The organism is Pseudomonas parafulva NBRC 16636 = DSM 17004 (assembly GCF_000730645.1).
Taxonomy (GTDB): domain Bacteria; phylum Pseudomonadota; class Gammaproteobacteria; order Pseudomonadales; family Pseudomonadaceae; genus Aquipseudomonas; species Aquipseudomonas parafulva.
Window position 1 is genome coordinate 57226 of sequence record NZ_BBIU01000039.1, and the last position, 43345, is coordinate 100570.

Below are 43345 nucleotides of genomic sequence, written 5' to 3' on the forward strand. Positions count from 1 at the left end.
GCCATCTTCAACAACTGGCGATTCAGCCGCTCGATTTCCAGTTCCTCATTGAGCACCTCGTCACGCGCTTGCCCCAGCAGCAGGTTGCCCGCGTCGTGCTTGCGAAATACTTCGTAAAACAGCCCACTGGAGGCCTGTATCTGGCGCATGCTCTTCTGCGCTGCAGGGTACCCGCCGAAGACCAGCCCAGAGATCTGGGCAATTTCGCGGAAGCGGCGCAGCGCCATTTCGCCGGCATTGAGGCTGGCCAGTACGTCATCCAGCAGATGCTCCGGGCTGAGCGCGCGGGGCAGGTAGGTTGCCCAGTCCACCTGGCCGGGGCTGAGCAGCTCGAAGCCATAGTCATTGACGGCGATGGACACCGACAAGGGCTGCTCACGGCTCACGCGCCAGGCGATCAGGTTGGCCAGCCCCATGTTGGCCATGCGACCAGCGAACGGGTACATGAACAGGTGCCAGCCCTGGCGGGATTTGAACGTCTCAGCCAGCAGCGTTGTACACGTCGGCAATGACGACCAATGGGCTTGCAGCGCCAGCAATGGCCGTACTGCGCGCATCTCTGGGCCGTCGTAGCGGCCATGGGCGGCGGCATCCAGCTGTTGCACCAGTGCGTCGGCCAGCTCGCTCGAAAGCGGCATGCGCCCGCCATTCCAGCGTGCCACTGCAGCCTTGCGCGCCGTGCTGCGCCGTACATACGCTGTCATGTTCTCGACGCGCACCAGTTCCAGCACGCGCCCGGCGAACACGAAGGTGTCACCTGGCCGCAAGCGTGCAATGAAGGCTTCCTCGACGCTGCCCAGCCCCTTGCCACCGCCGCCTTTGCTCCAGTATTTGAGGTGCAGGCTGGCATCGCTGACGATGGTGCCGATACTCATGCGATGGCGACGCGCCAGCCGTTCGCTGGCAACCTTGTACACACCGTCTGGCTGTGCTTCGACCCGCTGATAATCGGGGTAGGCCGTGAGCGAGCTGCCGCCATGGCAGACGAAGTCCAGTGCCCACTGCCACTGGCTGTCACGCAGTTCGGCAAACGCCCAGGTACTGCGTACTTCCGCCAACAGTGCCTGGGCATCGAAGCCACTGCCCAGGGCCATGCTGACCAAATGCTGCACCAAAACGTCCATGCACAACCGCGGCGAACGGCGGGCTTCGATATGGCCTTCGGCCAATGCCTGGCGAGCGGCGGCGGCTTCGACCAGCTCCAGGCTATGGGTGGGCACCAGGGTAATCCGTGAACGGCGCCCTGGCGCATGCCCCGAGCGCCCGGCCCGTTGCATGAGGCGGGCAATGCCTTTGGCCGAGCCGATTTGCAGCACCCGCTCGACCGGCAGAAAATCCACCCCCAGGTCCAGGCTGGACGTGCAGATCACCGCTTTCAGGCCACCCTGCTTGAGGCTGCGTTCTACCCAGTCGCGGGTTTCACGGGCCATGCTGGCGTGGTGCAGGGCGATCAGGCCGGCCCAGTCGGGGCGCAATTCGAGCAGGGCCTGGTACCAGATTTCGGCCTGCGCACGGGTATTGGTGAACACCAGGCAACTGCTGCTGGTGTCGATCTCCTCGGCCACTTGGCCGAGCATCTTCAGGCCCATGTGCCCGGCCCACGGAAAGCGCTCGATCGAGGCGGGCAGCAGGGTATCGACCAGCAAGGCCTTGTCCTGGCGCCCGCGTACCAGCTGGCCGCCCTGGGGCAGTAGTACATCCAGCGCGTGCTGCAGGTTGCCCAGGGTGGCCGACAGCCCCCAGGTGGGCAGCCCAGGGTGCCAGTGACGCAGGCGCGCCAAGGCCAGTTGCAACTGCACACCGCGCTTGTTGCCCAGCAGCTCATGCCATTCGTCCACCACCACCATGCGCAGGGTGGCGAAGTCGGCACTGGCCTGCGCGCGGGTCAGCAGCAATGTCAGGCTCTCGGGGGTGGTCACCAGCACACTGGGCATCCGCCGGGCTTGTCGGGCGCGCTCGGCACTGCCGGTGTCGCCGCTGCGCACGCCTACGCTCCAAGGCAGGCCCATCTCATCCAGGGGCGCCTGCAGGGCGCGGGCGGTGTCTGCCGCCAGGGCCCGCATGGGGGTGACCCAGATCACCTGCAACGGTGCAGCATGGCGCCCCTGGCCCTGGGCTTTGAACGCCCGCAGTGCGGCCAGCCACACGGCGTACGTCTTGCCCGCGCCCGTGTTGGCATGGAGCAGCCCCGATTCGCCCCGCTCGACGGCGGCCCAAACCCGCCGCTGGAACGCGAACGGCTTCCAGCCGCGTTGGGCAAACCAGGCGTTGGCAAGATCGGTGGTGGCGGGCATCGTACAGGTGGCCCCTCGAAGGCTGTGCTTCTACAGACCACCCGCAAGGTGCATTGGTTTTACCCGGTCAGTTGCCCAGCAGGTAGCCGCTGCGGCACACCTGCTCACCGGCCACATGGGCGATGACCATACCGGCGGTAGCCATGCGCCGAGTGCTGCGCGCATACATCAGCCCCGGCTGGGTGTTATGCAGCGCGGTTACCCGATCGCTGAGCGGGTCGATCACCTCGGCAATCAACTGGTCAGCTGCCAGGTAATCGCCTGGTTTGGCGTGGTACACCAGCAACCCGCCCAGTGCAGCGGTAACCGGCTCTACCGCTGCCAGCGGCGTGGCTGGCCTGGGCAAGGCAGGCAGGGCGGGGGCGGTTCCTTCGATCACGGCTGCATGGGTGAGGTAGTCGAGGATCGCCTGGGCGTCCTGACGCGCCAGGTCGTGGCTGACGTCGGCCTGGCCGCGCAGCTCCACGGTCACTGCGCAACACCCCAGCGTGATTGGGAAGCGCTTGCCAAAGCGTTGCTGCAGTTGCCACCACACCAGGCTGAAGCACTCGTCGAACGACTGCCCGCCCGAGTCGGTGGCCAGCAAGCTGGCCTGGGTGCCCAGGTAGCGGGCAAGCGGCTCAATCTGCGGCCAGGCATCCGGCGTGGTGTACAGGTGTTCGACGGCTTCGAAATCGCAGTGCAGGTCGATGACCAGCTCGGCATCGCAGGCCAGGCGCTGCAGGATAAGCCGCTGGGCCTGCAGAGGTGTATGCGCGGGGTGAGCGTCCAGGCCACGGCGCAGGTACTCGCGTATCAGTGCAGTGTTGTGCGCCGGGTCTTGGTTAAGGTGCGCTTCGATCTGGTCACCGATGCTATCGGACAGGTCGACGAAATTACGGTTGAAGTTCTGCCCGCTCTGCAGCTCGAAGCGTCCCAAGGGTGCGTCCAGCAGCACCTGTTCGAGGCCTACCGGGTTGGCCACCGGAACAAGGATGATTTCGCACTGCAGGCGGCCTTGCTGTTCCAGTTGCACCAGGCGCTGCTTGAGGTGCCACGCCACCAGCATGCCGGGTAATTCATCGGCGTGCAGCGAGGCCTGGATATACACTTTGCGCCCACCGCGTGGGCCGAAATGGAAGCTGTGGATCTGGCGAGTGATACCCGGAACGGGTGAGAGCAAGTCGTGGGTAGAGTGGTGCATGTTGGTCCTGAGTGCATGGCGAGAACGTGCTGCGACACGGGTCGGCTTACAGATAGAAGCACAGTTTCACGGCATGTGCTTATCGGTTTTACGCGACGCGTAGCGCAGACGCGGCGGTTCAGACCAACAAGGCCTGCAGGGTGGCCAGGTCATCCGCTTCGTCCACGGGCTTATCCTGGCGCCAGCGCAGCATGCGCGGGAAGCGCACGGCAATACCGCTTTTATGGCGCTTGGACAAGGCGATCCCCTCAAAACCCAATTCGAATACCAGGGTTGGGGTGACGCTGCGCACCGGGCCGAAGGTTTCCTGGGTAGTCTTGCGCACGATCGCGTCGACCTTGCGCATTTCTTCGTCGGTAAGGCCCGAGTAGGCCTTGGCGAAGGGGATCAGGCTGCGGCCGGGTGTGCCGGCCGGGGCATCCCAGACGGCGAAGGTGTAGTCGCTGTAAAGGCTTGCCCGGCGGCCATGGCCGCGCTGGGCATAGATCAGCACGGCATCCACGCTGAAAGGGTCGATCTTCCATTTCCACCAGGTGCCCATGTCCTTGGTGCGGCCCACGCCATACAGGGCTTCACGCTGCTTGAGCATCAGCCCCTCGACCCCCAGGCTGCGCGACTGCTCGCGCTGGCGGGCGAGGTCGGCCCAGTCAGGGCCCTCAAGCAGTGGCGACAGCAGCACCGGGGCCAGTGGGCAGGCCTCCAGCACGTTTTCCAGCTGCTTGCGCCGTTCATGCTGCGGGCGGCTGCGCCAGTCTTCGCCTTGCCATTCCAGCAGGTCGTAGGCCTGTAGCACTACCGGGGCCTCGCTCAGCAGCTTCTTGCCCAGCGTCTTGCGGCCCAGCCGCTGTTGCAACAGGGCGAAGGGTTGCACCGCCAGGTCGGCATCCGTAGTGCCGGGCTTCCACACCAGAATCTCGCCATCGAGCACCACACCGTCGGGCAGGGTCTGTGCCAGGCTTTGCAGTTCGGGGAAGCGCTCGGTGACCAGTTCCTCGCCCCGCGACCACACCCACAGCTGGCCGTCACGCTTGACCACCTGGGCGCGGATACCGTCCCACTTCCACTCGATCTGCCAGTCGCCTGGCGGCCCGAGCAGCGCCTCGAACTGCTCGGTAGGGGCTTGCAGCGGGTGCGCCAGGAAGAACGGATACGGCTGGCCACCGCGCTGGCTGTGCTCGTCGGCAGATTCGGGGGCAATCAACTGCTGGTAGCTGGCAGCGGTCGGGCGGTGGCTGATGTCGGTGTAGCCTACCAGCCGCTGGGCCACCCGTTTGGCATCCAGCTCCGCCAGTTGCGCCAGGGCACGGGTGACCAGCAGCTTCGAGACGCCCACACGAAAACTGCCCGTGATGAGTTTCAGGCACAGCATCAGGCTGGGGCGGTCCAGGCGTGCCCAGAGCGGTGGCAGGCGCTGCTGGATGTCTTCAGGTGGCAGGCCGCGCAATGGCAGCAGGTGGTTTTCAACCCAGTGAGCCAGGCCTTCCTGGTCTTGCTGGTGGCTTTCTGGCAATAGCAGGGAGATGGTTTCGGCAAGGTCGCCCACTGCCTGGTAGCTTTCTTCGAACAGCCAGTCAGGCAACCCGGCCAAGGCCCCGGCCAGCTCGCGCAGCACCCGGGTGGGCACCAGCTGACGCGGCCGGCCGCCTGCCAGAAAATACACAGCCCAGGCGGCATCCTCGGCGGGTGCGCTGGCGAAATAGCCCCGCAAGGCCTCGAGCTTGGCATTGCTGGAGGTGGTGCTGTCCAGGCGCAGATACAGTTCGGCGAACGCTTTCATGTGCCGGTCTCCGTGGTGGCTGCATCGTCTTCTTCGCCGTACTCGGTGACGAAGGCGCGGGCGTCCAGGCCCTGTTCCATCAGGTAGCGCACCAGCACGCTGACCGAGCCGTGGGTCACCATCACCCGCTCGGCCCCTGTCTGCCCGATGGCCCACAGCAGCCCTGGCCAGTCGGCGTGGTCAGACAACACGAAGCCGCGGTCGACGCCGCGCCGGCGCCGTGTGCCCCGCAGCAGCATCCAGCCACTGGCAAAGGCATCGCTGTAGTCGCCGAAGCGGCGCATCCAGCTGCTGCCCCCGGCTGATGGGGGGGCCAGCACCAGCGCCTTGCGCAGCAACGGGTCGTTGCGCGCAATGTCACCGGCGTAGCGGGTTTCGGGCAGGTACACCCCGGCTTCGCGGTACACGCGGTTGAGCGGCTCGACGGCGCCGTGCACCAGGATAGGGCCGATGCTGGGGTCTAGCCCATGGAGAATCCGTTGAGCTTTGCCGAAGGCATAGCAGAACAACACACTGGCCTTGCCCTGTTCGCTGTTGGCCCGCCACCAGGTATTGATGCCGGCAAAGATATCGGCCTGGGTGGGCCAGCGGTAGATGGGCAGGCCAAAGGTGGACTCGGTGATGAAGGTATGGCAACGCACTGGCTCGAACGGCGTGCAGGTGCCGTCGGGCTCGACCTTGTAGTCCCCGGACGCTACCCACACCTCGCCCTGGTACTCCAGGCGTACCTGTGCCGACCCCAGCACATGCCCTGCCGGGTGCAGGCTCAGGGTTACACCGTGGTGTTGCAGGCGTTCGCCGTAGGGCAGGGTCTGCAGGTTGATGTCCTTGCCCAGGCGGCTTCGCAGAATACCGGCGCCAGGTTCGGCGGTAAGGTAGTGGAGGTTGCCGGAGCGGGAATGGTCGCCATGGCCATGGGTGATGACGGCCCTGTCCACCGGCCGCCACGGGTCGATATAGAAATCACCGGGCGGGCAATACAGGCCTTCTGGGCGGGCAATGACAAGGTCCATGGCACGTACGCTGGTTGGGAGTTACCAGTTAGGAGCCACGGCAGCGAAGGGAAGTTCGACCGGTGGTATCACCGCCCCCGCTGCACAGCCCGCACGCGCGCCGTACCGCTTATTTGCCCGGCACCAGGGTGAGGCGCTGGTTGCCGTAGGCCCGGGCGAAGTTCTGCGGCTGCAGCGGCAACACCATGAAGCGCCCCTTGAACCAGGCGTCCAGGCCGTCACTGTAATGGGCGCTGGCCGGGTTGCCAGACTGCCCGCTGCTGGTCAGTACCTGGAGGGGTTCGGCCTGGCCGAAGTCGACCACCATGCGCGCTGAAGCGGGCAGGTGGGTGTCGAAACCGCTGCCCCAAGCGTACGGGGTCAGCGCCAGGGTGCTGAAGTCGCCACCGGCGGCTTGTGGTGGGCGGCTGATGGCATCCCCCAGGCCATGGTAGGCAGGCGCAGGCCAGCGGTACTGGTGCAGCTTGCCCCACTGCCAGGCGCGGCGGTCTGCGCCCAGTTGCGCGGTGCCTGCATCCACCGCCGCCGCGAGGCTGCGGGCAAGGATGGCGGGTTTGTCTTCTTTCTGTGGCGTGGTGCGGTCGTCCCAGAATGGGCTGTCATCGCGGCCAAGCAAGTGGTCGGCCTGGGCCGAGTACGACAGGCGGGCATTGCTGACAAAGGCTTGCCAGGCAGCGCCGGACTCTGGCCCCAGTTCGTCCAGGAAGGTTTCCCGGGCAAATGCCTGCAGAAACAGCGCATACAGCGCCGCATCGGCGGACACCGGGCTCATGCGCCCGTCGAAGGCCTTGAGCCGGGCCAGCGCATCGCGTGCCTTGTCACGCTGTGCGGCGGGCAGGGCGTCGATGGCCTGTTTCAGGGGCTGGGCCATGCCGGGGGCTTCGAACATCTGCTTGAGTTTGCCGGCCAACAAGGTCACCTGGTCGTTCTGCAGGGCCATCAGGCTGCGGCTGTCGTGGCGGCCGTTGCCCGCCAGTTGGCCCAGGCGCTCGGCCCGTTCCGGGTAGTACCAGGTGCTGGACAGCTGCATGCCGTAGCCTTTGGGCAGGCTGCGCTGGTTGGCATGGCCGATCCAGCCGGCGGTCGGGTCCTGGTCGTAGGGGTGCAGCATGGTATCGGCATAGCCGTCCCAGTCGTAGCGCCCGTCCCAGCCCGGCGAGGGCAGCAGGCCCTGGCCTTCGCGGCGGTTGGGGTAACGCCCGCTGACTTGCCAGGCGATATGGCCGGGCTCGGCGAACACGAAGTTCAGCGCAGCCGCCGTGACCTCGCGTGTACTGTCGAAGGCACGCTCCACATTCTTGGCACGGGTCAGGTCGAACAGCGCATCCAGGCTGCGATCACCCTTGGATTGCGGCAGGTTCAGGGCAAGACCAAGGCCGGCGCCGGGCGGTTGGGCCAGCAGGGTGCCGTGGCGGGTTTCGTACATCACTTCACGTTGAGGGCGCTGGCCGCGCACCAGGAATGTTTCGGTGCGGGCGCGGGCGGGCAGCCACTTGCCATCGGCCAGGTAGCTGAGCTGGTTGCCCTGGCGGCGCAATTGCTCGAGGAACAGGTCCTGGTTGTCAGCCATCACCGCGCTGCTGCTCCAGGCCAGTTGGCCGTTGTAACCCGACAGCACGATGGGCAGGCCGGGCAGCGACAAGCCTGCCACCTGGTACTTGCCGGTGTGGATCTGCACCGGGCTCAGGGCCCAGATGGCACGGCTGTCACTGGCCAGCAGGCTCTTGCCGCTGCGGCTGTGTTGCGGGCCGATGGCCAGGTTGGCCGAACCTGGGCTGCCGAGCAGGTCAAGGTCCGCCAGCTTCTGGCTGGCCGCCGCCAGGGCTTGCAGGCCGGGCAACTGGCTGGCCAGGTTAAGGCCCTTGAGCTTGTCGGTTTCCCCGGTGGCCAGGGGCTCGTCGGGTGCGCCGGGCAGCAGCCAGGCCACGTTGTCGCTGCCCACTTTTTGCGCCAACGTCAGGGCGCTGAGCTCTTCTTGCAGGTTCACCGACTGGCTGAATGCGTACAGGCTGAAAATCAGCGCCGAATCCTCAGGCTTCCAGTACTCCGGGCGGTAGCCACTGTCGGCCAGGCCAGCGGGCAGCTTGTCGCGATAGCGGAACAGGTAAGCGTTTACCCCCCGCGCATACACCTCGAAAAACCGCTTCAGGCGCGGCGAAGCGTCGGCGTATTGCTGGGCCGCGCTCTGCTTGAGGTTGGCCGCCCGCATCAGGCGGTCGATGTCCAGCGCGTCCGCACCGGCAAGTTCAGCCAGCCGCCCCTGGGCCAACAGGCGCATGGCAACCATCTGCTCGATCCGGTCACCGGCATGCACGTAACCCAGGCTGAACAAGGCGTCGTGGAAGCTGCTGCTTTCAATCAGCGCCGCGCCCATGGGGTTGCGCCGTACCGAGACGTTCTGCGCCAGGCCCTTGAGCGGTTGCACGCCCGTGGCCGATGGCACGCTGCCTTGCTGGGCGCCGGTCTGGCAACCGGCCAGGCCCAGGGTGCCGAGCAGCGTCAAAGCCGTTGCGAAGCGCAGGCGGAAAGGGGGGAAGGCGGGGGCGGCCATGGCAAGGGCTCCTGCAAGGCATTGCGGGTTTGGAAAGGCGCTAAAGGTAGTGAGCGCGCAGGCGTCGTGCAAGGTCAGCGGGCGGTTTATTTGCCGGCGTCCACTTACACCCTGAAAAGCTCGGCTACGCCGTCTGAAAAGTGCGTGCAGTTGATGCGCGTATAACGCTGGTAGTCACGTGTCACCGCAAATGCCGTGCCTGGCATCAGCAGTACCCGTTGCTGTTCCAGCCGGCGCATGAAGGGTTGCAGGTCGGCAAGGTCAGGGTGCGATACCCAGAGGAACATGCCACCTTGGGCGCTTATGTCGAAATGCCAGCCGTGTTTGAGCAGCACGCGTTGGGTGTGCGCCTGCTGGTGGATCAGGCGCTGCTGCACATCATTCATGTGTCGGGCGTAGGTACCGTCGCTGAGAATGGTGTTGACGAAGCGTTCGCAAAACGCCGGCACTGCGACGCACGTCAACAGCTTCAGGCGCATCAGCGGCGCTACCAGGGGCGGCGGGCAGGCGATGTAACCCACCCGCAGCGAAGCCGAAAGGCATTTGGAAAAACTGCCGATGTAGATGACCCGCTGCAGGTTGTCCAGCTCGGCGAAGGTTTGCCGCACCCCCGGGCTGAAGTCGCCGTACACATCGTCTTCGACCACGAAGAAATCGTGTTCCACGGCCAGGCGCAGCACGCCGAACGCATTGTGGGGGCTGATGGTGCCGCCGGTCGGGTTGTGGAAGGTGCTGTTGCAGAAGAACGCCTTCACCTTGTGCCTGGCCAGGTGCTGTTTCATGTCTTCCAGGTCTGGCCCGTCGGCTGTGCGGCGGATGCCTACCACGTGGCCGCCGGCCAGCTGGATCAGCTTGATCAGGTTGCCATTGCCCGGCTCGTCCACGAACACGTGGTCCCCGGGGCTGATCAGCAGGCGTGCCACCAGGTCCAGCGCCTGGGTGGCACCCAGGGTGGTCAGCAACTGGTGAGGGTGTGCCTCGATGCGGGTCAGCCGACCGAGGTGCATGCACAGCTGCTTGCGCATCGGCAGGTAACCCTGGATATCCCCGTATTCAGCCAGCGAGCTTTGTTCCAGCCGGGCGGTACGGCGGATGGCCTTGGCCAGCAGTTCGGTATCACGCCAGGCAGGGGGCAGCCAGCCGCTGCCCAGCTTGGTGAAGTGCTGCCCACCTTGCAACAGCTTGAAAAGCGGGTCTTGCGCCATGTCGCCAGTGGGCTCGTCCGTTTCGGCGGGGCGGGTGCCAGTGGCCACAAAGTAGCCACGCCCGGGCACCGCCGTGAGCAGCCCTTCGCTGACCAGGCGGGCATAGCTGGAGACCACCTCGTGGTAGGTGGCACCCGTTGCCACGGTGAGTTTGCGAATGGACGGCATGCGTTGCCCGGGTAGCCATTCACCGGCTGTCAGGCGCTGCTTCAACTGTGCGAGTAGGTCGGGTTGCGGCACGAGGCTTTCCTGCGGGCGTTAGAAAAAACACCCTAACAGTTAGCCGTAAAGCACGTCGACTGTTTGCCGAAAATGTCGTCAACGGTGCGACGCTGTTGCTGTCACCCCTTTTACCCTCAGCGAGCCATCATGAGCACAACCCTTCCCGCACGCACGTACCTGTATTTTCTGGCCCAGTCGGTCAACCTCACCACTGCCGTGATGTCGGTGACCATGGCTGCCATTGTGGGGGCTGCGCTGGCCCCGGCAGCGGCCTGGTCGACTGTGCCGTACGGGTTCCAGTTTCTGTTCGTGATGCTGGCGACCTACCCGGTGTCCCGGCTCATGGCGCGTATTGGCCGCAAACGCGCGTTCATGCTGGGGGCATTGCCGCTGGCCGTGTCCGGCGTCTGCGGCTTCCTGGCGGTGGAGCATCAGCAGTTTGGCGCGTTGGTGGTCAGCCACTCGGCGTTGGGCGTGTACATCGCCTTTGCCAACTTCAACCGCTTTGCTGCCACTGACAACCTGGCGCAGCACCTCAAACCCAAGGCGCTTTCACTGGTGGTGGCGGGTGGGGTGATTGCCGCCGTTGTCGGCCCTGCCCTTACCGAATGGCTGCGCGATGCCGGTGGGTTCCCACTGTTTTCATTGTGCTACGCCGCCTTCACCGCCCTGGCCCTGGTGTCGCTGGTGATCGCCATTTGCTTGCCCGGTGATGGCCAGGTTGCGCCCGCTACCGCGCCCCGGGCACCGCTGAGCCCTTCCGGGCACGGCATCACGCCGGGCATTGCCGTGGCGATGGGGGTTGCGGCCTTGGGGTACGGCATCATGAACCTGCTGATGATCCAGGCATCCCTGCACATGAAGCATATGCATGAGGATTTTTCCGACGTTCGCCTGGCCATCCAGTGGCATGTGATCGCCATGTTCGCGCCGTCGTTTTTCACCGGGGCGATCATCCAGCGTTTGGGTATCAGGGCCACGATCTGTGGGGGGCTGATGCTGCTGATCGCGTGCACTGCTCTGAACATGGGTTCAAGCAGCTATGCGGTGATGACGGTTTCACTGATTGCCCTGGGCCTTGGCTGGAACCTGACCTATGTGGGGGGCGGGGCGCTGCTGGCGCAGACGCTGCAGAACAGCCCGGGTGCCATGCAGATGCAGGGCAAGAACGATTTGGCGATAGCGGTGTGCGCGACTGTAGGTGCCTTCAGCCCATCGTTGCTGCTGGACTCGGTGGGTTGGGGGGGCACGAACGTGCTGTGCATGGCACTGTGCCTGGGTTTGCTGCTGGCCACTGCACTGCTGTTGCCGCGCAAGGTGGCCGGGCTCCACTACCGCTAGCGAAGCCCTGCGCGGCGCCTTGTATCAGGCGCCGTGGCACTTCTTGAATTTCTTCTCGCTGCCGCAGGGGCATGGGTCGTTGCGGCCGACGTCCTTCAGCGCGTTGCGCACCGGCTCTTGGTGGCCGTGGTTGCAGTGTGGGCCGTGCACATGGCCGTGATCGTGATGATGGTCATGATCGTGGTTGCAGTCGGGGCCATGAACGTGGGGTTGTTGGGACATTGCTGGGTTACTCCGGGTAGTGATCGCCGGGCATTATCTCACCACTGCGCGACAAGTGCAGGTCCCGATGGATGAGCAGGCCGGTGGCCAGTTCAGCCTGCAGGCTGTAGTGCAGGGGCCGCCCGCTTTTCAGCATTTTCGCCAGGGGCTTGAGGTGCTGCCACAGGTTGGTCCGGGCAGTGATCTTGAATGTACGCCGTTCATGGGGCCCCACGCTGCGCCATAGGCTGGCTTCATCCTGGGCGAGCACAACATCATTCAGGCGCAGTGCGTATTCGACGGAGCGGATGAACAGGCGGCTGTCGTTGGGGTTTTCCACCCGCACATGCAACACGAATTCCTGTTGCAGCAGGCGGGCTTTGACCGTTTCCACCCTGACCAGGTGCACCTGTGGTTCGCGCCAGTCTGCACCGCCCCAGCTGGCGCAGCCCCCCACTAGCAAGAGCAGGCCGCAGAGCAGCATGAAGCGGATGCGCGTCATCATGCTCAGCTACCCACGTAACTGGCGCAGCACTTCTTGAACTTCTGCCCGCTGGCGCAGGGGCAGGGGTCGTTGCGCCCGGCCTTCAGGCCCACCGTGGGATCGATGAAGTACCAGCGGCCGTCGTGCTGAACGAAGGCGGAGCATTCACGGTGCTGGTGGTCGCCGGCCTGGTCGTGCCAGCGCGCGGTGAAGGTGACGAATGCGTGTTCGGGTTGGCCACCCAGCACCTCGGCACTTTCCACTTCCAGCCCCAGCCAGGTGCTTTGTGCGCTCCAGGCTGCCATGGCCGCACGGTCCAGCCCGGCCTGCTGGGCGGGCAGTGTGGTGGCCACCAGGTACTCGACCAGGCCCAGCACATAAGCGCTATAGCGCGAGCGCATCAGCGCCTGGGCATCCGGTGCCGGCGTGCCAGCATGGTAATGACCGCAGCAGGCATCAAGCAGGTTGCCACTGCCGCATGGGCAGACCGAAACACTCATTATCACCACCAGTACTTGCCGAAATTTTCAGGGTTGGCCCAGAACCGTGCATTGAGCCAGTCCGGTACCTGCTTGTAATCGTGTAGATCATAGGTGAACAGGCTCAGCACCTGTTGCTCGCAGCAGAATTTCTCGCTGGCCGACAGGGCCAGGGCGAAGAAGTCGGTATCTTGCCAGCCGCAGGCGGCAAGGTCTGCCAGCACCGCCACACGGCTGGCGTTGAGATTGCGGATGCCGCCCAGCAGTTCCAGCCCGGTTCGCTTGGGCAGGTGCTCCAGGCAATCCACCAGCAGCGCCAGGTCGAAACGCTGGGCGGCCAGTGCGGCAGGCAGTTGGCCGGGCGTGGCCGTGGCCAGGGTGACCTGCGGGTGCGCCTGAAGAAAGGCGTCCAGGGCAGGGAACCGGGTGCCCACCAGCAGCAGGCGTTGCGGGGTAAAGCGCTCGAGCAGTGCGGCCAGGGCCTGTTGCGGCGTACGTTGCGAGAAACCGTCGGTCATTGCCAATCCTCTTTCATGTTGGCCAAGACTAGCGGGCCAGGGCGCGTCGGCAAAGGGCTGCATGCAAGCGCGATGGCCGATTGCTGGCAGGGTTGGCATGCACCGTCTTTACTCCCACAGGTCGGCGTTATGCCGGTTCCCACTAAGGAGAGGCGATGAGATGAGCATAGTACGCACAGCGGTACCCTTGATCCTGCTCACCAGCGTGCTGACGGGTTGCGCAGGGTTGCAGAAGACCGACTGGCCCAAGTGTGCGGCCGTCGGAGGCGTGGGCGGCGCAGCGCTGGGCGCCATCGAAAGCTCCAGCTGGGCTGGCTGGGGGGCACTGCTGGGCGGTGGCCTGGCAGCCGGTTATTGCTGGGCTCATGGTGACGGTGACGAAGACGGTGATGGTGTGCCTGACAGCCGCGACAAGTGCCCAGGCACACCGCGTGGCGTGCAGGTGGACGCCAACGGCTGCCCCCCACCGCCACCGCAGCCTGAGGCGGTGGTGGTGGAAGAGGTGGTGGTGGCTAAGGAAGAGGTCATCGTCATCCGCGATGTGCACTTCGAATTTGATTCTGCGCGCCTGACGCCGGCCGACAAGCAACGCCTCAACACCATCGCCACCCGCCTGAAGCAGGAAGCGCCTTCCGCTCGCCTGAGCGTCAGCGGCCACACCGACAGCGTGGGCAGGGACAGCTACAACCAGAAACTGTCGGAGCGCCGGGCCCATTCGGTGACCGACTACCTGGTTGAAAGCGGCATACCGCGCAGCAGCTTCGTGTCGATCGTGGGGGCCGGTGAGTCGCAGCCGGTTGCGGACAACGCCACTGCCGAAGGGCGTGCCATGAACCGCCGTACCGAAATCAAGATCGAGCGCTAGCCCGTAGGCACCCGTGCCGCGTTCCGTGGCATGGGTGCCCGGTGTCGCGCCTGCTGGCGCGGCATTGGGGGTTGCAGTTAAGGTAGAGCCCTGGCGCGGTCGAGTCAGCCGTCCGGGGCTGACGCTCATCGATGGGGGCAAGGCATGAAGTTCTTCCTGGGCCTGGGCAAGGTCCTCACAATCGCCTTCTGGGGTGTGGTGCTGTTCAATCAGATGGCACCGCAGCCCTTGCCGCTGAACCTCTTGATCAACGCGGCGGGCGGCCTGCTGCTGTGCCTGCACGTGCTTGAGGTCCTCTTTTTCAACGGTAGCCTGCGCGGGCGCAGCCACCGCTGGTTCGACCGCCTGCAAATCCTGTTGACCGGTATATTCCACGTCATGTCCATTCCCCGTGCGCAGGAGACGCCACGAAATGCGTAATCTGATGTTGCTTGCCCTGCTGGCTACCCCCCTGGCGCAGGCCCAGAGCCTGGAGGTGGGCGCCAATTCCATGCTGCGCCTGCCGACCAAATCGGCCAGCGTTCACCTGGACCAGCTACGGGTGGGCGACGGCGCTACCCTGATGTTGCCCGCCACCCTGGCCGAGTTGAAAGTGGACAGGCTGGAGCTCGGGCGTGACGCACGCATCGCCATTGCGCCGTCCGACAGCCCGTTGCTGATCGAGGCTGCCAATGCAAGCCTTGGGGCCGGCAGCGAGTTCAGTGCGCCGGGGGCTGCGGGCAGCTACCAGCGTGCGGCACGTTCTGGCCGTGGCCTGGACCTGAAACTGGCCGAAGTGGAAGCGGAGCAGTTGGCCATCGACGCCCGCGGTGGCGCAGGTGCGCCTGGTTATGCGGGGCTCGATGGTGCCAATGGGCAAGCGGGTGGTTGCACGTGGGGGCAGGCCAGCCGCGGTTTCAACGGCGACGATGGCGGTAACGGGCATGACGGGGCGCCTGGCGGGCGTGTGCGCCTGAGCGTGCCGCAAAGCTTCCCCCAGGAGCGCATTGTGGTGCGGCTCGATGGCGGTGCACCGGGCAAGGCCGGCGACGCGGGCAAGGCGGGCAAAGGCGGTGCCAGCAAAGGTTGCCTGGTCTACCGCACCGCAGCGGGCGCCAGCGGGCGTGCTGGGCAAGCGGGCCAGCCGGGCCTGGCTGGCGCCGCCGGGGAGCTGATCCTGCAGCGGCTGTAACCGGCGCCGGGCTCAGGGCATCAGGCGGGCGCTGGCCACTGCCACCACGGCGAGGCCCAGCAACAGGTTCACGCCCACCATCCGCCTGATCCGCCCCAGCACCGCTGCACCGGCGGCCCAGTCCTGGGCCTGCACAGCGGTTTTGAGCTCCGGCAGCAGCAGGACCTGTATACGCAGAAACAGGGCGAACATGACGATGCCGCCGCCCATCATCGCTTGAATGTAGCGAGGGGCAGTTTCGAAGCCGTTGAAGCGCATGTGCAACATGCCGACACCTGTTATCGCCAAAACCACCACAGCCACCCAGACCCAGCCGAAGAACCGTCGGAAAACTTCCACCCACAGGCGCAGCCGCGCAGGCCCTTCCAGGGCTGCAACCGTTGCAGGGCGCAGCACCAGCCAGGCGAAGAACATGCCGCCGACCCATATCAGGGCAGCCAGAACATGCAATGTGTAGGGCAGGGCAAAGGCGGCCATCCGGATCTCCATGCGGCATAAAGGGCAAGAGCGGGGTATGATAGCCGCCCAATGCGCAACACTGAAAATATATCCAGCCCTCCGGGCGCCTGCAGACCATGATCAGCAACGAACTCAAAGCCACCATCCAGGGCGCCTATACGCGTTTTCTCGAAGCCAAGAGCCTCAAGCCACGCTACGGTCAGCGCCTGATGATCGCCGAAGTGGCCAAGGTCCTCGGCGACATCGCCTGCGACGATGAAGGCCGCCGTGCCGGCGAGCCTGCCGTCGTGGCCGTGGAAGCGGGTACAGGTACCGGCAAAACAGTTGCCTATAGCCTCGCGGCCATTCCGGCAGCCAAGGCGGCCGGCAAGCGCCTGGTCATCGCTACCGCCACCGTGGCGCTGCAGGAGCAGATCGTCTTCAAGGACCTGCCCGACCTCATGCGCAACAGCGGGCTGAACTTCAGCTTCGCCCTGGCCAAGGGGCGTGGTCGCTACCTGTGCCTGTCCAAGCTGGACATCCTGGTGCAAGAGGGCCACGCACAGACATCCCAGGCCCAGTTGCTCGAAGAAGAAGGCTTTCGTATCGACGTTGATGAGCGCAGTCTGAAGCTGTTCAACAGCATGATCGAGAAGCTGGCCGGCAACCGCTGGGATGGCGACCGCGACAGCTGGCCCGAAACCTTGGAAGACGAAGACTGGGCGCGGCTGACCACCGACCACAGCCAGTGCACCGGCCGCCACTGCCCCAATTTCCAGCAGTGCGTCTTCTACAAGGCGCGCGAGGGCATGGGCAAGGTGGATGTCATCGTCACCAACCATGACATGGTCCTGGCCGACCTGGCGCTGGGCGGCGGCGCGGTGCTACCTGCCCCGCGCGACACCCTTTACGTGTTCGACGAAGGCCACCACCTGCCCGATAAGGCCATCGGCCACTTTGCCCATTATTCGCGCCTGCGCTCCACCGCCGACTGGCTGGAACAGACGGCCAAGAACCTGACCAAGCTGCTGGCCCAGCACCCGCTGCCGGGCGATCTGGGCAAGTTGATCGAGCAGGTGCCCGAGCTTGCCCGGGAAATCCGCACCCAGCAGCAGTTCATGTTCACCCTGTGCGAACAGGTTGCCGACTTCCGCCCAGGCGAAGATAACGAAGGGCGCGAGCGCCCGCGTTATCGGTTCCCGGGTGGGGTGGTGCCGGAGCAGATCCGTGAGGTGGGGGTGGAGCTGAAAAAGGGCTTCAGCCGCCTCAACGACCTGTTCACTCGCCTGACTGACCTGCTCAAGGAAGGCATGGGGGGGGAGGTGAGCATCGGCATTGCCAGTCACCAGGCCGAAGAGTGGTACCCGCTGTTCGGCAGCCTGCAAACCCGGGCCCAGGGCAACTGGGAACTGTGGACGGCGTTCACCGCCGAAGATCCGGAGGACAGCCCGCCGATGGCGCGCTGGCTGACCCTGGCCGAAACCGGTGCGCTGTTCGATATCGAGGTCAACGCCAGCCCCATCCTGGCGGCCGAGATGCTGCGCCGCAACCTGTGGAACGTCGCCCATGGCGCACTGGTCACTTCGGCGACGCTGACTGCGCTGGGCAAGTTCGACCGCTTCCGCATGCGTTCCGGGTTGCCACGCGACGCCGTCAGTTGCGTGGTGCCCAGCCCGTTCGTGCATGGCGATGCCGGCCTGCTGCGGGTGCCGGACCTCAAGGCCGACCCCCGGGATGCCGCGGCCCACACCGCCGCCATCATCCGTGAACTGCCCAACATCGTCGAAGACGCGCGCGGCGCGCTGGTGCTGTTCTCTTCCCGCAAACAGATGCAGGACGTGTTCGATGGCCTGGACCGGGACTGGCGCAAGCTGGTGCTCATCCAGGGCAACCTGTCCAAGCAGGAAACCCTCAACAAGCACAAGGCGCGGGTCGACGACGGCCAGCACAGCGTGCTATTCGGCCTGGCCAGCTTCGCCGAAGGGGTGGACTTGCCGGGCGCCTATTGCGAGCACGTGGTTATTGCCAAGATCCCGTTCGCTGTACCGGATGACCCGGTCGAGGCTGCCCTGGCGGAGTGGATCGAGGCCCGTGGCGGCAACCCGTTCATGGAAATCGCCGTACCCGATGCGTCTTTGCGCCTGATCCAGGCCTGCGGCCGGTTGCTGCGCACTGAACAGGACCGCGGCATCATCACCTTGCTTGACCGGCGCCTGGTTACCCAGCGCTATGGCAAGGCTATTCTCAATGCGCTGCCGCCGTTCAGGCGGGAGATTTGCTGACAGCTGGAGCACTTGCGCCGGCACGTTGTCCATTTACTCAGTCGTGGGCCATGAGGGCCCTGAAGGAGAGCCCCATCCCTATGGTCCGCCGCACCCTGCCTGCTGTTTTCGCCCTGTTGTTCAGTTCGCCTTTACTGGCGGGGCAGCAGACGCTGTTCAGTTTCGTGCGCCCGGCCTCGGTGGTGAATGTTGCGACGGTGGACGCCGGCCTGCCGCAGTACAACGCCGAGCAGACGGCGGGCGGTGAGGTGTTGCGGCGGGTGGTATTCAACCCGGCCGAGCGGCCGACCCTGCGCTTGAGCCCGCAGAGCGGCGTGTGGGACTGGTCCGCCGGGCGCTGGCTGACGTTGCGCCTGCAAAGTGGCATGGATTGGGCGCTGACTGTGGATGTGACCGTGCAGGGCAGCGATGGCCGTACGCTCACGAGCAGGGTTGACCTGCCCGCAGGGCCTGCGCAAACCGTGATGGTGCCGCTGGCCGCCAGCTCGCCATCGAGCCAGGGTATGCGCGCCGGCCCGCCCATGCCGTGGAGCTTTGGCGGCCAGCGCCTGCTGCTGGCCAGCAGTGCTGGCGCACTCGACCTCAAGCAGGTGGCGTCGGTCAGCCTGAGCATTCCCGGCCCCAAGGTGGCCCAGAGCCTGTTGATCGAGCGCGTCGGCATTCAGGATGACGACCAGGCGTATCAGGCAGCCTACCGTGACCTGATCGACAGCTATGGGCAGTCCACCCGCGCCAACTGGCCAGAAAAGGTCGCCAACGACGACCAGCTCAAGGCAGCCGATGGCCGTGAACAGCAGCAGTTGAAGGCCTGGCTGGCAGAGCGTGGCAAGCAGCCACTGGATGATTTCGGCGGGCTGATGGCGGGGCAGGCGTTTGAGGCCAAAGGTTTTTTCCGCACTGAAAAACGCGATGGGCGCTGGTACCTGGTAACGCCGCAAGGCCACCCGTTCTATTCGCTGGGCGTCAACGCCGTGGCTGCGGACGGCGGGCGAACCTATGTGCAGGGCCGTGAGGGCATGTTCAAGGGCTTGCCTGAGGCCGGCAGCATGCTTGCCGCCTTCTATGGCGAAGGCAACAACGACGATGGCAATGCATCTTCAGCGGGGCGCAATTTCAAGAAAGGGCGCTGGTTCGACTTTTACGCGGCCAACCTGCAACGCACTTATGGCAAGCCGTGCCCGCCCACCGGGCCTGAGCAACCGGCCAACTGCCCACCCGCCGCACGGGATGCTGCCCGCTGGCAGGGCCATGCACTGGACCGGCTCCAGGCATGGGGCTTCAACACCCTGGGCAACTGGAGCGACCCGGCGTTGATCGAGGCCGAGCGCATGCCTTATACCCTGCCGCTGTCGATCGTTGGGGATTACGCCAGCATCAGCACCGGCATGGACTGGTGGGGCAGCATGCCGGACCCGTTCGACCCCCGTTTCGCCATGGCCACCGAGCGTGCGGTCGCCATCGCTGCCCGGGATCACCGCGACGACCCTTGGCTGGTCGGCTACTTCGCCGACAACGAGCTGGCCTGGGCAGCCCCCGGCGCCGACCCCAAAGCACGCTATGGGCTGGCCTACGGCACCTTGCGCCTGACCACCGACGTGCCGGCCAAGCGTGCGTTTCTCAAGCAGTTGCGCGACAAGTACCGCAACCAGGAGGGCCTGTCCAAGGCATGGGGCATTGAGTTGAGCGCCTGGGAACTGATGGAAGACCCGGGTTTCGAGGGGCCGTTGCCCAGCCCGGAGCACCCGGAAATCGAGCGTGACTACCAGTACTTCCAGCAGGTATTTGCCGAAACCTACTTCAAGACCATTTCCGACTCGTTGAAATGGCACGCGCCCAACCACCTGTTGCTGGGCGGCCGTTTTGCGGTGAGTACACCCGAGGCGGTGAAAGCCTGTGCCGAGTTCTGCGACGTGCTCAGCTTCAATTTCTATACGCTCCAGCCGCAGGATGGTTACGACTTCGCCCGCCTGGCCGAGCTGGACAAGCCGGTACTGGTGTCGGAATTCCAGTTCGGCTCGCGTGATCGCGGCCCATTCTGGCCAGGCCCGCTGGAGGTGGTACGCGAAGAGGACCGCGGGCCCGCCTACGGTCGTTTCCTCAAGGCCGCCCTCAGCCAGCCGATGATCGTGGGCGCACACTGGTTCCAGTACCTGGACCAGCCCGCCAGCGGGCGGCTGCTTGATGGTGAAAACGGTCATCTGGGGTTGGTCGCCATTACCGACGTGGCCTACGCGGGCTTCGTCGAGGCGGCGCGCAGGAGCAACCTGGAGGCCTTGGCTCAGTTGCGTGGGCACCTGGAGAAACCCAAGGCGCAGTGACCGGTTTGCAAAACGCCCAACTACTGAAACAATGCACGCCATTTTCGCGATGTGCCGTACGGAGAACAGCGGGTGCAGATCCAGGGTCACTATGAACTGAAGTTCGAAGCGGTGCGCGAGGCGTTCGCCGCCCTGTTCGACGACCCCCAGGAGCGGGGCGCCGCGCTGTGCATCCAGGTGGGTGGCGAGACGGTCGTGGACCTGTGGGCGGGCACTGCCGACCGGGACGGGCAGCAGGCCTGGCACAGCGACACCATCGCCAACCTGTTTTCATGCACCAAGGCCTTCACCGCTGTCACGGCCTTGCAGTTGGTGGGCGAGGGCAAGCTCGACCTGGATGCACCGGTCGCCCATTACTGGCCTGAATTTGCCCAGGCTGGCAAGCAGGCGATTACCCTGCGCCAATTGCTCAGCCACCGGGCCGGGCTGCCTGCTATCCGTGAGGTGCTGCCTGCCGAGGCGCTGTACGACTGGCAGGCCATGGTCGATGTGCTGGCCAGAGAGGAGCCCTGGTGGGTGCCGGGTACCGAGCATGGCTATGCGGCCATTACCTACGGGTGGCTGATCGGTGAACTGATCCGCCGCGCAGACGGGCGCGCACCGGGTGATTCGATCGTGGCGCGCACGGCTCGCCCCCTGGGCCTGGATTTCCATGTTGGCCTGGATGACCAGGAATTCGAGCGGGTGGCCCACATCGCCCGAGGCAAGGGCAACCCGGGCGACGAAGCGGCGCAGCGGCTGCTGCAGGTAACCCTGCGCGAACCCCACGCGTTGTCGACCCGCGCCTTTACCAACCCCCCGGCCATCCTTACCAGTACCAACAAGCCGGAATGGCGGCGCATGCAGCAGCCGGCCGCCAACGGCCACGGTAACGCACGAAGCCTTGCCGGGTTCTATGCAGGCTTGCTGGACGGCAGCCTGCTGGAGTCCGAGTTGCTTGACGAGCTTACCCGCCAGCACAGCCTGGGCCAGGACCGCACCCTGCTGACCCAGACGCGCTTTGGCCTGGGCTGCATGCTCGATCAGCCCCAGGTGGCCAACGCCACCTTCGGCCTGGGTGCCCGCGCCTTTGGCCACCCGGGTGCCGGCGGCTCGGTGGGGTTTGCCGACCCTGAACATGATGTAGCCTTCGGGTTCGTCGTCAACACCCTGGGGCCCTATGTGTTGATGGACCCGCGGGCGCAGAAACTGGTGCGGGTACTTGCGCAATGCCTTTGATCGGGTAATGCGAGTATTGCCCAGGCTCTTTGACTATCCTCAATGCCAATGCCTGAAGAGTGTGGGCAAAATTTCTTTCTAATTCATGGTGTATCGCTGATGTCTTCACATAAAACCTTAGCACTCGCCCTGTGCCTGGCCGCTGTTACCGGCTGCGCCAGCCAATCCCAGGGCACCGCCAAAAGTGCCAGTTCGAGCTGGTGGCCGTTCGGTTCGGACAAGGTCGCCGACCAGGAAGTGAAGCAGGCGGTCACCGAGAATGTGGCCAAGGCTGACGCCAAGTCCAGCAGCGGCAGCCGTTGGTGGTGGCCGTTTGGCAACGAAGAAAAACAGGCAGAGGGCCCGGTGGTGCCGAAGATCGACCAGAAGGCCACCCAGGCTTGGCTGGACGAGTACGAGCCCAAACTGCGCGAGGCGATCAAGGACAGCAAGCTGGAACTGGAGCGGCGCGACAACGTGCTGGCTGTGACGCTCCCGGTGGACGGCTCCTACAACCCGGACCGCCCGAACATGCTGCTGCCCATGACCCTGGGGCCGATCACCCGCGTGGCCAAGACGGTGGAAGGTGACCCCAAGACGGCCGTACTGGTCCTGGGCCATGCCGATACCAGCGGTGTGCCAGTAGCCAACCAGAAGCTCAGCCTGGAACGCGCTGCTTCCGTGTCTGCCATCTTCCGCCTCAGCGGGTTGCAGCGTGATCGGTTGATCCTCAAGGGCATGGGTTCGGTGATGCCGCGTGCCGCCAACGACAGTGCAGAAGGCCGCGCCCTCAACCGCCGTGTGGAAATGCTGCTTACCCCGCAAAACACCATGGTCGCACTGCTGACCAAATATCAGCAGGCAACCCCGGCACCGGCGCCGGCGTCCATGGTCGCGGCGCAGGATGCCAAGGCCCCGGTTAGCAAGGCGGCCGATAGCAAGCCTGCGGCCAAGAGCGCAACCAAGGCCGCGGCCAAGAAGCCAGCAGCCAAGGCCAAGGCGTCTGCCAAAGCACCCGCCAAGAAAAAAGCCGCCCCGGCCAAGCCGGTGGCCAAAAAAGCTACCACCGACAAGAAAGTAGCTGCCAACAGCCCTGCGAAGACCAACTGATCGTCAAGGAACGCAGCAATGACCCAAACCCTGGCCGATATGCGCCGCGACTACACCCGTGATGGCCTGGCCGAGGCCCAGGCCCCGGCGGAGCCTTTTGCCTTGTTTCACCACTGGTTCGGCGATGCGGTAAAGACCGAACAGGCGCCTGTCGAGGCCAATGCCATGACCCTGGCCACGGTGGACGGTGAGGGGCGCCCGCATTGCCGCGTGTTGCTGTTGAAAGGGCTGGACGAGCGCGGTTTTACCTTCTTCACCAACTACGACAGTGCGAAGGGGCAGCAACTGCGGCAAAACCCCTTTGCCGCGATGACCTTCTTCTGGCCGGCGCTGGAGCGCCAGGTGCGTATCGAAGGCCGGGTCGAGAAGGTAACGGCCAAGGAGTCCGACGACTATTACCAGGTGCGCCCCCTGGGCAGTCGCCTGGGCGCCTGGGCCTCGCCTCAGAGCCAGGTCATTGCTGGCCGTGAGGCTCTGGAGGCCCTGGTCAAGGCCACCGAAGCGCGCTTTTCCGACACCCAGCCCCATTGCCCGGAACACTGGGGCGGGTACCGTCTTCTGCCGGAGCGAATCGAGTTCTGGCAAGGGCGTGCAAGCCGATTGCACGACCGCTTGAACTACCGCAGTGTCGACGGGCAATGGCTGCGGGAGCGCCTGGCCCCCTGATGCCCAGGGCTGCATGGCGGCCCCTCGTCAGCTCAGCCGGGGTAGGCGGCCGCCTCACGTTGCAGCCACCCGGCCAGCTGCTTGCGCTTCACCTTCTCCACGCGTGCCTGCTGCAACCTTTGCAGCATGTACGCCTGCTTTTGCGGGTCCGTGCCGGCCAGCGACAACGCCAGGTCGCGGTCCATCCAGCGGCGCATGCGCACGTACAACCACCCATGGAAATACAGCCCCGCAACGGTGGCGACCACGACGATGAAGTAATCCATGGCTATCCTTGGTCTGAATTGAATGGCTGCATGCAGCAGCGCGTCTGTACGCCAGCTGAATGAAAACAATTTTATGACGTTTGCGTCGTGACAGCCGTCAACGTGCAGCGTCTAATGAACACCTGACCTCTGGAGATTGTACCCATGCGTAAATCCGCTTTGCTGTTGGCGACCTTTACCACCATGTCGTTGCTGCTGGGTGGCTGTGCCTCAAGCCTGAGCGGTGACAGCTATTCGCGCGACGAAGCCCGCCGTGTTCAAACCGTGCGTATGGGCACCATCGAATCGCTGCGCCCCGTCAAGATAGAAGGCACCAAGACCCCAATCGGCGGCGGCGCCGGCGCGGTTGTCGGTGGCCTGGCCGGCAGCGCCGTGGGCGGTGGGCGCGGCAGTATCGTAGCGGCCGTTATCGGTGCTGTGGCGGGTGGCCTTGCTGGCTCTGCCGCTGAAGAAGGCATCACGCGCACCCAGGGTGTCGAAATCACCGTGCGCGAAGACGACGGCAGCATGCGTGCCTATGTACAGGCCGTGCAGGAAAACGAAATCTTCCGTGTGGGTGACCGGGTACGCATCATGACCGTTGATGGCACCAGCCGCGTATCCCACTGACGAGCGGCACGTAATAAAAACCCCGAACTGGCATGAGCCAGTTGGGGTTTTTTTGTGCCTGCTAGAGGGCAGCCGCGCGCGAAACCTTGTTAGAGGCCAAGCATATCCCGGGCAACTGCCTCGGCAATACGAATCCCGTCGACGCCTGCCGACAGAATACCGCCTGCGTAACCTGCGCCTTCACCTGCTGGGAACAGCCCCTTCATGTTCAGGCTCTGGAAGCGTTCGTCACGGGTGATGCGCAGCGGTGACGAGGTCCGCGTCTCGATGCCGGTGAGCACGGCGTCGTGCAGGTTGTAGCCTTTGATCTGCCGGTCGAACGCCGGCAACGCCTCGCGGATAGCTTCGATGGCGAACGCTGGCAGGCTGGGGGCAAGGTCGCCCAATGTGACACCCGGCTTATAGGACGGCTCTACGCTGCCCAGCGCGGTCGATGGGCGGCCTGCGACGAAGTCACCCACCAACTGCGCCGGGGCCTGGTAGTTGCTGCCGCCCATCACGTAGGCGTGGGCTTCCAGGCGCTCCTGCAGTTCGATACCGGCCAGGGGGCCGCCCGGGTAATCGCGCTCGGGGTCGATGCCCACGACGATACCCGAGTTGGCATTGCGCTCGTTACGCGAGTACTGGCTCATGCCGTTGGTGACCACGCGGCCCGGTTCGCTGGTGGCCGCTACCACGGTGCCGCCCGGGCACATGCAGAAGCTGTAGACAGAACGGCCATTCTTGGCGTGGTACACCAGCTTGTAGTCGGCTGCGCCCAGCTTCGGGTGGCCGGCATACTTGCCCAACCGAGCCTTGTCGATCAGGGTTTGCGGGTGCTCGATACGAAAGCCTACCGAGAACGGCTTGGCTTCCATGAACACGCCCTTGGCGTGCAGCATGCGGAACGTGTCGCGCGCACTGTGGCCCAGTGCCAGAACGACATGGCGGGCGTGCAGCTGCTCACCGCTTTCCAGTACCACGCCGGTCAGCTGGTCGCCTTCGCTAAGCAGGTCGGTGACCTTCTGTTCGAAGCGTACTTCGGCACCCAGCGCGATCATTTCCTGACGCATCTGCTCGACCATGCCGGTGAGCCGGAACGTGCCGATGTGGGGCTTGTTGATGTACAGGATCTCGTCCGGTGCACCGGCTTTGACGAACTCTTCCAGCACCTTGCGGCCGTGGTGCTGCGGGTCTTTGATCTGGCTGTACAGCTTGCCGTCGGAGAACGTACCGGCGCCGCCTTCGCCGAATTGCACGTTGGACTCCGGGTTGAGCACACTTTTACGCCAAAGGCCCCAGGTGTCCTTGGTGCGCTGGCGCACTTCCTTGCCACGCTCGAGAATGATCGGCTTGAAGCCCATCTGTGCCAGCAGCAGGCCCGCGAAAATGCCGCAGGGGCCAAACCCGACCACGATTGGGCGTTGCGGCAGGTTGGCCGGCGCCTGGCCCACGTACTTGTAGGTGACGTCGGGTGCGACAGTGATGTTGCGATCGTCAGCGAACCTGGCCAGCAGTTCGTCTTCGTTGCTGGCGTGCAGGTCGATGGTGTAGATGAACAGCAGCTCGCTGTTCTTCTTGCGTGCATCGTAGCTGCGTTTGAACAGGTTGAAGCTGAGCAACTGCGCGTCGGCAATGCCCAGGCGCTGGACAATGGCCTCGCGCAGCGCTTCGTCGGGGTGGTCCAGGGGCAGCTTCAGTTCGGTGATTCGTAGCATGGCAGGGTCCAGTATCCCGGCCATTGGGCGGCCGGCGGCTTAACACAAACCGCCAAGTATAAGCTGTTAGCCGCCCTGACTGGCAGGTTTAAAGCACCCGGTCATCAGTCGTCGCGCGCGCCGCCATAGTAACCGCAGCCTTGCAGGGTGGTGCCATCGACACGCAGTTCGGCCCGCAGATGGTTGACGGTGCCGGTGGCCGGGTCTACGCAGCGCTGTGGCGCAACCCACAGTTCTACCTGTTGCCCATTGGCCTCGCTGGTCAGGGTCAGGCCGCCGCCGGGTACCTGTTCTTCCAGAAAGGGCAAGGGCAGGGGGGGCTGGCCGGCTCGGTTCAGCACCATGCCACGGCCGCTGGCCTTAAGGTCCCAGTCAGGTGTGTGCCCGCTGGCGCGCAAGGTGAGTTGCTTGAAATTCGGGTCTGCACAGGCGCCGGCAGTGGACTCCACTCGGTACAGGCGTCGTACATCCAGTTGGCCATCGGTATTGGCCTGCTTGCTGCCGGTCAGGCGCCCCCGCACGTCGGCGAACAACGTGTCGTTGGCGCTTTTGGCCAGGTTGGCGGCTTCTTGCAGGATGCCGGTAGCCGCGGCATCGTTGACGATGAACGAACGGCTTTCGTTGCACGGCTTGAACAGCAGGTGGCCGCCAGCGGCGCGCAGTTCACCTTGCATGCGGGTAGTGCCTACATTGGGGTCGGCAGGGGCTTCACCCATGAGTTGGCAGCCGGCGAACAGGGGCAGCAGTGCCGTGATGAGCAGGGTGGGGGTGAGGCGCATGGGGGCGGGCTCCGCAGAATCGTGGCCAAAGAGCCGGTCACGTTACCCAGGCTGGTGGTGGATCTCAAGTTAATGGTTGGGTGTCAGGGGATTGGGGGCCGCAGCGCAGCCCCCAACGGTCACTCAACCGCCCAGGTAGGCATCGCGCACTTTCGGGTCGGTCAACAGGCCTTCGCCGGTGCCTTGCATCACCACCCGGCCGTTTTCCAGCACATAGGCGCGGTCAGCGATCTTCAGCGCCTGGTTGGCGTTCTGCTCCACCAGGAACACGGTGACGCCATCGCGGCGCAACTGTTCGATGATGTCGAAAATCTGCTGGATGATGATCGGTGCCAGGCCCAGCGAGGGTTCGTCCAGCAACAACAGCTTGGGCTTGCTCATCAAGGCCCTGCCGATGGCCAGCATCTGCTGCTCGCCACCTGACATGGTGCCACCGCGCTGGGTGTAGCGTTCTTTCAGGCGCGGAAACAGCTGCAGCACCTTGTCCAGTTGCGCCTGGTAGTCGCCCTTGTCGGTGAAAAAGCCGCCCATCGCCAGGTTTTCCTCGACAGTCAGGCGCGCGAATACGCGGCGGCCTTCCGGCACCACCGCAATGCTCTTGCGCATGATCTGCGAAGAGGGCTGACCCACCAGTTCCTCTCCCAGGTACTTGATGCTGCCGCTGTGCGCCTGGGGCGAGCCGCAGAGGGTCATCAGCAGGGTCGACTTGCCGGCGCCGTTGGCGCCGATCAAGGTCACGATTTCGCCCTGGTTAATCTCTACGTTCACGCTGTGCAGGGCCTGGATCTTGCCGTAGAAGGTGGAGACGTTTTCAAACTTCAGCATTTACGCTTCCCCCAGGTAGGCTTTGATCACTTCAGGGTTGTCGCGGATTTCCTGGGGGGTGCCGTGGGCCAGCGGGGTGCCCTGGTTGATCACCACGATATGGTCGGAAATGCTCATCACCAGCTTCATGTCGTGCTCGATCAACAGCACGGTCACGTTGTGCGACTCGCGCAGGTAGGCGATCAGCGCTTTGAGGTCTTCGGTTTCCTTAGGGTTGAGCCCTGCGGCCGGTTCGTCGAGCATGATGATGCGCGGGCGGGTCATCATGCAGCGGGCGATTTCCAGGCGGCGTTGCTGGCCATAGGCGAGGGTGCCGGCGGTACGGTTGGCGAACTCGGTCAGGTTGACCTTCTCCAGCCAGTACTGCGCGCGCTCCATCGCTTCCTTTTCGCTGCGGCGGAAGCCCGGCGTTTTGAACAACCCCGCAAAAAAGTTGGTGTTCAAGTGCCGGTGCTGGGCAATCAGCAGGTTTTCCAGCGCGGTCATTTCCTTGAACAGGCGCACGTTCTGGAACGTGCGCACCACGCCCCTGCGGGCGATCTGGTGACCGGCAAGGCCCTGGATCGGCTGGCCGTCGAGCAGGATGCTACCGCCACTGGGCCGGTAGAAACCGGTGAGGCAGTTGAATACCGTGGTCTTGCCGGCACCGTTCGGGCCGATCAGCGCCACCACTTGTTTTTCCTTGACGGTCAGGGCTACGCCGTTCACCGCCAACAAGCCGCCGAAGCGCATGCTCAGGCCGCTGACTTGCAGAATTTCGCGGCTCATCGACGCAGCTCCATGTGGGGGCGTTGCATCGGCAACAAGCCTTGCGGACGCCAGATCATCATCAACACCATCAGGGCACCGAACATCAGCATGCGGTACTCACTGAACTCACGCATCAGCTCGGGCAGCAGGATCATCACGATGGCCGCCAGGATCACACCCAGTTGCGAGCCCATGCCGCCCAGCACCACGATGGCGAGGATGATCGCCGACTCGATGAAGGTGAAGGATTCCGGGGTGACCAGGCCTTGGCGGGCGGCGAAGAAGCTGCCGGCAAAGCCCGCGAAGCAGGCGCCCAGGGTGAAGGCCGAGAGTTTGATCACGGTTGGGTTGAGCCCCAGTGCGCGGCAGGCAATCTCGTCTTCGCGCAGCGCTTCCCACGCACGGCCGATGGGCATGCGCAGCAGGCGGTTGATGACGAACAGTGCCAGCAATGCAAGCAACAGCGCCACCAGGTACAGGAAAATCACCTTGTTGATGGAGTTGTATTGCAACCCGAAGAATTCGTGGAAGGTCTGCATGCCTTCAGCCGCGCGGCGTTCGAAGGTCAAACCGAAGAATTCGGGTTTGGGGATGTTGCTGATGCCGTTGGGGCCGCCTGTCCAGTCGGTGAGGTTACGCAGGAACAGGCGGATGATCTCGCCAAAGCCCAGGGTCACGATCGCCAGGTAGTCACCGCGCAGGCGCAGCACCGGGAAACCGAGCAGGAAACCGAACGTGGCGGCCATCAGGCCGGCGATCGGCAGGCATACCCAGAAGCCCCAGCCCATGTAGTGCGACAGCATGGCATAGGTGTAGGCGCCTACGGCGTAGAAGCCGACATAGCCCAGGTCGAGCAGCCCGGCAAGGCCAACCACGATGTTCAGGCCCAGGCCCAGCAACACGTAGATGAGGATGAGCGTGGCGATGTCCACCGCACCGCGGGAGCCGAAGAAGGGCCACACCAGCGCAGCCACGATCAGGCCCATGATCACCCAGCGTTGGGTCTTGGGCAGCGTCAGGTAGTTGCTCACGGCCGGCGGGATCAGCTTGCGATCCGAGCGGCGGCCCATCACCGAGCTCCACTGCTTGTCGAACAGCACCCGTAGGAACATCAGCACCGAACACACGGCAATGATGGTGAGAGTGAACGAGCCCTGGCTGTGCACGGCCAGGCTGATGCCGTCGATGCTCAGTTTCAGGCCCAGTACCGGGAAGGCCACGGCCCACACCAGCAAGGCGCTGAAGAACGCCTGTTTGAGATTTCTGCTCATACTTTTTCAACCTCCGGGCGGCCCAGAATGCCGGTCGGCCGGAACAACAGGACAAGAACCAACAGGCCGAACGCAACCACGTCCTTGTACTGGTCGCCGAAGATGTCGGCGCCGAACGCTTCGGCCACACCCAGCACCAGCCCACCGAGCATGGCGCCCGGAATGCTGCCGATGCCGCCCAGTACCGCTGCCGTGAAGGCCTTCAGGCCCACCAGGAAACCGGCGTTGGGGTTGATCACCCCATACTGCATGCTCAGCAGTACAGCCGCCACGGCGGCCAGGGCGGCGCCAATGACGAAGGTGAGGGCGATGATGTTGTTGGTGTTGATGCCCAGCAAGTTGGCCATCTTGATGTCCTCGGCACAGGCGCGGCAGGCACGGCCCAGGCGGGAACGGGAGATGAACAGGGTCAGGCAGGTCATGGCCACGAGGGTAACCACGAACACCAGGATTTGCATGTAGGACACCAGGACTTCTTCCGCGCCCCCTGGCCCGAACGAGAAGCTGCCGGGGATCAGGTTGGGGATGGACTTGTCCTTGGAGTCTTGCGAAAGCAACACGGTGTTCTGCAGGAAAATCGACATACCGATGGCAGAAATCAGCGGGATCAGCCGGTTGCTGTTGCGCAATGGGCGATAGGCAACCCGTTCGATGCTGTAGCCATAGGCACTGGTGACGCAGATCGTCGCGACGAAGGCCACGGTCATCAGGATCGGCAGCGAATGGATACCCATCATGGCCAGGCCCGCCAGGGCCATGAAGGCCACGTAGGAACCAATCATGTAAACCTCGCCGTGGGCGAAGTTGATCATGCCAATGATGCCGTACACCATCGTGTAGCCGATGGCGATCAAGGCGTAGGTGCTGCCGATGGTCAATCCATTAACCAGTTGTTGGAAGAAATGGTAGATCTCAGGCATTACAGCGCTCCTAAAAACCTGATTTGCATTTCGCTGGCCGGGGTATGGCCAGGAAACCGCGGGTGACGGTTTTAAGATTTTCAGGTGAGCCCGCCCCCGGATCGCGGGGGCGGGCCCATGAACCTCGTAAAACAAAGCCCACTGCTCGCACAGTGGGCTTCTACGGTCAGCTATTAGTCACGCGTGTTACTGAGGGGAGACTTCGGTCTTCGGCTTGCCGAAGTGCCATTCGTAGACCACGAACTTGAAGTCTTTGAGGTCGCCTTTGGCGTCGTAGGACAGCTCGCCAGTCGGGGTCTTGAAGGTGCCGGCGTGGATGGCGGCTGCCACCTTGTCGGTATCTTCGGAGCCGGCTTTCTTGATGCCCTGGGCGATCAGCTCAACTGCGGAGTAGGACGGGAACACGAACGGGCCGCTTGGGTCCTTGCCGTCAGCCTTGATGGCGTCGACGATCTTCTTGTTCTCCGGGTCGGCATCGAAAGACTTCGGCAGGGTGACCAGCAGGCCTTCGGAGGCATTCTGGGCGATCTGCGAGATGGAGTCGTTGCCCACGCCTTCCGGGCCCATGAACTTGGCTTTCAGGCCTTTTTCCTGCGCCTGGCGCAGAATCAGGCCCAGCTCTGGGTGGTAGCCGCCGTAGTAGACGAAGTCGACGTTGTTCTGCTTGAGCTTCTGGATGATGGACGAGAAGTCCTTGTCACCGGCGTTCAGGCCCTCGAACACGGCAACTTTGACGCCTTTGCCTTCCAGGGTTTGCTTGACCGCAGTGGCGATGCCTTCACCGTATTGCTGTTTGTCGTGCAGCACGGCCACGACCTTGGGCTTGACATGGTCAGCGATGTAGTTGCCTGCCGCTGGGCCCTGAGCGCTGTCCAGGCCGATGGTGCGGAAAATCATCTTGTAACCGCGAGCGGTAATTTCCGGCGACGTTGCGGCCGGGGTGATCATGATGATGCCTTCGTCTTCATAAACGTCGGAGGCTGGCTGGGTGGAGCTGGAGCACAGGTGGCCGATGACGAACTTGACACCATCGTTAACCACACGGTTGGCGACCGCCACGGCCTGTTTAGGGTCGCACGCATCGTCGTATTCCTTGGCTTCTAGCATCTTGCCGTCGACACCGCCTGCAGCGTTGATGTCCTTGATGGCCTGCTTGGCGCCGATGAACTGCATGTCGCCGTACTGGGTCACAGGGCCGGTCTTGGGCCCGGCGATCCCGATCTTGATGGTATCGGCGGCAAACGAATGGCTGGCTACCCCGGCCAGAACCATTGCGGCGAACAGCTTGGAAATCTTGATCATAGTGCTCCACTCATTCTGTTGTAATTCTTATAGTCCTGGCGGCCAGGGCTACAGACCGGGCGGGATTTGCGGCGCGGTCATGCCAACGCGCAAGCCCACCTTCCCCGGAACATGTCCCGGAACTGTACCGGTACAGTGTAGAGCGCTGCCCGAACGCTTGAAAAGCGGTCGAAAAGTGCCTATTTCGCGGGTTGTCGCTTGGTTGACACAAAAGTACAGAAAGGCGCCATTAAAAAGCCTGATTCTGCAGCCAGGCCCCACCAATGCGGGGCCAATCGACCAAATTGCATATTTGAAACCGGGTTTTTCTGCAAAAATGCCGGCCTTTGTTATTGGCTATTTTTGCGGATACCACCCATGACGGATGAAACAAGCACCCTCTATGCCAAATTGCTGGGTGAGACGGCAATCATTGAGTGGAAAGCACTGGAGCGCTTCTGGGCCAAGGGTGACCTGATTTGGGTCGACCCTACTCTCGACCTGATCACTGTGGCCCAAGCGATGGCTGAAAACCGCAGCGATCTGTTCGCCAAATGGCGCAGTGATGGCACTGTGGGGCCAGTCTCTGCCGACCAGGCGCTTCACCTGCAAACCCGCGACCCAGAGATCTGGGCGGTGGTGGTGTCGCCGTTCATCGTGATACAGGTCAAAGGCGCAGCGTAGGCGTGATCGTTTTTGGTGCGCGCAAATTCGCAGTCGCACCGTTGCAGTGCTCGTTTATGCTCAAGGTGGGTAGAGGTAAGTAACAATTCGGCGTGGCGGTAACAGTTTACGGCATGCGTAAAGCGGCGGTGGCTGGCCCGGCATTGGGCATTCGAGATAGGCTGCCGAGATGTAAGCCACTGCCAGGAGTCATGATGAGCACTGATCTTCCCTCGTTGGCCTTTGCGGGTATCGGTTTGATGGGGTTGCCCATGTGCCGGCGCCTGCTGGCTGCCGGGTACCCGTTGACGGTGTGGAACCGCAGCCCCGACAAGTGCGACGCACTGGTCGCCGCCGGGGCACGGCGCGCCGCCAGCCCTGCCGAACTGAGCCGTGATGCCGACATGGTACTGCTGTGCCTGGCGGACACCGCGGTGGTACGCGAGGTGGTGTTTGGCGAGGCCGGTATTGCGCTGGGCGGGCGCAGTGGCCAGTTGCTGATCGACCTGTCCAGCCTGGAACCCGGTGCCACGCGTGAGATGGCTGCCGAGCTGGCAGCGCTGTGCGGCATGGCCTGGTTGGATGCCCCCGTATCCGGCGGCACCCCTGGTGCCGAAGCCGGTACGTTGGCGATCATGGTGGGCGGTGACGTGCACGACCTGCACCGCGCCCAGCCGGTGCTGCAGGTATTGGGGCAGCGGGTCACGCATATGGGCGCAGTGGGGGCTGGGCAGGTCACCAAGGCCTGCAACCAGATGATCGTGGCCTGCAACGCCCTGGTGATTGCCGAGGTAATTGCTCTGGCTGAACGTTCAGGTGTTGATACCCGGTTATTGGCTGAAGCACTGGCGGGTGGTTTCGCCGACTCCAAGCCGCTGCAGATACTCGCCCCGCAGATGGCATCGAGCACCTACCAACCGATCAAATGGCACGTTCGCACATTGCTCAAGGACCTGGACAACGCGGTGAAGCTGTCCCGCGAGCAGGGCGCTGCAACCCCGATCAGTGGCCTCGCCGCGCAGTTGATGCGCCTGCACGCAAGCCAGGGTTTTCTGGACCAGGATCCGTCGACCTTGGTGGAGCAGTACCGGAGCAAGCCGTAAGGGTCACCGCCGGTGGGCGCAGGCGTAGCAGCAGCGGGCGCAGCTCGGCCAGTGCAGCGGGCCGGCCGAGCAGGTAACCCTGCAGGCAGTCACAGCCGTGATCCTGTAGAAACGCCTGTTGTTCGGCCTTTTCCACCCCCTCGCTTACCACCTGCAGGTGCAGGGTGTGGGCCATCGCGATGATCGCCTGGACGATCTGGCAATCTTTGAGGCTGTGCGGTACGTCTTGCAGGAACGTTCGGTCGATCTTCAGCACATCCAGTGGCAGGCGCTTGAGGTAAGCCAATGACGAGTAGCCGGTGCCGAAGTCGTCAATGGAAAGCGTCACGCCCAGTGCGCGTATGCACTTGAGCACGTTGACGGTGCGCTGCATGTCGCCCATCAGGGCGTTTTCGGTCACTTCCAGCTCGAGCAGTGTGGCAGCAAGGCCCGTTTCGGCCAGCACCCGCTCCACCTCATTGGGCAGGGCATCGTGGCTGAGGGTCACGGCCGAGCAGTTGACCGTGACCTTGAAGCCACCAACCCCCTGGCGCTGCAGCAGGGCAAGGTCGGTGCAGGCGCGGCGCAGTACCCACAGGTCCAGGTCGATGATCAGGCCGTTGGTTTCGGCAATGCCGATGAAACGGTCAGGCCCCAGCCACCCGTGTTGCGGGTGTTGCCAGCGAACCAGGGCTTCAAGTTTGGCCACCAGGCCAGTACGGGCATCAAAAATGGGTTGGTAGTGCACAGTCAGCCCGTGCTCTTCGAGCAACGCCAGGCGCAGTTCCTCTTCCAGCTGCAGCGCGAGGGTGGCCTGGGTCTTGAGGCTGTCGTCGAAAAAATGCCAGCCGTTGCGGCCATTGGCCTTGCACTGGTAAAGGGCCAGGTCGGCATTTTTCATCAGTTCTTCGGCGCTGGTGCCATCGTCTGGAAACAGGCTGATGCCAATGCTGGTGGTCATCACCATGCGCCGGCCACCGAGGTCAATGGGGTCCTTCATGCGCTGCAGGATACGCTGTGCCAGGTGTTGTGCCTCCTCGCGCCCGCTCAGGCTGGTGACCACGCAGAACTCGTCGCCCCCCAGGCGCGCGACCAGGTCCTGGCTACGGGTGGCGGCCTTGATGTGGCTGGCGATCACGGTCAGCAACCGGTCGCCGGCCGGGTGACCTAAGCTGTCATTGATACGTTTGAAATGGTCGACATCCAGGCACATGACCGCCATGCGGCCTTCGCAAGCCTGATGCTCGGCAAGGCGCTCGCCAAAGACCTGGTTGAAGCCTCGTCGGTTGACCAAGCTGGTCAGTGCGTCGTAGTGCGCAGCCTGTTGCAGGGAGGCTCGGGCCTGGTCCAGTTGGCCAAGTAGCACACTGACCCGGCGCAGGTCATGCTCCTTGCTCTGCAGCTTTTTGTCAGCCAGCGCCGCACTGATGCTGGCGCCGCTGATCAGCAGGGTAATGAAGCCCACGCCCAGCCCCAGTTGCAGGCTGTTGTCAGCAGACGGCAGGCGGATTGCCATGTCCGTTGGGATCACCAGTGTCATGGCCGACATGGCGGTGAAATGGGTGGCAACGATGCCCCCCGCCATCACCAGGCTGGCAGCGTATTTCATTGACTGGTGCAGCCTGCCGCTGCCTTTGCGGAAGTAGCGGGCCAGCCACAAGGCCGACAGGCTTGTGAACAATGCGATCACGGCGCATACCAGCAGCAAGTCGGTGCGGTAATACTGAACAGCGCCGGTTTGCATGGCCGCCATGCCTACAAAATGCATGATCACGATGCCCAGGCCGATCAGGGCTGCGCTTTGCAGGTAGTGCCGGGTGTGCATTTGGTGCCGGCCAAAGCTGTACATCGCCCAGCAGGCAACTATCAGCGCAATCAGCAACGAAAGCGCGGTGAGGGTCACGTCGTAATGAACTTCCAGCGGCACCTGGAAGGCAAGCATGCTGATGAAGTGCATGGCCCAGATGCCGCCTGCCAGGCAACAGGCGCCCAGTAACGCCCAACGTCGATAGGCTGCGGTGTTTTCGCTGCTGCACTGGCGTTCGGCCATGTCCAGGGTGGCAAAGCAGCCGGCCCAGGCCACCAGGTAAGCCAGTAGCACCAGAACGGGTTCGTGTCGGCAGTCCATCACCACATGGCCAGTGGCGGGAAGGTCAGCGAACAGTCTTAGCTCAATCCACTCCATGGAACGCCCCGTTATCGTGTATCCGCACGCACGATCGGTGCAGACCATCCGGGGGAGTATAGGGAATGGGGCTCAGGCCATCATCGGGTAATGGCACATTGACTTCAACGATTTGGATATCGGAGGTATAGCAGGGGGGAATATGCAGGGTAAGGAAAGGTGCAGGAGCAGCCAGCCGAGGGCCGCTCCTGTTTCAACTTAGGCTAGCCGGCTACCAGTACGCGAATTGCCTCAAGGCGCAAGGCCGCCTTTTCCAGCATGGCCAGGCCTTGTTCACGCTGCTTGCGAAGGGCTTCGACTTCGCTTTCACGCACGCTCGGGTTGACCGCCTGCAGTGCTACCAGGCGCGCCAGTTCCTCGTCTGCCTCAGCCGCCAGACGGCGTTGGGCCTCGGTCACGCGCTCAACGTGGGTAGGCACCACTTTCTCTTCACCGCTGCTGATGCGTTTGGCCAGTACGTCACGTTGCGCTTGCACGAACTTGTTAGCGCTGGCGCGCGGCACGCTCTCGAGCTGATCGTTCAGGGTTTCGAAGGCCACGCGGGTGGCCAGGTCGTTGCCATTGGCGTCCAGCAGGCAGCGCAGGGCGGCGGGTGGTAGGTAGCGGCCCAACTGCAGGCTGCGCGGAGCCACCACCTCGCTGACGAACAGCAGTTCGAGCAACACCGTGCCGGGCTTGAGGGCCTTGTTCTTGATCAGCGCCACGGCGGTGTTGCCCATCGAGCCGGACAGCACCAGGTCCATGCCGCCCTGTACCATCGGGTGCTCCCAGGTAAGAAACTGCATGTCTTCGCGCGACAGGGCCTGGGCGCGGTCGTAGGTGATGGTGACACCCTCGTCGTCCCCCAGCGGGAAGCTGGCGTCGAGCATTTTTTCGCTCGGCTTGAGAATCAGTGCATTCTCGGAGTGGTCTTCGCTGTCGATGCCGAACGCATCGAACAAGGTTTCCATGTAGATAGGCAGGGCGAACTGGTCGTCCTGTTCCAGAATCGCTTCGACCAGTGCCTCGCCTTCGCCGGCGCCCCCTGAGTTGAGTTCCAGCAGGCGGTCACGCCCGGTGTGCAGTTCGGCTTCCAGGCGCTGGCGCTCTGTGCTCGCTTCTGCCACCAGGGCATCCCAGGGCTTGTTGTCCTGGCCTTGCAGCAACGGCAACAGCCGCGGGCCAAACTGGTGTTGCAGGGCGTTGCCAGTGGGGCAGGTGTTGAGGAAGGCATTGAGGCCTTCGTGGTACCACTGGAACAGGCGCTCCTGCGGCGTGCCCAGCAGGTAGGGAATATGCAGCTCAATGGTGTGCTTCTGGCCGATCCGGTCCAGGCGCCCGATGCGCTGCTCCAGCAAGTCGGGGTGCGCTGGCAGGTCGAACATCACCAGGTGATGGGCGAACTGGAAGTTGCGCCCCTCGCTGCCGATTTCCGAACATACCAGCACCTGGGCGCCGAACTCTTCGTCGGCGAAGTACGCAGCGGCGCGGTCACGCTCAAGGATACTCATGCCTTCGTGGAACACCGATGCCGGTATGCCAGAGCGCACGCGCAGGGCATCTTCCAGGTCCATTGCGGTTTCGGCGTGGGCGCAGATCACCAGCACCTTGGTGCGCTTGAGCATTTTCAGGGTGTCGATCAGCCAGTCGACCCGCGGGTCGAAGCGCCACCAGCGCTCATCGTCTGCCACCTCTCCCTGGGCCTGGAAGGCCACTTCGGGGTACAGCTCGGCATGCTCGCCGACCGGCAGGTTGCCGTACTGTTCTGGGGCGGGCAGCGGGTAGGCATGCAACTGCCGCTCCGGGAAGCCCTGGATTGCCGCACGGGTGTTGCGGAACAGGACACGACCGGTGCCGTGGCGGTCCAGCAGTTCGCGGATCAGGCGGGCGCTGGCCTGGGTGTCGCCATCGCTGACGGCAGCCAGTAACGCTTCGCCTTCGGCCCCGAGAAAGCCCTGGATGGTGGCATGGGCCTTGGGCGACAGGCGGCCTTCGTCCAGCAATTCCTGCACGGCCTCGGCCACGGGCCGATAGTGCTCGCTTTCGGCGCGGAAGGCGGCCAAGTCATGGAAGCGGTCAGGGTCCAGCAGGCGCAGGCGGGCAAAGTGGCTGTCCTGGCCCAGCTGTTCCGGCGTGGCGGTGAGCAGCAACACACCCGGGATCACCTGGGACAGTTGTTCGACCAGGGCATATTCGGCACTGGCCTGTTCTTCGTGCCAGACCAGATGGTGAGCCTCGTCGACTACCATCAGGTCCCAACCGGCAGCGAACATCGCGTCCTGGGCCTTTTCATCCTCCACCAGCCATTCCAGCGCAACCAATGCCAGCTGCGCGTCCTCGAAGGGGTTGCTGGCATCGCTTTCAATGAAGCGCTCGGCATCGAACAGGGCGACCTGCAGGTTGAAGCGGCGGCGCATTTCCACCAGCCACTGGTGCTGGAGGTTTTCCGGCACCAGGATGAGCACGCGGCTGGCACGGCCGGACAGCAACTGGCGATGAATCACCAGGCCGGCCTCGATGGTTTTACCCAGGCCCACTTCGTCGGCCAGCAGTACCCGAGGGGCGCTGCGGTCGGCGACCTCACGGGCAATGTGCAATTGGTGCGCAATCGGTTGCGCGCGGCAACCGCCCAGGCCCCACAACGCTGATTGCATCTGCTTGCTGGTGTGGTGCAGCGTGTTGTAGCGCAGGCTGAACCAGGGCAGCGGGTCGATCTGCCCGGCGAACAGGCGGTCGCTGGCCAGGCGGAACTGGATGAAGTTGGACAGCTGGGTTTCTGGCAGCGTCCGCGGCTGGTTCTGGCCGTCCAGGCCGTGGTAGACCATCAGGCCGTCGATGTCCTCGACTTCCCGAACGGTCAGCTTCCAGCCTTCGAAATGGGTGATCTGGTCGCCCGGAGAAAAGCGCACGCGGGTCAGCGGCGCGTTGCGCAGGGAGTACTGACGGGTATCGCCAGTGGCCGGGTAGAGCACGGTCAAGAGGCGGCCATCCTGCGCCAGGATGGTACCCAGGCCGAGCTCTGCTTCGCTGTCGCTGATCCAGCGTTGCCCCGGTTGATACTGCTGCGCCATACTGCCTGAACTCCCGCGATGAAAAAGCCGATTATGTTAACGGATCGGCCGGCCAGACCAAAGTGCCGAGTGCACCTTCTGGCGCCGAACGGTGATGGCAAATGCGTCATTCTAGCCGTTTCATCGCCTCATGCCGTGCTGCTCGAGGGTCGTTCATCAACATGTCTGCCAAGCATCACTGGACAAGCACTGGCCTGGTGGCTGGCTGCCTGTTGTTGGCCGCGTGCCAGCAGAAGAACTTCGAGACACTGCCTGCCATCCCCGTCGAGCAGTTGGAGGTGTTGGGGGTGCAGGCGCCGATCAAGAGCGTGCACTTTCGCGACCGTGATGGCGAAGGCTTGCTGGTGCTGAGCCGCAGCGATGGCCAGGCCAGCGACCCGGACAGCGAACAGGAAGTGGACAAGGTGGTGCTGAAAGCCACCCTGTACGGGCGCAGTGCAGAGCGTGAGGCATTCAAGCCCCGCTGGCAGATCGAACAGGAAACCACCTGCCCAGGGCTCGACCTGGATGTGGACTTCTACGCCGACGTCAGCGATGTCGGCGACCTCAATGGCGATGGCGTTGCGGAAGTGACCGTCGCCAGCCATGCATACTGCGGCGGGGGGATCGACCCCCACGACATCGCCATCGAGATGCGCGAGGGGCAGGCCGTTTACACCATCACCGGGCAGTCGCTGATTACCCCGGCCGGCGAGGAGCCGATAGGCGGCGAACGCGTGGACAGCGCTTCGCTCAAGGCTGCATCGGCGCAGGTTCGAGCCCATATGGATGCGGTGTGGCAACAGGTGTACAAGCGGCCTTGGAGCGAAGTCAGCCCGCCAGCCGACGACGACCCGGATGACGAAGCCGAATAATTGTTGTCCATGACATCAAGGTCAATTCGCGCCTGCCGATACAGGAGCATAGGAGAACGTCCATGCTGCCACCGATCATCCCGCTCAGTGCCGTACCGGTGACCTCGCAACAGGACCCGGTAAAACCTACCCCGGATATCAAGCCGGTGGTGCCGGCGCAGCCGGCTTCCGGCGAAAGCGCCATCGATCTCAAGCAGCAGCGCGACCCCCAAGAGCAGGAGCTGCTGCTGCGTGAAGAGCAGCGCCGGCAGCAACAGCGCCGGCGTCAGGGCGATCAGCAGCGTTTCAGTGCCGTGCCGGGTGACGAGGTCAATGCCGACAACACGGTGCCTGTAGCACCGTTGATGGGTGAGCCCGTGCGTCAGGGCCTGCTGGTTGATATCGAAGTCTGAGGCAGGGCTGGTCAGCGCATGCCCCTGGCGTCATCATGCAATCTCCGTAGATCGTCGAGCCCGAGCATGAGCCAAGACAACCTCATCGATTTCGATGCCGAGCGCGCCAAGCGCGTGCATGACCTCAAGGAAAAGCGCCTGAACGAGATGCGCAATGCGTTCGAGCAGGCCTTGCCGTTGAATGCCTCCAAGAAGAAGCCCAAGCGCAAGCCCAAGAAGCGCTGAAACTTGACGCAGGTCAAGCCTGCGCCTGCCTCCTGTGCCCGCCCCCGGGCACCCTCCATACCCATTGACACCGGTCAATTTTCCCCGCCCGCAGATTGGTTAACTTAGCCCCATCGGACAACGGCACACGAATGGAGGCCAGCATGTTCTTCGACAACGTGGTTATCGCAGGCGTGGTAACGGTTGGGTTGATGGTGGCTTTCTTTGCCGGTCTGGGCATTTTCATCTGGAAGGACTCGAACAAGCGCAAAGGGCGCTGACCTTTCAGGTACACGAGCACGCAAGGCATTTAGGGCGACTTCGGTCGCCCATTTTTTTTGCCTGGACGCTTTGTATTCAAGGGTGCGAGTGCGCGCTCAGCGTCGCTTGGCGTACGTGTCTTTCAACTTCATCGGGAGGTTAGGTGATGGCCATCACATCGCAGGACATCTGCAGCGCTGCCGAACAGCTCAAGGGTTTTGTCGGGTTCCATGGCAAGCGCGGCTGCCACATTGTGCGCTTTTCCGAGGATTCGTTCGGCATGGATGTCGCCGACGCCAGTATCACGCCGTGCAACGAGTTCGTCTGGCGCCACGAGCAGGGGCAGCGCATGGCGCTTTGCCGTGAACGGCTTGCCTTGCTGTTGGCGCAGCATGTGGATGACCGCCTGAATATCACTGAGCCTCTACGGGCCTACCTGCGCCGCAGTGACCTGCCCGAGATAGTGGCTGAGCGCAAGTTGCAGGCGGCTGCCCAGGTCAGCGGGCAAGGGACATGAGGTCTGGCATTTCGTGCAGCCCTTGCGTGCCAGCATGCAACCGGTGCGCGACCATGACTTGATCGCGGCCGGCGCCTTTGGCCGTATACAGCGCCCGGTCTGCCTGTTCCAGCCAGGTGTCGGAGGTATCAAGGTGGGCGCCGAACGGGCACAGGCCAATGCTGAGGCTGATGCGAAGGGTGGGCAGCTGCGGGTTGCGGTAGCTGCCAACCCGCTCGCGCAAGCGTTCCATCGCCTGGCAGGCCTGCGCCTCGCTGGTGTCTGGCAGGATCACGCAGAACTCATCGCCCCCGTAACGCCCGGCTTGGTCGCCTTCGCGCAGGGTGCGACGCAGCTCGGCGCTCAATTGACGCAGCACGCAGTCGCCGATGACGTGGCCAAAGGTATCGTTGATTGCCTTGAAGTGGTCGATGTCGATCAGTGCAATGACTGCGTCGCTGCGGTGTTTCCTGCATTTCTGAAAATTCAGCATCAGCAGGTCCTTCCAGGCGCCATGGTTGAGCAGCCCGGTCAGGCTGTCGGTAAGGCTCAGCGCGCCAAGCCTTCGCTTGTGCTCGGCAAGCTTGATTGCCAACTGATAGCAGACCCAGCCCAGCGCCATTGGATAGAGGGTGAGCATGGGCAGGCTGGCGTAGACTTGCAGCGTGGTGGCCTCAAGCTCCAGCCCGGGGCCGAGCAACAGTACAGCAACGGCCATGCCGCCCAATTGCGCCAGTGCGCCGCGCAACACCAGGCGTTTCCCGCCGGCCGCCACGTTGTTCATGGTCATCATCGACAGCACGGTAACTGTCGGCAGTGGGTTGAAATGCATGGCTGCGGCCCAGAACCCGCCCATCAGCGAGTCGAGCACAAGGTTGCGCTGTTCTGCCTGGTAGGGCGCCTCGGAGCGTGCAGCCCACTGGTAGGCAAGGTGGGGCCATACCAGGCCATTGAACAGCATGAAAGCCCACACCCATGGAGGTGGCGAGAGCGGCGCCGTGCCTGCCATCACACACAATAAACCGATGCCCATGCCAAAAACACGCGGCAGGTAGATGCGCTTGGCGAACGAAAGGCCCTTGCCGGAGCGTGTGTTCATGGCTGTGGAATCTCTGTCAGGTAACCGTTTATCGCATAAATCGCATGAATATTGTGAAACAGTGTCGCGCCTCCGAACACTGGCCTTACAGGCCAATTCAAGGTTGATGCGATCACTGGCCGGGCGGGGCAGGGCTGGGCTGTCGGCAACGGCTGCCAAGTGCAAGGGTTTGGGGCGCGGGGGATTCGGGAGGAGGGGGTGCCACCTGGTCCTGATGTGGGGCAGGGCCAGGTGGGCGGTGGTCAGCGCTAGTGAGTGGCGCGGCCCTGTTCTGACGCTTTTTCGTCCTCGAGCAGTTTCGACGGCGGCTTGCCGCTGTCGCTGCGTACCTGCGCGTGGCTGATGAGGGCGAAGATGAAACTGCCACCTATGATATTGCCTGCCAAGGTAGGCAGTGCAAAATGGAGCCAGAAGCTGCTCCAGGTTTCTTCGCCGGCCCACACCAGGTAGGACACCTCCACCGAACCCACCACGATGTGGGTGAAGTCGCCGAGTGCCATCAGGTAGGTAATAAGCAGGATGATCCAGATCTTGGCATTTTCCATGGACGGGATCATCCATACCATGGTGGCGATCATCCAGCCCGACACAATGCCCTTGGCGAACATCTGGCCAAGGTCGTTCTCCATCACCTTGTGGCCCACCTCCAGGAAGGCAAGGTCGGTCTTGGTATCGAAGATCGGCAGCTCCAGCATTACCCATGCCACCAGCAGCGTGCCGGCGAGGTTGCCTGCCAGTACCACTCCCCACAGGCGCAGCAGGCGGCCGAAGTTCGCCAGGGTGGGCGTGGTCATTACCGGCAGTACGGCGGTGAGGGTGTTTTCGGTGAACAACTGCTGCCGCGCCAGGATGACGGCCAGGAACCCAGCGCTGTAACCGATGCTTGCGATGACCTGGGCGCTTTCGCCGTCGGGTAGGCGGGAATACAGCAGCCCCATGGCCATCAGCGACAAGCCCATGGACAACCCGGCTGCCAGGGCAGACCACCAAAGCGCAGCCAGGGTCCGTTCCAGTTCCTGGTCGCCCTGAAGGCGTATGGTTTCGTGCAGCACCGCCGCCCTGGGCGGCTGGTTTACGCTGACTTCCTGCTGTTCATCCGCAGACAAGCCCGGGGTTTTATCGCTGTGCGCGTCGCTCATCGCCGCTACGCTCCGTGGTGGGTTTCTCTACAGATCCACCGGGCCCTCATTTAGTTGCCGCGCAAGTGCCCGGGCACTGCAAAAGTTTTTTCAGATCAAGGTGTTGACTCCCAATTTAAACCGCGTATTATTCGCCACCTCGCAGCGATCAACGCTTCGGGGCGAGTCAGGTGTTGTTGAGTTTGACAGCTTCTCTGGAAGCCTTTG

Annotated in this window: 40 protein-coding genes (1 of these 40 cut by a window edge); 17 read left to right on the forward strand and 23 right to left on the reverse strand. The window is 63.6% G+C overall.

The window, feature by feature from the left end:
• The 6 genes from PPA02S_RS20210 to PPA02S_RS20235 form a co-directional block, all read right to left on the reverse strand.
• On the reverse strand, positions 1-2294 hold the 5' portion of the coding sequence (locus PPA02S_RS20210; RefSeq protein WP_028633230.1) for a ligase-associated DNA damage response DEXH box helicase. 151 nt of this gene lie to the left of the window's left edge; the window shows 2294 of its 2445 coding nt (coding positions 1-2294); its start codon is at positions 2292-2294; its stop codon lies beyond the left edge, outside the window.
• A gap of 67 nt (positions 2295-2361) precedes the next feature.
• A complete protein-coding gene (locus tag PPA02S_RS20215; protein ID WP_028633229.1) occupies positions 2362-3477 on the reverse strand; it encodes a succinylglutamate desuccinylase/aspartoacylase family protein in 1116 nt (371 codons plus the stop codon).
• A gap of 118 nt (positions 3478-3595) precedes the next feature.
• Complete coding sequence (locus tag PPA02S_RS20220; RefSeq protein ID WP_028633228.1) at positions 3596-5254, reverse strand: ATP-dependent DNA ligase; 1659 nt, start codon at positions 5252-5254, stop codon at positions 3596-3598.
• Positions 5251-6267, reverse strand: coding sequence for a ligase-associated DNA damage response exonuclease (locus PPA02S_RS20225; protein ID WP_028633227.1), 1017 nt, complete (start codon positions 6265-6267; stop codon positions 5251-5253). Before PPA02S_RS20225 ends, PPA02S_RS20220 begins: the two co-directional genes overlap by 4 nt.
• Before the next feature lie 109 nt (positions 6268-6376).
• Positions 6377-8818: a penicillin acylase family protein gene (locus PPA02S_RS20230; RefSeq protein WP_028633226.1), complete on the reverse strand. Its 2442-nt coding sequence runs from the start codon at positions 8816-8818 to the stop codon at positions 6377-6379.
• A gap of 104 nt (positions 8819-8922) precedes the next feature.
• Positions 8923-10263 (reverse strand): aminotransferase-like domain-containing protein, encoded by a 1341-nt coding sequence (locus tag PPA02S_RS20235; RefSeq protein ID WP_028633225.1) that lies wholly within the window; start codon positions 10261-10263, stop codon positions 8923-8925.
• A 129-nt stretch (positions 10264-10392) separates the two neighbouring features.
• On the opposite strand from PPA02S_RS20235, the gene PPA02S_RS20240 reads away from it, so the two are divergent.
• A complete protein-coding gene (locus PPA02S_RS20240; RefSeq protein ID WP_028633224.1) occupies positions 10393-11586 on the forward strand; it encodes an MFS transporter in 1194 nt (397 codons plus the stop codon).
• 24 nt (positions 11587-11610) lie between these two features.
• On the opposite strand, the gene PPA02S_RS20245 is transcribed toward PPA02S_RS20240, so the two are convergent.
• Genes PPA02S_RS20245 through PPA02S_RS20260 form a run of 4 tightly spaced genes read right to left on the reverse strand, consistent with a single transcriptional unit; the run spans position 11611 to position 13268 of the window.
• Entirely contained in the window at positions 11611-11808 is a 198-nt protein-coding gene (locus PPA02S_RS20245; protein WP_009684590.1) for an SEC-C metal-binding domain-containing protein, read from the reverse strand.
• Positions 11809-11815: 7 nt separating this feature from the next.
• Positions 11816-12292, reverse strand: coding sequence for an LEA/WHy family protein (locus PPA02S_RS20250; protein ID WP_028633223.1), 477 nt, complete (start codon positions 12290-12292; stop codon positions 11816-11818).
• A gap of 2 nt (positions 12293-12294) precedes the next feature.
• A complete protein-coding gene (locus tag PPA02S_RS20255; protein WP_028633222.1) occupies positions 12295-12771 on the reverse strand; it encodes a YchJ family protein in 477 nt (158 codons plus the stop codon).
• Positions 12772-12773: 2 nt separating this feature from the next.
• Complete coding sequence (locus tag PPA02S_RS20260) at positions 12774-13268, reverse strand: DUF6231 family protein (RefSeq protein WP_028633221.1); 495 nt, start codon at positions 13266-13268, stop codon at positions 12774-12776.
• A 160-nt stretch (positions 13269-13428) separates the two neighbouring features.
• On the opposite strand from PPA02S_RS20260, the gene PPA02S_RS20265 reads away from it, so the two are divergent.
• The 3 genes from PPA02S_RS20265 (at position 13429) to PPA02S_RS20275 (ending at position 15304) form a co-directional block, all read left to right on the forward strand.
• Positions 13429-14133 (forward strand): PA1041 family peptidoglycan-binding anchor lipoprotein, encoded by a 705-nt coding sequence (locus PPA02S_RS20265; RefSeq protein WP_028633220.1) that lies wholly within the window; start codon positions 13429-13431, stop codon positions 14131-14133.
• Between the two features lie 144 nt (positions 14134-14277).
• Positions 14278-14553 (forward strand): DUF1145 domain-containing protein, encoded by a 276-nt coding sequence (locus tag PPA02S_RS20270; RefSeq protein ID WP_028633219.1) that lies wholly within the window; start codon positions 14278-14280, stop codon positions 14551-14553.
• Positions 14546-15304, forward strand: coding sequence for a hypothetical protein (locus PPA02S_RS20275; RefSeq protein WP_028633218.1), 759 nt, complete (start codon positions 14546-14548; stop codon positions 15302-15304). The genes PPA02S_RS20270 and PPA02S_RS20275 overlap by 8 nt, the downstream gene beginning before the upstream one ends.
• A 12-nt stretch (positions 15305-15316) precedes the next feature.
• On the opposite strand, the gene PPA02S_RS20280 is transcribed toward PPA02S_RS20275, so the two are convergent.
• Positions 15317-15781, reverse strand: coding sequence for a CopD family protein (locus PPA02S_RS20280; RefSeq protein ID WP_028633217.1), 465 nt, complete (start codon positions 15779-15781; stop codon positions 15317-15319).
• 98 nt (positions 15782-15879) lie between these two features.
• On the opposite strand from PPA02S_RS20280, the gene dinG reads away from it, so the two are divergent.
• The 5 genes from dinG (at position 15880) to pdxH (ending at position 23315) form a co-directional block, all read left to right on the forward strand.
• Positions 15880-18024 (forward strand): ATP-dependent DNA helicase DinG, encoded by a 2145-nt coding sequence (gene dinG / locus PPA02S_RS20285; protein ID WP_028633216.1) that lies wholly within the window; start codon positions 15880-15882, stop codon positions 18022-18024.
• A gap of 80 nt (positions 18025-18104) precedes the next feature.
• Positions 18105-20342, forward strand: a complete 2238-nt coding sequence (locus tag PPA02S_RS20290) for a beta-galactosidase (RefSeq protein ID WP_028633215.1) — start codon at positions 18105-18107, stop codon at positions 20340-20342.
• Between the two features lie 72 nt (positions 20343-20414).
• The gene (locus PPA02S_RS20295; RefSeq protein ID WP_028633214.1) at positions 20415-21560 is read left to right on the forward strand and encodes an EstA family serine hydrolase; all 1146 of its coding nucleotides are present in this window, start codon (positions 20415-20417) and stop codon (positions 21558-21560) included.
• Between the two features lie 99 nt (positions 21561-21659).
• A complete protein-coding gene (locus PPA02S_RS20300; protein ID WP_028633213.1) occupies positions 21660-22649 on the forward strand; it encodes an OmpA family protein in 990 nt (329 codons plus the stop codon).
• 18 nt (positions 22650-22667) lie between these two features.
• Positions 22668-23315 (forward strand): pyridoxamine 5'-phosphate oxidase, encoded by a 648-nt coding sequence (pdxH, locus tag PPA02S_RS20305; RefSeq protein WP_028633212.1) that lies wholly within the window; start codon positions 22668-22670, stop codon positions 23313-23315.
• Positions 23316-23347: 32 nt separating this feature from the next.
• On the opposite strand, the gene PPA02S_RS20310 is transcribed toward pdxH, so the two are convergent.
• Positions 23348-23581 carry a hypothetical protein gene (locus PPA02S_RS20310; RefSeq protein WP_028633211.1) on the reverse strand — a complete coding sequence of 78 codons (234 nt, stop codon included), beginning with the start codon at positions 23579-23581 and terminating at the stop codon, positions 23348-23350.
• A 144-nt stretch (positions 23582-23725) separates the two neighbouring features.
• Here PPA02S_RS20310 and PPA02S_RS20315 point away from each other — a divergent pair, with 144 nt between their 5' ends.
• Complete coding sequence (locus PPA02S_RS20315; RefSeq protein ID WP_028633210.1) at positions 23726-24190, forward strand: outer membrane lipoprotein; 465 nt, start codon at positions 23726-23728, stop codon at positions 24188-24190.
• Positions 24191-24279: 89 nt separating this feature from the next.
• Here PPA02S_RS20315 and PPA02S_RS20320 read toward each other — a convergent pair whose 3' ends face one another.
• The 7 genes from PPA02S_RS20320 to PPA02S_RS20350 all read right to left on the reverse strand — a co-directional run bounded on the left by PPA02S_RS20320 (position 24280) and on the right by PPA02S_RS20350 (position 31734).
• Positions 24280-25887 (reverse strand): NAD(P)/FAD-dependent oxidoreductase, encoded by a 1608-nt coding sequence (locus tag PPA02S_RS20320; RefSeq protein ID WP_028633209.1) that lies wholly within the window; start codon positions 25885-25887, stop codon positions 24280-24282.
• Positions 25888-25991: 104 nt separating this feature from the next.
• The gene (locus PPA02S_RS20325; RefSeq protein ID WP_028633208.1) at positions 25992-26666 is read right to left on the reverse strand and encodes a COG3650 family protein; all 675 of its coding nucleotides are present in this window, start codon (positions 26664-26666) and stop codon (positions 25992-25994) included.
• Positions 26667-26789: 123 nt separating this feature from the next.
• Entirely contained in the window at positions 26790-27491 is a 702-nt protein-coding gene (locus PPA02S_RS20330; protein ID WP_028633207.1) for an ABC transporter ATP-binding protein, read from the reverse strand.
• The gene (gene livG / locus PPA02S_RS20335; protein ID WP_028633206.1) at positions 27492-28259 is read right to left on the reverse strand and encodes a high-affinity branched-chain amino acid ABC transporter ATP-binding protein LivG; all 768 of its coding nucleotides are present in this window, start codon (positions 28257-28259) and stop codon (positions 27492-27494) included.
• Positions 28256-29512: a high-affinity branched-chain amino acid ABC transporter permease LivM gene (locus PPA02S_RS20340; protein ID WP_028633205.1), complete on the reverse strand. Its 1257-nt coding sequence runs from the start codon at positions 29510-29512 to the stop codon at positions 28256-28258. The genes livG and PPA02S_RS20340 overlap by 4 nt, the downstream gene beginning before the upstream one ends.
• The gene (livH, locus tag PPA02S_RS20345; RefSeq protein ID WP_028633204.1) at positions 29509-30432 is read right to left on the reverse strand and encodes a high-affinity branched-chain amino acid ABC transporter permease LivH; all 924 of its coding nucleotides are present in this window, start codon (positions 30430-30432) and stop codon (positions 29509-29511) included. Before livH ends, PPA02S_RS20340 begins: the two co-directional genes overlap by 4 nt.
• A 186-nt stretch (positions 30433-30618) precedes the next feature.
• Positions 30619-31734, reverse strand: coding sequence for a branched-chain amino acid ABC transporter substrate-binding protein (locus PPA02S_RS20350; protein ID WP_028633203.1), 1116 nt, complete (start codon positions 31732-31734; stop codon positions 30619-30621).
• Positions 31735-32091: 357 nt separating this feature from the next.
• Here PPA02S_RS20350 and PPA02S_RS20355 point away from each other — a divergent pair, with 357 nt between their 5' ends.
• Positions 32092-32397, forward strand: a complete 306-nt coding sequence (locus tag PPA02S_RS20355) for a DUF2288 domain-containing protein (RefSeq protein ID WP_028633202.1) — start codon at positions 32092-32094, stop codon at positions 32395-32397.
• Positions 32398-32591: 194 nt separating this feature from the next.
• Complete coding sequence (locus tag PPA02S_RS20360; protein WP_042141857.1) at positions 32592-33479, forward strand: NAD(P)-dependent oxidoreductase; 888 nt, start codon at positions 32592-32594, stop codon at positions 33477-33479.
• Here the strand turns inward: PPA02S_RS20360 and PPA02S_RS20365 are convergent.
• Positions 33379-35643 carry a putative bifunctional diguanylate cyclase/phosphodiesterase gene (locus PPA02S_RS20365; RefSeq protein ID WP_028633201.1) on the reverse strand — a complete coding sequence of 755 codons (2265 nt, stop codon included), beginning with the start codon at positions 35641-35643 and terminating at the stop codon, positions 33379-33381. The two genes, PPA02S_RS20360 and PPA02S_RS20365, sit on opposite strands and share 101 nt — an antisense overlap.
• 203 nt (positions 35644-35846) lie before the next feature.
• A complete protein-coding gene (gene rapA / locus PPA02S_RS20370) occupies positions 35847-38693 on the reverse strand; it encodes an RNA polymerase-associated protein RapA (RefSeq protein WP_028633200.1) in 2847 nt (948 codons plus the stop codon).
• Positions 38694-38854: 161 nt separating this feature from the next.
• Between rapA and PPA02S_RS20375 the strand changes: the two genes are divergently transcribed.
• From PPA02S_RS20375 to PPA02S_RS20390, 5 genes are all read left to right on the forward strand, one after another.
• On the forward strand, positions 38855-39547 hold the full coding sequence (locus tag PPA02S_RS20375; RefSeq protein ID WP_028633199.1) for a M949_RS01915 family surface polysaccharide biosynthesis protein: 693 nt from the start codon (positions 38855-38857) through the stop codon (positions 39545-39547).
• 62 nt (positions 39548-39609) lie between these two features.
• Positions 39610-39939: a hypothetical protein gene (locus tag PPA02S_RS20380; protein WP_028633198.1), complete on the forward strand. Its 330-nt coding sequence runs from the start codon at positions 39610-39612 to the stop codon at positions 39937-39939.
• A gap of 66 nt (positions 39940-40005) precedes the next feature.
• Positions 40006-40164, forward strand: coding sequence for a hypothetical protein (locus PPA02S_RS23230; RefSeq protein WP_169338811.1), 159 nt, complete (start codon positions 40006-40008; stop codon positions 40162-40164).
• Between the two features lie 143 nt (positions 40165-40307).
• Entirely contained in the window at positions 40308-40424 is a 117-nt protein-coding gene (gene ccoM, locus PPA02S_RS23475) for a cytochrome c oxidase subunit CcoM (RefSeq protein ID WP_028633197.1), read from the forward strand.
• A gap of 146 nt (positions 40425-40570) precedes the next feature.
• A complete protein-coding gene (locus PPA02S_RS20390) occupies positions 40571-40921 on the forward strand; it encodes a DUF2025 family protein (RefSeq protein ID WP_028633196.1) in 351 nt (116 codons plus the stop codon).
• On the opposite strand, the gene PPA02S_RS20395 is transcribed toward PPA02S_RS20390, so the two are convergent.
• Both PPA02S_RS20395 and PPA02S_RS20400 read right to left on the reverse strand, forming a co-directional pair.
• The gene (locus tag PPA02S_RS20395; RefSeq protein WP_042141858.1) at positions 40902-41999 is read right to left on the reverse strand and encodes a diguanylate cyclase; all 1098 of its coding nucleotides are present in this window, start codon (positions 41997-41999) and stop codon (positions 40902-40904) included. The genes PPA02S_RS20390 and PPA02S_RS20395 overlap by 20 nt on opposite strands.
• 248 nt (positions 42000-42247) lie before the next feature.
• The gene (locus PPA02S_RS20400) at positions 42248-43138 is read right to left on the reverse strand and encodes a formate/nitrite transporter family protein (protein WP_028633195.1); all 891 of its coding nucleotides are present in this window, start codon (positions 43136-43138) and stop codon (positions 42248-42250) included.
• Between the last annotated feature and the right edge of the window lie 207 nt (positions 43139-43345).

Excerpts from the sequence above, each read along its gene's own strand:
- PPA02S_RS20215 (WP_028633229.1), bottom strand. The coding sequence starts at position 3,477 with ATGCACCACTCTACCCACGACTTGCTCTCACCCGTTCCGGGTATCACT.
- PPA02S_RS20220 (WP_028633228.1), bottom strand. The coding sequence starts at position 5,254 with ATGAAAGCGTTCGCCGAACTGTATCTGCGCCTGGACAGCACCACCTCC.
- PPA02S_RS20225 (WP_028633227.1), bottom strand. The coding sequence starts at position 6,267 with ATGGACCTTGTCATTGCCCGCCCAGAAGGCCTGTATTGCCCGCCCGGT.
- PPA02S_RS20230 (WP_028633226.1), bottom strand. The coding sequence starts at position 8,818 with ATGGCCGCCCCCGCCTTCCCCCCTTTCCGCCTGCGCTTCGCAACGGCT.
- PPA02S_RS20240 (WP_028633224.1), top strand. The coding sequence starts at position 10,393 with ATGAGCACAACCCTTCCCGCACGCACGTACCTGTATTTTCTGGCCCAG.
- PPA02S_RS20245 (WP_009684590.1), bottom strand. The coding sequence starts at position 11,808 with ATGTCCCAACAACCCCACGTTCATGGCCCCGACTGCAACCACGATCAT.
- PPA02S_RS20250 (WP_028633223.1), bottom strand. The coding sequence starts at position 12,292 with ATGATGACGCGCATCCGCTTCATGCTGCTCTGCGGCCTGCTCTTGCTA.
- PPA02S_RS20255 (WP_028633222.1), bottom strand. The coding sequence starts at position 12,771 with ATGAGTGTTTCGGTCTGCCCATGCGGCAGTGGCAACCTGCTTGATGCC.
- PPA02S_RS20260 (WP_028633221.1), bottom strand. The coding sequence starts at position 13,268 with ATGACCGACGGTTTCTCGCAACGTACGCCGCAACAGGCCCTGGCCGCA.
- PPA02S_RS20265 (WP_028633220.1), top strand. The coding sequence starts at position 13,429 with ATGAGCATAGTACGCACAGCGGTACCCTTGATCCTGCTCACCAGCGTG.
- PPA02S_RS20270 (WP_028633219.1), top strand. The coding sequence starts at position 14,278 with ATGAAGTTCTTCCTGGGCCTGGGCAAGGTCCTCACAATCGCCTTCTGG.
- PPA02S_RS20275 (WP_028633218.1), top strand. The coding sequence starts at position 14,546 with ATGCGTAATCTGATGTTGCTTGCCCTGCTGGCTACCCCCCTGGCGCAG.
- PPA02S_RS20280 (WP_028633217.1), bottom strand. The coding sequence starts at position 15,781 with ATGGCCGCCTTTGCCCTGCCCTACACATTGCATGTTCTGGCTGCCCTG.
- dinG (WP_028633216.1), top strand. The coding sequence starts at position 15,880 with ATGATCAGCAACGAACTCAAAGCCACCATCCAGGGCGCCTATACGCGT.
- PPA02S_RS20290 (WP_028633215.1), top strand. The coding sequence starts at position 18,105 with ATGGTCCGCCGCACCCTGCCTGCTGTTTTCGCCCTGTTGTTCAGTTCG.
- PPA02S_RS20300 (WP_028633213.1), top strand. The coding sequence starts at position 21,660 with ATGTCTTCACATAAAACCTTAGCACTCGCCCTGTGCCTGGCCGCTGTT.
- pdxH (WP_028633212.1), top strand. The coding sequence starts at position 22,668 with ATGACCCAAACCCTGGCCGATATGCGCCGCGACTACACCCGTGATGGC.
- PPA02S_RS20310 (WP_028633211.1), bottom strand. The coding sequence starts at position 23,581 with ATGGATTACTTCATCGTCGTGGTCGCCACCGTTGCGGGGCTGTATTTC.
- PPA02S_RS20315 (WP_028633210.1), top strand. The coding sequence starts at position 23,726 with ATGCGTAAATCCGCTTTGCTGTTGGCGACCTTTACCACCATGTCGTTG.
- PPA02S_RS20320 (WP_028633209.1), bottom strand. The coding sequence starts at position 25,887 with ATGCTACGAATCACCGAACTGAAGCTGCCCCTGGACCACCCCGACGAA.
- PPA02S_RS20325 (WP_028633208.1), bottom strand. The coding sequence starts at position 26,666 with ATGCGCCTCACCCCCACCCTGCTCATCACGGCACTGCTGCCCCTGTTC.
- PPA02S_RS20330 (WP_028633207.1), bottom strand. The coding sequence starts at position 27,491 with ATGCTGAAGTTTGAAAACGTCTCCACCTTCTACGGCAAGATCCAGGCC.
- livG (WP_028633206.1), bottom strand. The coding sequence starts at position 28,259 with ATGAGCCGCGAAATTCTGCAAGTCAGCGGCCTGAGCATGCGCTTCGGC.
- PPA02S_RS20340 (WP_028633205.1), bottom strand. The coding sequence starts at position 29,512 with ATGAGCAGAAATCTCAAACAGGCGTTCTTCAGCGCCTTGCTGGTGTGG.
- livH (WP_028633204.1), bottom strand. The coding sequence starts at position 30,432 with ATGCCTGAGATCTACCATTTCTTCCAACAACTGGTTAATGGATTGACC.
- PPA02S_RS20350 (WP_028633203.1), bottom strand. The coding sequence starts at position 31,734 with ATGATCAAGATTTCCAAGCTGTTCGCCGCAATGGTTCTGGCCGGGGTA.
- PPA02S_RS20355 (WP_028633202.1), top strand. The coding sequence starts at position 32,092 with ATGACGGATGAAACAAGCACCCTCTATGCCAAATTGCTGGGTGAGACG.
- PPA02S_RS20360 (WP_042141857.1), top strand. The coding sequence starts at position 32,592 with ATGAGCACTGATCTTCCCTCGTTGGCCTTTGCGGGTATCGGTTTGATG.
- PPA02S_RS20365 (WP_028633201.1), bottom strand. The coding sequence starts at position 35,643 with ATGGAGTGGATTGAGCTAAGACTGTTCGCTGACCTTCCCGCCACTGGC.
- rapA (WP_028633200.1), bottom strand. The coding sequence starts at position 38,693 with ATGGCGCAGCAGTATCAACCGGGGCAACGCTGGATCAGCGACAGCGAA.
- PPA02S_RS20375 (WP_028633199.1), top strand. The coding sequence starts at position 38,855 with ATGTCTGCCAAGCATCACTGGACAAGCACTGGCCTGGTGGCTGGCTGC.
- PPA02S_RS20380 (WP_028633198.1), top strand. The coding sequence starts at position 39,610 with ATGCTGCCACCGATCATCCCGCTCAGTGCCGTACCGGTGACCTCGCAA.
- PPA02S_RS23230 (WP_169338811.1), top strand. The coding sequence starts at position 40,006 with ATGAGCCAAGACAACCTCATCGATTTCGATGCCGAGCGCGCCAAGCGC.
- ccoM (WP_028633197.1), top strand. The coding sequence starts at position 40,308 with ATGTTCTTCGACAACGTGGTTATCGCAGGCGTGGTAACGGTTGGGTTG.
- PPA02S_RS20390 (WP_028633196.1), top strand. The coding sequence starts at position 40,571 with ATGGCCATCACATCGCAGGACATCTGCAGCGCTGCCGAACAGCTCAAG.
- PPA02S_RS20395 (WP_042141858.1), bottom strand. The coding sequence starts at position 41,999 with ATGAACACACGCTCCGGCAAGGGCCTTTCGTTCGCCAAGCGCATCTAC.
- PPA02S_RS20400 (WP_028633195.1), bottom strand. The coding sequence starts at position 43,138 with ATGAGCGACGCGCACAGCGATAAAACCCCGGGCTTGTCTGCGGATGAA.